The following is a 44,793-nucleotide window of genomic DNA, read 5'->3' as shown; positions in this document are numbered from 1 at the left end:
CACTACGGCGCCCTCCAGGGCAAGGACAAGAAGCAGACGCTCGACGAGTACGGCGAGGAGCAGTTCATGCTCTGGCGCCGCAGCTTCGACACGCCGCCTCCGCCGTTGGACGACGACGCCGAGTTCTCCCAGGCCCACCTGCCGCAGTACGCCGGCCTCGGCGCGGACCTGCCCCGCACCGAGTGCCTCAAGGACGTCATCGCGCGGATGCTCCCCTACTGGGAGTCCGACGTGACCGCCGACCTGTCGGCGGGCCGGACGGTCCTCGTGGCCGCCCACGGCAACAGCCTGCGCGGCATCGTCAAGCACCTCGACGGCATCAGCGACGAGGACATCGCCGCGCTCAACATCCCGACCGGCATGCCGCTGGTCTACGAGCTCGACGACACGTTCCGCCCGGTCACCCCGGGCGGCACCTACCTCGACCCGGAGGCGGCCGCGGCTGCCGCCGCGGCCGTCGCCAACCAGGGTCGCTGAGCAGGGCTGAGCGAGGCACGAGCTCGGCGCGTGGGCTCAGGGAGATCGAGCGAGCCCCACGATCGAGGAACGAGGTCGTGACGGGCGGGTCGAGATCCGGCGAGAGCCCTACTGCAGCGGGAGTGCGCTGGGGTTGTGCCCGGTGACGACGAAGACGATCCGGTTGGCGACCGAGACCGCGTGGTCGGCGATGCGCTCGTAGTAGCGGCCCAGCAGGGCGATGTCGACGGCGGCCTCGACGCCTCCGGCCCAGTCGTCGGAGAGCAGCTCGGTGAAGCTCTTGCGGCGCAGCTGGTCCATGACCTCGTCGTCGCGACCGAGGGCGATCGCGGCCTCGACGTCGCGGCCGGTGATGATCTGCGACACCCGACGCACCATGTCCTCGGCCACCTCGCCCATCCGGCTCACGGTGGGCTGCACCTCGAGGGGCACGGCCAGCTCCGGCACGCGCAGGCGGGCGATCTTGGCGACGTGGACCGACAGGTCACCCATCCGCTCGAGCTCGCTGACCATCCGCAGCGCCGAGACGACGGTGCGCAGGTCACCGGCCACGGGCTGCTGCAGCGAGAGCAGGGAGAACGCGGTCTCCTCGACGGCCTCGCGGGCACGGTCGATCTCGATGTCACCACTGATCACCTGCTCGGCGATCGCGGCGTCACCGGTCATCAGGGCCTGGGTGGCCAGACCGACGGCCGTCTCGACCTGGCGGCAGATGCCGGCGAGGTCGACGAACATCGCATCCAGCTGGTCATGGAAGAGCTCACGCATGCACGAGAGCCTAGAAGCACCTAGATGACGAGTCGGGGTCGGGTCGTGAACGCGGGGTGAACAGTGCGAAGCCCCGCTCAGGTCGGCGAACTCGCGGTGAACTCGCCCGTACGATTCGAGTCATGGACCCGACGATGCAGGCGTTCCTCGCCGCGTTGCTCGGTGCTGTCGTGGCCGGCAGCGCCGTGCTGGCGTGGGCCATCAGCGACCGCCAGCAGCAGCGGGTCCCCGCCGTCCAGGAGCCCGTCGTCCCTCCCGGTGTCGCGGCCGTCCTCTCGGTCCTGCGCAGCAGCGCGGTCGTCGTCGACGAGGCCGACGTCGTGCTCAAGGCCTCCGCGCCGGCCTACGCCTTCGGGCTGGTCCGGGGCACCCAGCTGGTGTCCGAGGAGCTCGCCGACCTGGTCAGCCAGGTCCGGCGCGACGGGCAGATCCGCGAGACCGAGCTGGTCATGGCGCGCTCCATCGGGCCGGCCCGCCACGTGACCGCCCGCGTCGCGCCCCTCGGCTCCCGACTCGTGCTCGCCCTGGTCGAGGACCGCACCCGCGAGCGGCGCGTCGAGGCCGTGAGGCGCGACTTCGTCGCCAACGTCAGCCACGAGCTCAAGACCCCGGTCGGGGCGATCCGGCTGCTCGCCGAGGCCATGCACGAGGCTGCGGAGGACCCGGTCGCGGTCAAGCGCTTCGCCGACCGGATGCTCCACGAGAGCGACCGGCTGTCCCGGCTGGTGCAGCAGGTCATCGAACTCTCGCGGCTCCAGGGCGACGACCCGCCCGACTCCCCGACCCCGGTCGACCTCGATGGGGTCGTCGCGGTCGCCGCCGACACCAGCGCCATCGATGCCGGCTCCAAGCACATCAACATCGTGACGAGCGGCACCCACGGCCTGAAGGTCCTTGGTAGCGAGGAGCAGATCACCGCGGCCGTGGCCAACCTGGTCGCCAACGCGGTCGCCTACTCCGAGCCCGACTCGACGGTGCTCGTGACGACCCGCGAGAGCGAGGGCCAGGTCGAGATCTCGGTCGTCGACCAGGGCATCGGCATCCCCAACCGGGAGATCGATCGGATCTTCGAGCGGTTCTACCGCGTCGACCCCGCCCGCCACCGCTCCACCGGCGGCACCGGCCTGGGGCTCTCCATCGTCAAGCACGTCGCCGCCACCCACGGCGGCGACATCCGGGTCTGGTCCGCCGAGGGCCAGGGCTCGACGTTCACCCTCACCTTGCCCCACCATTCGTTCGGGACCCCGAGCAGCACCCACCAGGAGGACAGACCGTGACGCGTGTACTCGTCGTCGAGGACGAAGAGAGCTACAGCGACGCGCTCGCCTACATGCTCCGCAAGGAAGGCTTCGAGGTCGCGATCGCGGCCGACGGCAACGCGGCGCTCGTGGAGTTCGACCGCAACGGCGCCGACATCGTCCTGCTCGACCTGATGCTGCCCGGGATCCCCGGCACCGAGGTCTGCCGCACGATCCGCCAGACCAGCAACGTGCCGGTCATCATGGTCAGCGCCAAGGACGACGAGGTCGACAAGGTGGTCGGGCTCGAGCTCGGCGCCGACGACTACGTCACCAAGCCCTACTCCCCCCGTGAGCTCGTCGCGCGCATCCGCGCCGTCCTGCGCCGCGGCACCGACCCGGACCTCTCCCCCGACACCCTCGAGGCGGGCCCGGTCCGCATGGACGTCGAGCGCCACGTCGTGACCGTCGACGGCAGCGAGCAGCGGCTCCCCCTCAAGGAGTTCGAGCTCCTCGAGATGTTCCTGCGCAACCCCGGTCGCGTCCTCACCCGCGGGCAGCTGATCGACCGGGTCTGGGGCTCCGACTACGTCGGCGACACCAAGACGCTCGACGTCCACGTCAAGCGGCTGCGCGCCAAGCTCGAGCCCGAACCGAGCGAGCCGAAGTACCTCGTCACCGTCCGGGGGTTGGGCTACAAGCTCGATCTCTGAGTCGTGTTCGGCGACCTGGCCGCATCTCGCGGCCCCATGTCCGAAACCCGCGTGTCAGGGACGGTCGGCGGCACCTACGCTGACCACGTGAGCAGTACGACGAACCCCGCGACCGCAGCCGAGCCCCAGGCCGGCGCGCCCACCTGGCTCCCGCCGGCGGCCGTGGCGGTCACCCTGGTCCTCTGGGCCTCGGCCTTCGTCGCGATCCGGCACCTGGGCGAGGACTTCTCCGCCGGCCCGCTGTCGCTGGGACGGCTGCTCGTGGGGGCCGTCGTGCTGGGTGGCTTCGCCGTGACGCGCGAGCTCCCCCGGCCGACCGGTCGCGAGTGGGTCTCGATCGTGACGATCGGCGTGCTGTGGTTCGGCGTCTACAACGTCGCGCTCAACGAGGGGGAGCAGCGCATCGACGCCGGCACCGCCGCGATGCTGATCCAGGTCTCCCCGGTGCTGATCGCCCTGCTGGCGGCGCTCTTCCTGTCCGAGCGCTTCACGATCTACCTCGGCCTGGGGCTCGCCCTCGCGTTCGGCGGCGTCGCCCTGATCGGCCTGGCCCAGCCCGAGGGCGGCGAGAGCGACGTGCTCGGGGTGCTGCTCTGCCTGCTGGCGGCCGTCGTCTACTCGGTCAGCCTGATCCTGCAGAAACCGCTCGTGGCCCGTCTGCCCGCGCTCACCATCACCTGGCTGGCCTGCACGGTCGGAGCCGTCGCCTGCCTGCCCTTCCTCGGCACCCTCGTCACCGAGACCCGGTCAGCGCCGACGTCGTCGGTGCTGTGGGTGCTCTACCTCGGCATCTTCCCCACGGCGATCGCGTTCACGACGTACGCCTTCGCCCTGAAGCACATGAGCGCCTCCAGCCTGGGCGTGACGACCTACCTCGTCCCGCCGATCACGATCGTGATGGGGCTGGTCTTCCTCGGCGAGACCCCGGTGACCATGGCCTACCTCGGTGGTGCGCTCGCGCTCGTCGGCGTCGCGGTGGCTCGCCGCAAGCCGCGATCGAGGGCGACGGTCGCCACACCTCCTGCCTGACCGGGCTGGCTGGTCGAGGCCTCAGCGCAGCGACGCGGCGAGCTCGACCTGGAGCGCCCTGGTCGCACGGCTGCGCAGCTGGCTGACCCGTGACTCCGTCACATCGAGGACCCGGCCGATCTCGGCGAGGGTGAGGCCCTCGAAGAAGTAGAGCGCGACGATGACCTGGTCCCGCTCGGGCAGCAGCCGGACCGCGCGCATCAGCAGGTCGCGCATCCCCTCGTCCTCGAAGGCGTCGTCGAGGCGGGGCCCGGCGTCGTGGATCTCGGCGAGCTCGTCCTGGTCGACGCTCGCGATGGAGGTGGGGCGCCCCAGCACCTCGCGCACCTCGCTCAGCGGCAGCCCGGCCGCCTGCGCGAGCTCGGTGTCCTCCGGCGGTCGGCCGAGCCGCAGGAGCAGCTCCTCACGCACCCGGTCGAGGTCGCGGACCTTGGTGCGCACGCTGCGGGGCACCCAGTCAGCGGCACGGATGGAGTCGATGATGGCGCCGCGGATGCGCGGCACCGCGTAGGTCTGGAACTGCAGCCCCCGGTCGGGGTCGAACTTGTCGATCGCGTCCATCAGGCCGATGACGCCCTCGGAGACCAGGTCGGCGGACTCGACGCTGGGCGGCAGGCCCGCGCGGACGCGGCCGGCGACGTACTTCACCAGCGGGGAGTACTGCAGGACCAGCCGGTTGCGCAGCTCCGTCGAGGGGTCGCGCTGGAAGTCCTGCCACAGCGTCGCCGCGGCGTCCTGCTCGCTCACCGGGTGCGGGGCGTGCGTGCGGGTCGGGACACCCGCGCAGTGTCCCACGCTCACTCGTCGAGGAAGGCGAGCTCGGAGAGCAGCACGGTCGAGCGGCGGGAGTCGGACCTGACGGTGTCCACGGTCTCCGGCTCGACCCGTGGCTCCTCGACCCGTGGCTCGCCGACCCGTGGCTCCTCGCCCGGCACGAGCGGCAGGTCGAGGAGCAGTCGGGTCAGGGTGGCCAGGTCGGCGGCCAGCGCCGGGGCTGGCCCGGCGTCGTCGACGAGCCCGGGGTCCTCGTGCTTCTCGATGCCCATCGTGTCCTCCGAGTCGGTCCTGCGGGTGGTGCTGTCAGTGCCGGTACGGCGCGCCGCGAGGTGGTCCCGCGACGCGCCGTACGCCGGTGGCTCAGGCGCAGGTGTCGCCCGAGGGGAGCAGGCCGCCGTTGCTCGAGTCGTAGTACCAGATCACATCGGAGGGCGCGCCCGTCGCGGACATGCAGTAGCCGTCGACGTCGGCGGACAGGATCGTGAAGGTGACGTCCTCGGTGTTCTTGAAGCCGGCGGTGGTGAGGACGGCCTCGTCCGCCGTGTAGGTGCCCTCGTCGACCAGGTAGGTCTCCTGGATCGTCGCGGCGTTCTTGAGGTCGGACTTGGCGCCGGCGTCGGCGGCCTTCTCGCGCTGGTTGAGGAACACGGGGATCGCGATGGCGGCGAGGACGCCGATGATCACGACGACGACGAGGAGCTCGATCAGGGTGAAGCCCTGGTCCTTGGAGCGGGGCTGGGGGGTCTTGAGCATGAGGATTCTCCTGGGTGAGGGGGGAGGGAGCTGCCGACCGACGTCGGCGTGGTGCTGCACCGGGGTTGTCGGGGCGGTCGACGGCGGCCTTGAGCCCGGTCTGGACCAGGGACCCGCAGCCTCAAGCCCGGGCTCACGACGACCGAGGAACCCCGCATGCCCTCCCGCCAGAGCCGCCCCCTCGACGCCGGCGTCACGCTGGTCGAGCTGGTCGTGACGATCGGCCTGGTCGGGGTGCTGATGGCGATCGCGGTGGGCGGCTACACCTCGTGGGCCCGCTCCAGCGAGCACGAGGGCGCCGCTACCGAGGTCCAGGCCGTCCTGCGCCAGGCCCAGCAGCGGGCGGTGACCGAGGGCCGGGCGACGTGCGTCGAGTTCGACACGGCAGGCGACCGCTGGACGCTCTTCCGCGGCACCTGCGCCGACCCGGCCCGCACCGTGATCGAGGGCCCCGTCGAGGTCGACAGCGCCCGGGTCCACCTCCGCAGCGCCACCTTCAGTGCCGCAGGGGGCGCCACGACCGGCGCGACGTTCAGCTCCCGCGGCACCGCGACCCCGGGTCAGGTGGTCCTCGGCCGGGACGGCTCGTCGCGGACCTGGACGATCAGCGTGGAAGGGCTGACCGGTCGTGTCGAGACGCGCTGACCGGCGTACGGCGGGGAGCGGCACCGACGGGGGCTTCACCCTCGTCGAGGTCATCGTCGCGCTCGGGCTGCTGGGCGTGCTCGTCATTGCGGTGCTCCCCCAGCTCGTGGTGGGGATCCGCGGCAACGACCTGGCGCGCGCCAGCACGCAGGCCAAGGGCCTGGCCCAGGCCGAGCTCGAACGCATGCGCAACCTGCCCTTCCACGTCGCCCCCGAGGCGGGTGACTACATCGACGTGCTCGACCGCTACTACCGCGACCTCACCCCGCCGACCGGACCTGTCTCCTGCGGCCAGAGCGAGCGCTGGGCGGTCCCGACCACCTCCTGGACCGGCTACGTCCCCGCGACCGCACCGCGGTGCGGCTGGGAGCCGACGGGGCCGCTCTACCGCCACGTGCGCACGGCAGCGACGGGACCGAGCAACCCCGACCTGACCGGCTACGTGATCGTCACCGACACCCGCTTCCTGACCAACACCACCCCGCCCACGGTCGTCGTGCCACGGACGGGCTACAGCAGCCAGCTCACCGGTCGAGCCACCCCTCCGGCCTCCCAGGTGGCCGTGACCGTCACCGTCTTCCCCACCCGCAGCACCTCGCACTCACCCGTCACCTCCTCCACCCAGATCGGGCGCCAGGACGTCGTCCAGGCACGGATGAGCAGCTCGGTCGAGGTGACCGCGGTCGAGATCGGCACCGGGACCGTCGACCAGCTGCCGCTGACGCTCTCCGCGGGGCTCGTCGACCTCACCGCCTCCTTGACGGGCTCGAGCGAGGCCAGGGCCGTGCTGACCTCTGCCCTCACCGGCCTCGGCACGGGTCAGCAGGCGAGCGGGGCGACGACCAGTGTCCAGGCGCCACCGGACACCGCGAGCCCGGCCGGCAGCCAGGGCGCCGGCCAGCTCGACTCGAGCGGCTGCGCCCTGGTCTGCTGGGGGTCCACCGCCCACAGCGCCGTGTCGGTCAGCGCCTCGGACGCCCGACCGCGCGTGGGCTCCCCGGCGACACCGGTGACCGCGTCGGTCACCGACTCCTCCCGTGATGCTCTCGTGCTCTCGGGCGGGGCCGGTGCGGAGTACCGCCCGAGCCTGGCCCTGGCCCTCCCCCTGGTCCGCGTCGACAACGGAGCCGGCGTCAGCCCAGGCCTCTCGGCCTCGTGCACGGCGAGCAGCGACGGCGGCAGCCACCGCGCCACGGCAGGAGGGTGGCTGCGCACCACCTCACCGACCGACCCGACCCCCACGCTGGTCGAGGCGTGCGGCACCGCACGCACCGCGGTGATGTCGGTCCTGCCCACGGGCTTCGCCCCCGACGGGGTCCTCCGGGTGCGGCTGGAGCGTGCCTCGGTCAGGTGCGCCGTGTCGGGTGGTGCCCACACGGCGAGCTCCGGCTACGACTACCGGGCCGTCGTCGAGCGCTGGAGCCCGAGCGGCTACGTCGTCGTGGCGACGGTGACGCCCGGATCGACCGACCTCGCCGACCTCGATCCCCGGACGCTGCCGCTCGGGCCGGGCCGGGACCTGGGTGACTACGTCGCCTCGTGGTCGTCGCTCACGACGGCGCGCGTGTCCCGGGTCGCCGTGCCAGGAACGGCGACCCTCGACCTGCCCGGGGTCGTCAGCATCCTGACCCAGCCGGTGCGCTCCCCCACCGACGCCAGTGAGTCGGTCGCGTTCACCGACGGCCAGCCGGCACCCACTCCCGTGCCACCCGAGACGACCGTGGAGCTCGCCGACCCGACCTCGGCCGTCTCCCTCACACTGGGCTCCCTCACCTGCAGCGCCGAGGACGCCCGATGAGCCCGACCGACCGCTGGGAGCCCGAGGACAACGACGCCGGCTTCTCCCTGGTGGAGGTGCTCGTCGCGATGGGGCTCTTCGGTCTCGTGAGCACCCTGCTCCTCGGCTTCGCCCTCTCGACGGCGTCGGTGAGCGACGACGCGCGCTCCAGCAGCGACCTGACCGGCGAGTCGCGGCTCGCCATGGAGCGGATGGCGCGCGAGCTGCGCCAGGCCAGCGACGTGATCGCCGTCCAGTTCCACAGCGCGACGTCGACCACCACCGCGATCACCTTCTGGACCGACTTCGACGGCGACGGCGTACGTGACCTGAGCGCCGCCGACCCCGAGGTGCTCACCTACCGCTGGGAGCCGGGCACGGCCCGCCTCACGCTGACGGCCGACGACGCCTCCGGCACCGCGGTCACCCGACCGATCCTCGCCGGGGACGTCGTGAGCCTGGACCTCCAGCTGCGCAGCAGCCTCTGGCAGTACGACGGCGAGCTCGACGGCGTCCTCGACGGCACGACCTCCTGGCAGGAGCTGGACGCGGCGGGCGCGCCCGTGGGCAACGGCAACGGACGTCCGGACGACCCCGAGCTCGAGCACGTCGACCTGGTCTCGGTGCGGCTCGAGGTCAGCGACGGATCCGGGAGCCAGACCTTCTCCTTCCAGGCCGACCTGCGCAACCGCTCCCAGACGTGAGGCAGACATGACCGAAGCGGCCCACATGACCTCGCCCTGCCGTCCTCGCGACGAGGGTGCCGCCCTGGTGATCACGATCATGGTGATGGCGCTGGTGGCCGTGCTGACCACGACCGTCCTCACTGCGACCGTGACCAACCTCGGCTCCAGCCGTCGCGCCCAGGACTCCGCCCGAGCGCTGGACGCGGCGGACGCGGGGATCACCCAGGCGATCTCCTACCTGCGCTCCACGGGCAGCCGTGGTGTGCGCACGACGCCGATCGTCGGCGAGGTCGTCGGGAGTCCCACCCAGGACTACAGCGTCACGATCGCCCCCCTCCCCGCCAGCGACGCTCGCGACCGTCGCTATCGACTCACGTCCCTCGGCACCGCCGGGCAGGGGCGGCGCTCGGTCCAGGTCGACGTCACCCTCACGCTGCGTCAGCTCGGCCTGCCGCTCGGGATCTTCGCCCGTTCCGTGCAGGGTGCGGGGACGCCGGACCTGCGCGACATCAGCATCTTCACGACCGGCTGCGTGTTCAACCGCGCGAAGATCGACTTCTTCGGAAGCCAGGACGCGGCCTACGGGATCCCTCCTGCCGTCCACTCCTCCAAGGTGATCACCGACGGCAACGGCAGCGGCAGCAGCTGCAGTCCGACCGACAACAAGGCGATCCACAAGACCGCCGCCGCTCGGTGCCGCGCCTCCGGTGATCCGCTGCGCTGGGACCAGGACTCCCAGGGGGCGGCGTGTGCCGCGCTGGCCGCCGCCCATCCCGTCTACTACCAGGCGCAGAACCTCGACGCGGATGCCGCCAACGACGTCGACGGCACCTTCCTGCAGGACGACGCCGCCCTTCTGGAGCTCTTCGGCCTCGACGACGACCCGATGCCCGTCGACAAGCTCGAGGAGCTGCGCGCGGTCGCGCGGTCGCAGGGCAGCTACTTCACGACGCGGACCTACACCGTGCCGAACCCGGCTGTGACCCCCGATGCCGTGATGTTCTTCGACCTTGCGACGTCCGACCCGGGCGGCGTCGTCGACCTGAAGGCGCTGGGCAGCACCTGGGGGCAGGGCGGCTGCCAGCAGCGGTCGTTGCTGATCGTGATCGAGGGCGGCAACGTCCGCCTCAACGGCAACGGCGAGGTCGCCGCCAGCATCGTGCTGACCTCGCGGACCTACGGCGAGGTCGACAAGGGCAACGGCACCCCGGACTTCGTCGGCACCATGTTCGCCAACACCGTCAACCTCGCCGGCACGATCGACATCAGCCTCAACGACTGCTTCCTCGACAACCTCAGCCCCAGCCTCTACTCCGTCGTCGTCGACGACTACCGCGAGCTCGACCGCTGACGCTGGCCCGTTCCGGACATGGCGATGACCGCCCCGGCTGCGGAGGTGGGGCGGTGGACTCAGGTCGTGTCCGGTGGGTCGATCAGCTCCGCGATCGAACGGTCGGCCCAGAGGCACCAGGTCGTGTGCCGCTCACAGCGGCGCAGCGCGCTCTCCGACACACGACCCCCACGCAGCCTCGAGCCGGCGACCAGCTCGACCAGCCGGAGGCACCGGGTCGTGTGCCGCACACAGCGGCGCAGCGCGCTCTCCGGCACACAACCCCCAGGCGCCCACCATCCGCCCGCTCCTGCCGGACGTCGCGTGGGCGTGCGCTGGCCTCCCGAGACGTAGCGCCTACTGGATCAGGTCGAAGACCGAGAACATCGGCATGTAGAGCGCGACGATCATGCCGCCGACCAGGACACCGAGCAGCGCGATCATCAGCGGCTCGATGAGGGAGGTGAGTGCCTCGGTCGTGGCCTCGACCTCCTCGTCGTAGAACTGCGAGATGCGACGCAACATCTGGTCGACGGCACCGGCCTCCTCGCCGGAGGCGATCATCTGCACCGTCATCGAGGGGAAGACGTCGTGCCGGCCGAGGGGCTCGGCGAAGGACTCGCCCTGGGCGACCGACTGACGCACGTCGTGCAGCGCGCGGGCGATCACCACCGAGCCCGTGGTGTCGGCGACGATGTCCAGCGAGGACAGGATCGGGACGCCGGCGGACAGCAGCGTGCTCAGGTTGCGGGAGAAGCGGGCCAGGGCGATCTTGGCGAAGAGCTGCCCGAAGACGGGCAGCCGCAGCTTGAGCGGGTCCACGACGTCGCGGACCTTCGGGTCCTGGCCGTGCTTGCGCCACCACACCAGCCCGACAGCGCCGACGACCCCGACGGTCGGCAGGACGTAGCGCATCGAGTTGGACAGGGCCACCAGCACCTGGGTCGGCACCGGGAGCGTCCCCCCGAGGTCGGCGAACATCTTCTCGAAGACGGGCACGATGAAGAGCAGCATGCCGACGCACATGAGGATCGCCATGCAGAAGACGACGACCGGGTAGGTCATCGCCGACTTCACCTTGCCGCGCAGCTTCACGTCGGCCTCGAAGGTCTCGGCGACCTGGCGCAGGGCGACATCGAGGAACCCGCCGCTCTCGCCCGCGCGGGTCATGCTGATCATGAACGGCGGGAAGATCGTCGGGTCGCCGGCGAAGGCGGCGCTCAGCGACTGACCGGACTCGACCTCCTGTCGCACCCGAGCCAGCGCCCGGCGCAGCTCCGGGTGCTCGACCTGCTCGCCGAGGATGCTGAGCGCACGCAGCAGCGTCAGGCCGGCGTCGACCATCGTGGCGAGCTGGCGCGAGGCGATCGCGAGGTCCTTCTGCTTGACCCGCTTGCGACCCAGGGTGATCTCACGCTGGAGCCCGGTGCCGGTCTGCTTGACCTCGAGCGGCACGTAGCCCATCGCGAGCAGCTTCTCCGCGACCGCCTTCTCCGACTCGGCGTTGACCTTGCCCTCGCGGAAACGGCCGCCGGCGTCGCGGACCTTGTAGGCGTACTGGGTCACGGTCACCCGGACCACCCACCCGAAGGACCCGCCGGGGACGCGACGTACGACGACGCCTGGAGCGCCGACCCGGAGCCGACGAGGGCGAGGAAGTCTTCGCGACTGGAGCAGAACTCCAATCCGGCCTCGCGGGTGATGCGGCCGGCGCGCACATGTGCTGCCAGGTGGGCGTTGAGCGTCTGCATGCCGTCGCGGGCGCCGGACTGGAGGGCACCGGGGATCTGCTGGAGCTTGCCGTCGCGGATCATGGCCCGGATGCCGGGGGTGCACACCATCACCTCGACTGCGGGGACCCGGCCGCTGCCGTCGACCGTGGGCACCAGCGACTGGCACACGACGCCCTGGAGCGTCGCGGCCAGCTGGGTGCGGACCTGCTGCTGCTGGCCAGCGGGGAAGACGTCGACCACGCGGCTGACCGTGTCCTGGGCCGACTGGGTGTGCAACGTCGCCAGGACGAGGTGTCCGGTCTCGGCGGCGGTGAGGGCGACCGAGATGGTCTCCAGGTCGCGCAGCTCGCCGACCAGGATCACGTCGGGGTCCTGGCGCAGCACGTGCTTGAGCGCCGTGCGGAAGTCCACCGTGTCGGCCCCGACCTCGCGCTGGTTGACCAGGCAGCGTTGGTGCTGGTGGAGGAACTCAATGGGGTCCTCGATGGTCACGATGTGCCCGCTGCGGGTGCGGTTGACCCGGTCGATGACGGCGGCGAGCGTGGTCGACTTGCCCGAGCCGGTGGGCCCGGTGACGAGCACGAGGCCACGGCGCAGGGCCGCGAAGGTGTCGACCGCCGCCGGAAGCCCGAGGTCGCCCAGGGACCTGATCTCCCACGGGATCAGGCGCAGCACCGCTCCCACGGCCTCGCGCTGCCAGAAGACGTTGACGCGGAAGCGGGCAAGGCCCGGCACGGCGTAGGCGAAGTCGAGCTCGCGGGTCTCCTCCAGCACCTGGCGCTGCCGCTCGGTCATCACGGCGTAGAGCGACTCCTGGAGCAGCCGCGCGGTGAGCACCTCCTCGCCGGGCACCGGGGTCATCTCGCCGCGCACGCGGATGGTCGGCGGCGCGTCGACCGTCAGGTGCAGGTCGGACCCTCCGGACGAGGCGACCTGGCGCAGCAGCCGGTCGAGATCGAGCACCGGCGCCGTCGGACGCATCTCCACGGTCTCAGCCCACGACACGAAGGACCTCCTCGATCGAGGTCCGTCCCTGACGGACCTTCAGCCAACCGTCGTCGCGCAACGTGCTCATCCCCTGCTCTCGAGCGGTCCGGGCGACCTCCTCGGTCGAAGCCCGCCGCACGGTCAGTCGCTCGAGCTCCTCGGTCACGGGCATCACCTCGTGCAGAGCCATGCGGCCGCGATAACCCGTCTGCCCGCACGAGGAGCATCCGCGCGGGCGGTGCAGGACGACGTCGAGGTCCTGCAGAGGTGGAAAGCCGATCGCCTCCAGCTCGTCAACCTCGGGCCGGTAGGCCTCCTTGCACCGAGGGCACAGGCCACGGCACAGACGTTGGGCGACCACAGCGTCGAGCGCGGAGCCCACCAGGAACGGCTCGATGCCCATCTCCACGAGCCGCGTGACGGCCGAGGGCGCGTCGTTGGTGTGCAGCGTGGACAGCACCAGGTGCCCGGTCAGCGCCGCCTCGACGGCGATGTTGGCGGTCTCGTGGTCGCGGATCTCGCCGATCAGCACGATGTCGGGGTCCGAGCGCAGGATCGAGCGCAGCGCGGAGGCGAAGGTGAGTCCGGCCTTGGGGTTGACCTGCACCTGGTTGATCCCGGGCAGCCGGTACTCCACGGGGTCCTCGACCGTGATCACGTTGACGTGCTGCTGGTTGAGGATGTTGAGCGTCGCGTAGAGCGTCGTCGACTTCCCCGACCCAGTCGGCCCGGTCACGAGGATCATCCCGTAGGGCTTGGAGTACGACGTCTCGAAGCGCGCGAAGTTGCCGTCGCTGAAGCCCAGGTCCCCCAGGCCGAGCCGGGTGTTGGAGTTGTCGAGCACCCGGGCCACGACCTTCTCCCCCCAGACGGTCGGCAGCGTGGCGACGCGCAGGTCCATCTCGTGGCCGAGGTGGTTGACCGTCAGTCGGCCGTCCTGGGGGACCCGGCGCTCGGCGATGTCCATCGAGGCCATGATCTTGAGCCGGCTGACGACCCCGTTGACGATGCTGCGCGGTGCGTGGTGGGCGTCCTGGAGGACCCCGTCGATGCGGTAGCGCACACGCAGGTCGTGCTCCGTCGGCTCGAGGTGGATGTCGGAGGCCCGGTCCGCGATGGCCTGGCTGATCAGCAGGTTGACGAAGCGCACGACCGGGGCGTCCTCGGTCACCTCGGTGAGCGAGCCGAGGTCCTCGGGCTCCGGCTCGTCGGTCAGTCCGGACGTCAGGTCGGCGAGCTCGCCCTCCGCCCGGTAGGCCTGGTTGAGCTGGTGGTCGATCTCGGCCCGGGTCGCCAGGCCGAAGACGACGCGACGACCGCTCAGCCGCCCGATGTCGTCCTTGAGGTCCAGGTCGAGCAGGCCCCGCAGGGGCGTGGCGACGAGCAGCATGTCGCCGTCGTCACTGATCGGGATGACGCACGCCCGTCGCGCGAAGTCGGCCGGCAGCAGCGCGGTCGCCACCGGGTCGAGGACGACGTCGGCCAGCTCGAGGAACGGCACCCCGGCGGCGTCCGCCGCCAGGCGCAGCAGGTCGGCACGTGCGACGACGCCCTGGCTCACCAACGTCTCGAGGAGCGAGCCCTCGTCACCGTGAGCGACGGCCCCCTCCACCTGCGCAGCCGTGACGAGGCCGGCTGCCAGCAGCGCCTCCACGGTCACCCCGGCACCAGCAGGAGGTGCCGTGCGCTCGGGCGGCGCGGGCCGCAGGTCCGTGTCCATGGATGGTGCTCCCGCCTGGTGGCGCAGGAGGTCGTGGGCCGCCTGTCAGCAGGAGTCTCGGCACCCCGAGGGCCGACCTTGAGGATCAGCGGGGCAGGACGTCCAGGGCCAGCACGGGGTCGGCGCGGTAGCGCTCCACGAGAGCAGCGGTCGCGGCGTCGATCCGGGCGAAGAGCGCCGTGCGGTAGCCGGTCAGCTGCGCCTCGGCCTGCCGCAGGCTCTCGAGGACGGCGTCGGTCTCGTCCGCCGTGGAGGGCACCTGCCAGACCTGCGCCAGGTCGGGCACGTCGGGCAGCGGCTCCTCGGCACGCACGCGCATGAGGGCCGTCCGGGAGGCGCCGCTGCCGGTGTCCCCGAGCACCCGCACCAGGTCGTCGAGCGCGATCGACCCCTCGGTCGAGCGCCCGGCCTCGAGCAGGTCGAGGCGGGCGTGGACCAGCCGCCGCCAGTAGGACGCCCGGTCCTCCTCGTCGCGCAGCCGCTGGCGGTAGGCCCGCAGGGACGGCAGGTCCAGGGTGTCGAGGGGCACCTCGGGCAGCTGGCTCACGGTGCCGATTCCAGCACACGACGCCCGACCGGCTGCTCCGGCGACCACCCGGTGCGTCGCAGGGCGACGGTGAAGTCGTGCGGGTTGCTCGCCGCGACCATCGCGGTGTCGAGGCTGATGGTGCCCCCCGTCACCAGCGTCAGCAGGTGCTGGTCGAAGCTCTGCATCCCTGAGTAGCCACCCGAGGCGATCACCTCGGTGATGCCGTGGGTCTTGTCCGGCTCGGCGACCGCCTCGGCGAAGCGCGCGTCGCGCACCGCGACCTCCATGACGCAGACCCGCCCCTGGCCGTCGAGGCGCGGCACCAACCGCTGGCAGACAACGCCCTCGAGGGTGACGGCCAGCGCAGCGCGCACCCGCGGCTGCTCGTGAGCGGGGAAGAAGTCGATCAGCCGCAGCACCGTCTCGCGCGCGTCGGTGGTGTGCATCGAGCTGAGCACCACGTGACCGGTCTCGGCCGCCGAGAGAGCCGCGCGCACGGTGTCGGCGTCGCGCAGCTCGCCGATGAGGATGACGTCGGGGTCCTGACGCATCGCCGCCCGCAGCGCCGCCGGCCAGTCGCGCGTGTCCGAGCCGAGCTCGCGCTGGGTGACGGTGGCGAGGCGGTCGCGGTGCACGACCTCGATCGGATCCTCGAGGGTGAGGATGTGCACCGGCCGCGCGGCGTTGACCGCGTCGACCATCGCACTGAGGGTGGTGGACTTGCCCGAGCCCGTCGGTCCCGTGACGAGCACGAGCCCGCGGGGCCGCAACGCGAGGCGTCGTACGACGTCGGGCATGCCGAGCTGCTCCAGCGGGACCGCGCCGTCGCTGATGCGTCGGAAGACCGCGCCGTCCTGCCCCCGCGAGCGGAACGCGTTGACGCGAAACCGTCCCAGCCCCTCGGCCGTCACGGCGAAGTCCGCCTCCCACGTCTCCTCGAAGTCTCGTAGGACCGTGGCGCTCATCGCCTCGCGCAGCGCCCGGCTGACCTGCTCGGGCGGCCAGGGAAGGTCCGTGACCGCCCGCAGCTCACCGGAGACCCTGATCTTGGGCGTGGCCGCACTGCGCAGGTGCAGGTCGGACCCGTCGAGGCGGTGCACGGCCACGAGCAGGTCGATCAGCTCGGGGGTCAACGAGGGCACGGCGGGGCTCCTGTCGTGAGGGACACCGGGAGTCTCGGCAGCCGGGACCGCCACCTGTAGGCCGGGGTCAAGTCCGGCCCGACGGCGACCGATGACCCAGGTGCCGGCGGCTCCCTCGCCGCCGGCGGACCAGGAGGACCCCATGCCCGCCACCGTCGTCGGACTCGACATCGGCCGCTGCGCCGTGCGAGCAGTGGAGCTGCGTCGCTCCGGCCGGAGGCTCGTGGTGAGACGGCACGGCAGCGTCGCGCTCCCCCAGGGTGCCGTCGAAGCCGGGGTCGTGCGCGACCCGGCCGCCGTGACCGACGCGCTCAAGCGCCTGTGGCGCGAGCACCGGATCGGGAGCCGCTCCGTGCGGCTGGGCGTCTGCAGCGGGTCCGTGCTGGTGCGTCACCTCGAGCTCGACTGGATGCCACCGCAAGACCTGCGCCGGGCGCTGCGCTACCAGGTCGCTGACCTGCTCCCCGTGGCCGTGGACGACGCCAACCTCGACCACGTGCTGCTCGGCGAGCTCACGCGGACGGATCCTCGAACGGGTGTCGAGCGACGCGTCGTGGAGATCCTGCTCGTCGCCACCGCCCGCGGCAACGTCGACGACCTCGTGCGATGCGTGCAGGCTGCGGGGCTGCGGCCCGTGACCGCGGACCTCTCCCCGCTCGCCCTCGTCCGCGCGGCCGTGAGCCGAAGCAGCCACCCCGCCGGTTCCAACGGAGGGCCGCTCACCGAGGCCGTGATCGACGTCGGAGCCGACACGGTGTCGGTCGCCGTGCACACGGACGGCGTCCCGCACTTCGTGCGGGTCGTGCCCGGGGTGGGTGGGGAGCTCCTCACACGCGCCCTGGTCGACGAGGGTGGCCTCACCTGGACCGCGGCCGAGGAGGCGAAGCGACGCCCCGGCTCGGCGCTGCCGGCGACCGCGCGGCTCGCGCTGGAGGCCGCCACGGAGCGGCTGGTCGCGGAGATCCGCGCCACCTTGGACTTCCACTCCACCGGCGACCCCGCGCACGTGGCCACCCACGCGGTCATCACGGGTGGCGGTGCGGCCCAGACGGGCTTCGCGGCACGCTGCGCGGCGGCACTCGGCATGCCGGTCACGGCGCTCGACCTCGCGTCGGTGGCCCAGCTGCGCACCGCCGCCATCGACGACCTCTCGGTCTCGATCGGCCTGTGCCTCGGGGAGACGGCGTGAGACCGGCCCTCAACCTCCTCTCCCCCTGGGTGCTCGAGGAGCTCCGCGTACGCCGCCTGCGCCAGCGGTTCGCCATCGGTGCTGTCGCCCTGGTGCTCTCCCTGGCCGGAGGGTGGACCTTCCAACGCCTCGAGCTCGAGCAGGTGCGCGCCGACCTGCGCGGCGAGGAGGCCGTCTCCTCTGGGCTCACCGACCGGATCGGCGGCCTCGCCGAGGTGAGGTCCTACGTGCAGGGGGTCCAGGGGCGTGCCCTCACGGTGCAGGGCACGATGCTCACCGAGGTGGAGTTCTCCTCCGTCCTCGACGCGCTCGCGCAGGCGACCCCCGACGGCGCCCGGATCGAGAGCGTCCAGGTGGTCCTGCCGACCGGGGCCGCCGAGCCGGGCCCGGACGACGCGGTCGACCCGGAGGACCCGGACGAACCTGACGACCCGGGCGACGCGGGCGACGTCGGGGCACGGGGACTCGCGGGTGCCGTGTGCCCCGGACCCGACCCGTTCGCGACCGCGGTGATCATCGGTTGCCTGGACCTCAGCGGCACCGCCACCGACCGCGCGCAGGTGAGCCGCCTCGTGGTCGCGCTCGACCGCAGTCGTCTCTTCGTGGAGCCGTTCGTCTCGACCACCACGACCAGTGACGGCAGCGGGGTCGCGTTCACCGGCTCCGTGGCCCTTTCGCCGGCCGCGTTCAGCGGCCGCTTCGACGACCTGCCCGCCCAGCTGCCCGGAGGTGCCTCGTGAACCTGCGCTCCGCCACCGCCACCCTCCTGCTCGGGTCCCTGGGCCTGGTCCTCCTCCTCGTCGCCGGCTGGCTCCTGCTCCTCGGGCCCGTGACCGGACAGATCGGCGAGTCCCGGGAGGCGGTCACCGACGCCCGGGACCGCAACGTCACCCTCAGCCGGCAGCTCACCGCGCTCCAGGAACAGGCAGCCGACCTCAGCGGCACCCGTGCCGTGGCCGAGGAGCTGGACCGGCTCTTCCCGCCCACGGCCGACCAGCCCGGGCTGTTCACCGCCGTGGTGGGGGCCGCCCGTCGGGCCGGTTACGGCCCCGACGACATCACGACCCTGAGCCCCTCCGCCCCCGTCCCGGTCCTCGACGGCCTGGCCGTCGACCCCACCGTGGTGGCGGAGCAACAGGTCGACCCGGCGACTGCCGACCTCGCTGTCCAGGTGGTGACGCTGTCGGCGGAAGGAACCTTTGACGAGGCCCGCCGTCTGCTCCAGGCGATCGAGCGCCTCGACCGCGCCTTCCTGGTCCGGACCGTCTCGCTGACCGGCTCCGCGGAGGACGCGGGCTTCACCGTCTCACTCACCGGCGCCACCTTCGTCGCCCCGCCGGTGGTGCCGCCCGCGACCTCGAGCTGACCCTCGGGACCGCACTCCCCGCACTCCGTCCCTGACACCCCGACCGAATCGAGCCAGCCGGTGCCCCTCTCCACCACCCTCGCCGTCCTGGGCGTGCTCGCCGTCGTCCTGCTGGGTCTCCTGCTCCACCTGCGGCACGAGCGACACCGGAACGGCCAGGAGGCGATCGCCCTCGACGATCTCGCCCCGATGGTGCCGGCGGCGCCTGCACCATCGGCACCGGCGCCCGCCCGACCGCCTGCTGCGGCGGTCCCCGACGTGCACCAGGTCGCCTGCTGGACAGGGCTCTCCCGCGACCTCGCGTCCGAGGGCCGCCCCGAGCGGGCGGCGCTGGCCCAGTGGGCCGCCGACCTGCACGTCCTCGCGCCGCACCTGTCGGGCCGTCAGGCCGAGCTCGCCGAGCGGCTCGCGCGGCTCCCCGCGGACACACCTGCGGCGACCCTCGCCCGAGCCCGGGAGATCGCGCTCTCGCTCGTTGCCGACGCGACCGGCTCGGTGACCGCGATGCTCGTGCCCGCCGACCACGTCGCGACGCCGCAGCGCAGGACCGGCCCGGGCGCGCGACCCGGGCTCCGCCGCAAGGCCGTGCCCGGCGACCGCGCCGCCTCCCTCGCCCTGGCCGAGCACTGGACCTCGCGTGCGGCGACCGCGGCCGCCCTCGGCGAGCTCGGACTCGAGGCCCGCGAGGCCGAGCTCGCCCGCTTCGACGCCCTGCTGGTCGGCCTGGGCGAGCGCCACGGCGACGCGGACGACCACGTGACGGTGCTGCTCGGCGAGCTGGCCCGCACCGTGGTGCGCGCCCTGCCCGACCCCGAGACGAACAGCGCCTCGACGCATGACGCCCGCCTGGTCCGCCAGACACTGCGCCAGCTGCTGCCGCCCCACGTGCGTCCCCGGCTCGACCTCGACCAGGACCCCGACCTGCTCGTGGTGAACGGTCGATGACATGACCAGCCTGCGGACCCGGATCCGCGCCCACCCGCGACCCACCTGGACGACACCGGGACGCGACCACCTCACCGGGCTCCCGCGGCGAGGCCACCTCGCCGCGGCCGGGCGCCGGATGCTGGCCGCCGCCGTCGGGGCGGAGCTGGTGGTCGCGGTTCTCGTGGTCGACGTCGACCACCTCAAGCGGGTCAACGACGCCCTGGGCCACGACGCCGGCGACCGGCTCCTCGTGGAGGCGACGGCACGCCTGCAGCGGCAACTGGGGAGCGGAGCTCTGGTGTCGCGCCTGGGGGGCGACGAGTTCGCCGTCCTCCAGCCCTGCGCCGACGCGGCGGAGGCTGAGGCGCTCGCGAGCGACCTGCGCTCGTGCCTGCACCTGCCTGTCGTCCTCGGCGAGGTGGTCGTGCCGGGCAGCGCGTCCGTGGGGCTCGCCGTGAGCGGCCGCGACGGTGACACCCTGGCGGTCCTCCTCGCGAGCGCCGACCAGGCGATGTACGCCGACAAGCACGCCCCCCGTTCCTCCCACGGTGCCATGCGCGGCACGCCCGCGCGGCGTTCCCGCCGTACGCCGCCAGGGGACCGCGACCTCGCCCGCGACCTCGCCGCCGCCCTGGCCACGCCCGGCACCCCCGCGCTGCGCCTGCACCACCAGCCCCAGGTCGACGCACGTGGCGGCGTGGTGGGCTACGAGGCGCTGCTGCGCTGGGAGCACCCGACGCGGGGGCTGCTCGCACCGTCCGCATTCCTCCCGGTCGCCGAGCGGCACGGGCTGGCGGCCGCGCTCGACGAGGCCGCGGTCGGCCGCGCCGTGGGTGAGCACGAGTCCCTCGCGACCTGGTCGCCCGGCGCGAGCCAGTCGGTCAACATCTCGGCCCACAGCCTGCTCGCGCCCGACCTGCCGACGTGGCTCGCGGGCCTCCTCGGCGCCACGCGGATGCCGGGCCACCTCCTGACGCTCGAGGTCTCCGAGTCCGCCACCAGCCTGCCCGTGACGACCGCCCTCTACGACGCCCTCGCCGACGTCGGCTGCAGCCTGAGCGTCCAGGAGTTCGGTGCCACGCACGCGTCGCTGACCGCGCTCAGCGACAACACCCTGGTGCGCGAGGTGAAGCTGCCCGCGACCCTGGCGGCCTCCGTCGAGCGCGACCCCGGTGCGGCGCGGCTGGCGCGCGGGCTCGTCAGCGCCGCACACGGGCTCGACCTGCACGTGGTGGCCGAGGGGGTCGAGACCGCAGGGGCTGCACGCCTCCTGCTCGCCCTGGGCTGTGATGCCCTGCAGGGCTTCGGCATCGCACCTCCGATGGCCCTGCTCGAGGTCGCCGACTGGGCCGCCTACTGGGGCCGCGCGCGCTGCGACCACCCCGCCCTCCAGTCGGGACCCCGCGGTGCCGATAACCAAGCCGTCACCACCCCTCGACCCTGACCGGAGACCTGATGGTCGACCTCACCCTGCTCGCCTCTGCCTCTGCCGCAGTGCTGGGACTGCTGGTCGGCTCCTTCGTCAACGTCGTGGTGCACCGGGTGCCGGCCGGCGTGTCGGTCGTCAGCCCCCGGTCGTCGTGCCCGTCCTGCGGCGGTCTGGTCCGCGAGCGCGACAACATCCCGGTGCTCTCGTGGGTCCTGCTGCGCGGCCGGTGCCGCGACTGCCGGGCACCGATCTCCGTGCGCTACCCCGCGGTCGAGGCCGGGACCGCGCTGCTCTTCGCCATCGTCGCCACCCGCGCGCCCGGCCTGCCCGAGGTCCTTGCGATCCTGGCCGTGACCGGCGCCGGGGTCGCGCTAGCCCTGATCGACCTCGAGCACGGCCGGCTGCCCTTCGCCGTGACGGGCTGGGCCGGAGGCCTCGCCCTCGCCGCGCTCGCGTCCGGATGGGTCTCCACCGGGGTCGACGGCGGACCCGGGGCGGCCTGGGACCGCGCCGTGCCGGCCCTGCTCGGAGCCGTCACCTGGCTCGCGGTCTACGCCGCCGTCTGGGCCTCGACCCGTGGTCGCGGGATGGGCCTGGGCGACGTCGCGCTCGCCCCCGTGCTCGGGCTGGTGCTCGGCGCCGTGGGCCCGGCACAGTCCCTCACCGGCCTGGTCCTTGGCTTCCTCACCGGCGCCGCGGCCGGCGCGGTCCTGCTGACCACCCGCCGCGCCGGGCGTCGTACGGCGATCCCGTTCGGACCGTTCATGCTCCTCGGCGCCGCCCTCGGCCTCCTGGCGGGACCGGCCCTCGCTGGCGTCTACCTCCGGGCCGTCGGCCTGGCCTGACACCCGGTCCGATCTAGGCTGGCGCCAGCCCCGGACCGCTCCGGGACCGTCCTGGCGGGAGAGCACATGACGCGTGACGCGCGAGCGAAGCAGGCTTGGCGTCACGCTGCGTCCCGGGCGCGCTCGTTCGTCCACCGACGACGTGGGGTGCACGGCGACCCGCTGACCAGCCTGGGCAACCGGGCGCTGCTGTTCGCCCACGCCGGCGAGATCTCCTCCGGAGGCGCGCTCCGTGCGCTGCTCCTCCTCGACCTGGACGGCTTCAAGCAGGTCAACGACACCCTCGGCCACCACAACGGCGACCTGGTCCTCCAGGAGGTCGCCACCCGCATCAACCGGGCGGTCGGCGACGACGACGTCGCCGTGCGGCTCGGCGGTGACGAGTTCGCCGTCCTGACCGCACCCCTCGACGACGCCGAGCAGGCCTCGGCGCTCGCAGCGGCGATCATCGACCGACTGAGCCGTCCGGTCCGGCTCGAGGGCGTCGACCTCACGATCAGCTGCTCGCTCGGGATCGGCCTCACCGGCCTGGACGGCGACGACCTCGACTCCCTGCTACGCGCCGCGGACCGGGCGATGTACTCCGCCAAGACCGCCGGCCGGGCCGGTGGTGTCCTCCGCGTCGGTGGCTCGGCCTGGCTCCAGGACACGCCCGACACCGGGCTCGTCGAGGACCTCGTCGGCGGACTCGAGCGCGAGGAGCTGCGACTGCACTACCAGCCCCAGGTCGACGTCGAGGGTGCCGTCGTCGGCTGCGAGGCGCTGCTGCGCTGGCAGCACCCGACCCGAGGGCTCCTGGCGCCGCACGCCTTCCTCCCGGCAGCCGAGCGCTCCGGGCTCCTCGACCGGATCACCCTGGTGGCCGTCCGGATCGCGCTGCGCGACCAGCCGGCGCTGTCCGCCGCTGCCGGGCACCCGGTGTCGGTGTCGGTCAACGTCTCCCCCCGCGACCTCCTCGGCCGGGAGTTCCTGCCCGAGCTGGCCCGCCTGCTCGCCGCGACTCCCCCGGCCGCGGCCCACCTGGTCCTGGAGATCACCGAGCCGGCGCCGTTCCCCGTGCCGGCCGTCATCGAGCTGTTCCGACGCCTGACCCGGCTCGGTCTGGCCGTCTCGATCCACGAGTTCGGCGCCGGCCGGTCGTCGCTGACCGCGCTGTCGCAGTATCCCGGTGTCAGCGAGGTCAAGATCCACCCGACGCTGGTCCGTCAGGTCTCTGACGACACGGTGGCGCGGCTGGTGCGGGCGATCGTGGCGGCCGCGCACGGCCTCGGGGTCCACGTCGTGGCCGAGGGCATCGAGGACGAGGAGTCCGCCCGGTGCCTCACCGCGATGGGCTGCGACCGGCTCCAAGGCTTCTGGATCGCGCCCCCCGCGTCGCTCGACGACACGACCGCCTGGATCGACGACCGTGGCCGCCCGCCGGGCCCGATGCGCGAGGTCTAGACCGCATCCAATCACATCCTCCCCAGGGGTCCCATCAGTCACTAGGCTCCCACGACTGGAGGGAGGGAACCTTCCAACAGGACGGACCATCGTGAACTCGACCACGACCTCCGCGCTCACGACCTCCATCACCGATCTGCGCACGCAGGCGGCCACGAGCGGTCGTCGACTCGTGCTGATCGCCGCCTCCCTGTCCAACGGGCCGGACCTCGCGGACGTCTACGGCGTGCGGAGCCTCGACGACGCCACTGCCGAGATCGTGCGCCGCGCCCAGGCGTACGACTCCGTGCCGTGCCACCTGCTGCGGGTCTCGCGACTCGGCAGCTTCCTCGCCGGGGCGATGGTGGAGCCCGACCACGCCGTCACCCAGGTCGCGGCCCTGGTCGACGAGATGCGCGAGATGCTCGACGTGCACGGGGAGCGGGTCTGGCCGATCATCACCGTCGCCGCCCGCGAGTGCGGCCCGACCGACGACGTGTGGGGCACCGTCCGCGACGTCCGTGGCACCCTGGTCACCGCCCAGCGCGACACCCCGGGCGGGACGTCCTGGCACCACGACGACGACGAGGACGTGGTGCCCCACGACGGCCTCACCCTGGTGCGGGACCTCGCGGAGGCGCTCACCGAGCAGCCCGGTCAGGTGGACCTGGCCTACCAGCCCGTCGTGGACCTACGACACGGCGCGATGACGGGCGCCGAGGCACTGCTGCGCTGGCACCACCCGCTCCGAGGCCCCGTCGGACCGCTGGTCGCGATCGAGGCGGCCGAGCGCACCGGGTTGATCCACCCGCTCGGTCGCGTGGTGCTCGAGCGAGCCGTGCGCCAGCTCGCCTCCTGGCGTGGCCGCGTCGGGCCGACCTTCCGCATACACGTCAACGTGTCCCCCATCGAGCTGCGCGAGGCGTCGTACGCCGACGGCGTCGCCGCCACCCTGCGGCAGTGCGGGGTGCGGCCGCAACAGCTGTTGCTGGAGATCACCGAGACAGCGCTGCTCGCCGACGACCCGCGGGTCCTACGCACGATCACCGCTCTGCACCAGATCGGCGTGGGGCTGGGCATCGACGACTTCGGCACCGGCTACTCCTCGATCCGGCACCTGCACCGGCTGCCCATCGACACCGTCAAGGTCGACCGCTCCCTGGTCGCCGGCATCGCGACCTCGCCCTCCGACTTCGCCCTGACCCGCGCCGTGCTCGGTCTGCTCACCACCACCGGTGCGACCGTGGTGGCCGAAGGCATCGAGGACCCGGCTCAGCAGGCGCGGCTGCTGGCGATGGGCTGCACGCTGGGCCAGGGCTACCACCTGGGCCGGCCCGTCGCCGCCGACGCCCTCTTCTCGACAGCCGGCTGGTCCCGTGGCGGGGCGACGGGGATGCTCGGGGCATGACCGTCCTCGCCCCAGCCGGGGACGTCATCCGGGCCGAGGAGGCGACTCCACGATCCGCATGACGTCGTGCCTTAGTTCGGCGAAGGGTCGGCACCCGACTCGAGCCAGCCGCGGAAGGCCTCGAGGTTGGCCGTGGGCTCGCCGCGCAGCTTGCGCCACTCCCACTCCTTGCGGATCGAGGAGGCGAAGCCGAGCTCGAGGATCTGGTTGAACGAGTCGTCCGCGTAGGACAGCACCGAGCCGATCACCCGGTCGAGCTCGTCGGTGGTGATCGCCGAGAGCGGGAGCCGGCCGTCGAGGTAGATGTCGCCGAGCTGGTCGACGGCGAACGCGACGCCGAAGAGACGCAGGTTGCGCTCCAGGAGCCAGCGGTAGACACGCTCGTGGTTCTCGTCGGGCTTGCGGCACACGAAGGCGTGGATCCCGAGGGCGTGCGCACCCACGTCGAGGCGCACCGCGACCTGGAGCTTCTTCTCCCCCGGCAGGGAGACCGAGAAGACGCCGGGATTCGACTCGTCGAACTCGATCTCGTTGGCGGTCAGGTAGTCACGGACGACATCAGCGCTCACGCCACAGACTCTCGCATGGCACTCCTAGCGCGGGCGTAGACGTCGAGGGTCTGGGCCGCGGTCGCCTCCCACGAGAACTGCCGCGCCTGGGCCCGCGCTCCGTCGCGCAGTCGGGCCAGGAGGTCGGGGTCACCGAGCACCCGACCGAGCGCCCCGGCCCACTCGTCGGCGTCGTGGCCCTCCACGAGCAGCCCGCTGTGCCCGTCGCGTACGACGGTCGTGAGGCCGCCGACCGCGGCCGCGACCACGGGGGTCCCCGCCGCCTGCGCCTCGGCCGCGACGAGCCCGAAGGACTCGTTGTAGGACGGGACGGCGACCAGCGTCGCGGCGGCGTACCAGCGCGAGAGGTCGGCCTGGGAGACCGGTGGCACGAAGCGCACCACGTCGTCGATGCCGAGCTCGCGGGCGAGGGCCGCCAGCGACTCGGGTCGGTCCAGACCGCTGCCCGAGGGACCGCCCACCACGGGGACCACGACCCGTGAGCGCAGCCCGGGGTCGCGGGCGAGGAGGGCGGCCACCGCGCGCAGCAGGACGTCGGGCGCCTTGAGCGGCTGGATGCGGCCGGCGAAGAGCAGCACGTGGGCGTCGAGGGGCAGGCCGAGCTCCGCGCGCACGGTGTCGCGATCGACCGGACGGAAGACCGCGAGGTCGACGCCGGGGTGGACGACCTCGACCCGCCCGGGGTCGGCGTCGTAGAGGTTGATCAGCTGCTTGGCCTCGAGGTCGGTGTTGGCGATGAGCATGTCGGCCGCCTCGACGACCTGCTCCTCGCCGATGATCCGCGCACTCGGCTCGGGGGTGTCGCCGAGGGCGAGCGCGGCGTTCTTGACCTTGGCCATGGTGTGCATCGAGTGGACCAGGGGCACGCCCCAGCGATCGCGCGCGAGGGCGCCGACCTGGCCGGAGAGCCAGTAGTGCGAGTGCACGGCGTCGTAGTGCCCCAGCGGCTGCGCGGCCTCGGCCCGCAGGACCTCGCGCGCGAACACGCACAGCTGGCCGGGCAGCTCGCCCTTGGTCAGCCCCTCGAAGGGACCGGCGTGGATGTGGCGCACGCTGACGCCGTCGCAGGCCTCGACCACCGGCGGCAGCGTCGAGGTGGTGGCGCGGGTGAAGATGTCGACCTCGATGCCCTGGTGGGCCAGTCGCTTGGCGAGCTCGATGACGTAGACGTTCATGCCGCCCGCGTCGCCCGTGCCGGGCTGGTCCAGGGGGGAGGTGTGCAGGCTGATCATCGCCAGACGCCGGATCGGCTGCATGTCACTCCTTCGGTCGCACGAGTCGCGGACGCACCGCGCCCTCCAACCGAACCACGCGAGGGGCTCGGTGATTCCCGCCGTCCCAACCGCCGTCCCAACCGCCGTCCCAACCGTCGGCGCGGGTCAGGCGGAGTGCGAGCCCGCTGGGTGTCGCTCGCCGCGGGAGCGCACCAGCGCGCGGACGCAGACCAGCGCCACCACGACCCCCGCGACCGCGTCGACCACGCGACCGTCGCCCTCGCCACCGACAACCTCCACGACCGACCAGACGAGCACGGGGAGGGCCACGGCCACGATGGCGCGCAGCCACGTCGCGCTGGTGCTGACCAGTCCCGCCCCGAGGGCGGCGAGCGCGAGGGCGAGCAGCACGAGGCCCGGCCAGCGGAGGGCGTCGACGCCGGCGGCGGCGCGGACCAGGAGACAGAGTCCGCCCAGGACACCGGCGACGCGGGCGAGGAGGGTCAGGGGCACGGGGGGAGTCTGCCACCGGTGAGGCCCGTGCGACGAGACCCGTCAGAATGGCCGCATGAGCACCTCACGCACCGCCGTCGTCACCGGGGCCAGCAGCGGCATCGGCGCCGCCACCGCCCGCACGCTGGCCGCCCAGGGCTTCCACGTCTTCTGCGCCGCTCGGCGCGTCGACCGGATCGAGGCCCTCGCCGCCGAGATCGGTGGCACGGCGGTCGCGTGCGACGTCACCGACGCCGACGCGGTCGCCGCGCTGGCCGCGCGCGTCGGCGAGCGGCTCGACGTACTGGTCAACAACGCGGGGGGCGCGTTCGGCTCCTCCCCCGTCGCCCAGGCCGACAGCGACGAGTGGCGCCAGATGTTCGAGGTCAACGTGATCGGCCTGATGCAGGTCACCAAGGCGCTGCTGCCGGCCCTCCTGAGCTCGGGCGAGGGCGTGATCCTCAACGTCGGCTCGACCGCCGGCCGGATCGCCTACGAGGGCGGAGCGGGCTACACGGCAGCCAAGCACGGCACCCAGGTCGTCACCGAGACGCTGCGCCTGGAGCTGTGGGACCAACCCGTGCGGGTGTGCGAGATCGCGCCCGGCATGGTGCGTACGGACGAGTTCGCCCTGGTGCGCTTCGACGGCGACCAGGAGAGGGCCGACGCGGTCTACGAGGGCGTCGCCGAGCCCCTGACCGCCGAGGACGTGGCCGACGCGATCGGCTGGATGGTGACCCGTCCGGCCCACGTCAACATCGATGAGCTGGTGATCCGGCCGCGCGCGCAGGCCGCTCAGCACAAGGTGCACCGGGTGCTTCCCGACTGAAGGTCCTACTGGACTGAGGACGTTTGTTACCGAACCCTTGTCGTCGGGTGGACGTGACGTGGGCCTGACGTGGCGGCCCCGAGCCTACGGTTCTGTTGTCCGCCGGAAAGCACGAGGGAGTCGGCGGAAACGGGTAGGGCGCCGAGGGTCTGGGGGGACCGCGGGGCCCGCACCCACCGTTCAGGAGTTGACCCGCTCGTCGCGTCGGGAGCCGCGTCCACGAGCGGGTCCTTCTGCGTCCGGGGGCCTCCCGGGTGGCAGACTGCGGTCCGTGCAGACCATCGGACTCATCGGCGGCATGAGCTGGGAGAGCAGCGCCGCCTACTACGAAGCCCTCAACGTCGGTGTGGAGAAGCGCCTCGGCGGCCTCAGCTCGGCCCGGACCATCATGTCGTCGGTCGACTTCGCCGAGGTCACCGCGCTCCAGGAGCAGGAGCGCTGGGACGACGTCGCGGCGATCCTCGTCTCGGCAGCCCAGGGCCTCGAGCGCGCGGGCGCCGACTTCCTGTTGCTCTGCACCACGACCTTCCACCGCGTCGCCGACCAGGTCGAGACCGCGGTCGCGATCCCGGTGCTGCACCTGGCCGACGTCGTCGCCGAGGCCGTCAAGGCGCAGGGCCTCGACTCGGTCGGCTTCATCGGGACCACCTTCGCGATGTCGCGCTCGTTCTTCACCGACCGGCTGGCCAGCCACGGCCTCACGGTCCACGTGCCGGAGGAGCGGCACCACGACGCCATCAACCGGGTCATCTACGACGAGCTCGTCCACGGCAAGGTGCTCGACACGTCGCGCCGCACCATCGTGGGGCTGATCGAGGAGCTGTGGGACGCCGGCGCCGGCGGCCTGATCCTCGGTTGCACCGAGCTCGAGCTCCTCGTCCACCAAGCCGACTCCGAGCTGCCCGTCTTCCCCGGCACGACCCTGCACGTCGCCGCCGCCCTCGACCGCGCGCTGGACTGAGGTTGTCGCCCGTCGACGACCGCGACCCCATCCGCGAGGCGCACCACCAGTGGGTGCGTCACGGGTGGGCCGGGGCGGCCGACGGGATGGCGATGGTGACGTCGCTGGTGCGTGTGCAGCAGCTGGTGATGGAGCGCATCGACGCCGTGCTGCGCCCGCTCGACCTCACCTTCGCCCGCTACGAGGTCCTGATGCTGCTCTCCTTCACCTCCGCGGGCGCGATGCCCATGACCCGCCTCGGCTCGCTGCTCCAGGTGCACCCCACCTCGGTGACCAGCGCCGTCGACCGGCTCCAGAAGCAGGGCTACGTCGACCGCGAGCGCTCGACCTCCGACGGTCGCGTCATCCTCGCCTCGATCACCGCGGCCGGCCGTGAGGTCGCCGAGCGCGCCACCATCGGTCTCAACGACGGGGTCTTCGCCGCCCCCGGTCTCCCGGACACCGAGGTCGCGGCTCTCACCACCCTCCTCGGCGCCTACCGGTCTGCTGCCGGCGACCGCGTCGACTGACCTGGCCGGACAGCCTCCCTGGAAAGTGCGGGACGTTTTCGACCTCCAGCGCGCGGAGAATGTCGAAAACGTCCCGCACTATCCCCCCAAGCCCTCTCCACGACCGATTGCTCCAGGTCCATGGACGTCCTATGATCAGATAGTTGGACATCCAAGTAGTTGCTCTCCCTTCCCTGCAGCGAGGTAGTCGATGACGATCCACCAGCCCCAGCACCCGGTCCGTCTCGTGACCGCGTCGAGCCTCTTCGACGGTCACGACGCCTCGATCAACATCATGCGGCGGATCTTCCAGAGCCAGGGCTGCGAGGTCGTCCACCTCGGTCACAACCGCTCCGTCCAGGAGGTCGTCGATGCGGCGCTGGAGGAGGACGCGCAGGGCGTGGCGGTGTCGTCCTACCAGGGCGGCCACATCGAGTACTTCGAGTACCTCGTGGAGTCGCTGCGCGCCCAGGGCGCCGACCACGTCAAGGTCGTCGGCGGTGGTGGCGGTGTCATCGTGCACGACGAGATCCAACGCCTGCGCCAGGCCGGCGTCACGATCTTCTCCCCCGAGGACGGCCAGCGCATGGGCCTGGTCGGGATGATCAACTCGGTGGTCAAGGACTGCGACTTCGACCTGTGGGCCACCAAGCAGGTCAGCGCCGAGCAGGTCGTCAGCGGCGACCGATTCGCCATCGCCCGCGCCATCACCGGCGCCGAGCAGGGCCAGCTCTCCGCGGACGTCATGGCGCGCCTGCGCGACGCCGGCTCTGCCCACCGCGTCCCCGTGCTCGGCATCACCGGCACCGGCGGCTCCGGCAAGTCGTCGCTGACCGACGAGCTCGTACGCCGCTTCCGGCTCGACCAGCAGGACAAGCTGCGCATCGCGGTCATCGCCGTCGACCCCACCCGCCGACGTGGTGGCGGCGCCCTGCTCGGCGACCGGATCCGGATGAACAGCCTCGACGGCGACCGGGTCTTCTTCCGCAGCCTGGCGACCCGCGGAGCCCACGAGATCCCCGAGCACCTCTCCGACGTCATCGACGTCGTCAAGGCCGCCGGCTTCGACCTCGTCGTCGTGGAGACCCCCGGCATCGGCCAGGGCGACGCGGCGATCGTGCCGTTCGTCGACACGTCGGTGTACGTCATGACGCCTGAGTTCGGTGCGGCCTCCCAGCTGGAGAAGATCGACATGCTCGACTTCGCCGACGTCGTGGCGATCAACAAGTTCGAGCGCCGCGGCGCCAAGGACGCGCTGCGCGACGTCGGGCGTCAGCTGGTCCGCAACCGCGAAGCCTTCGGCCAGCAGCCCAGCGACATGCCGGTCTTCGGCACCTCGGCCGCGACGTTCAACGACGACGGCGTGACCGCGCTCTACCAGCACCTGCACGGCCTCCTGACCGACCAGGGCCTGGCCTTCGACGAGGGCACGCTGCCGGCCGTCGCCGTCAAGCACTCCTCCGGCATCCGCCAGGTCGTCCCGACCGACCGCGTGCGCTACCTCGCCGAGATCACCGAGACCGTCCGCGGCTACCACGCCCGCACCGAGGAGCTCGCCGACGCGGCCCGTCGCGTGCAGCGCCTCGAGCTCGTCACCCAGGAGCTGGGCGAGAGCGACCACGGCGACGTCCCCCACCTGCTGGAGAAGGCCCGCAAGGCCCTCCCCCACGACGTGTCCGACCAGATCGCCGGTTGGCCCGCTGTCGTCGAGTCCTACGCCGGCGACGAGCAGGTCACCCGGGTGCGCGACAAGGAGATCACCACCCAGCTGACCCGCGAGTCGCTGAGCGGCAATAAGATCCCACGCGTCTCCTTGCCCCGCTTCAGCGACCACGGTGAGCTCGTGCGCTTCTGGCGCCGGGAGAACCTCCCGGGCTACTTCCCCTACACGGCCGGCGTCTTCCCCTTCAAGCGCGACGGCGAGGACCCCGCCCGGATGTTCGCCGGCGAGGGCGACCCCGCGCGCACCAACCGCCGCTTCAAGATCCTCTCCGCCGACGGCGACGCCAAGCGCCTCTCGACGGCCTTCGACTCCGTGACCCTCTACGGCCGCGACCCCGACGAGCGCCCCGACATCTACGGCAAGGTCGGCACCTCCGGCGTCAGCGTCGCGACGCTCGACGACATGAAGGTGCTCTACGGCGGCTTCGACCTGGTCGCCCCGTCGACGAGCGTCTCGATGACGATCAACGGTCCGGCCCCGACGGTGCTGGCGTTCTTCCTCAACACCGTGATCGACCAGCAGGTCGACGCCTTCCGCGACAAGGAGGGGCGCGAGCCGTCCGACGAGGAGCGCGCCATGCTGGCGGCGTACGCCGTCGCCAACGTCCGCGGCACGGTGCAGGCCGACATCCTCAAGGAGGACCAGGGCCAGAACACCTGCCTGTTCTCCACGGAGTTCTCCCTGAGGATGATGGCCGACATCCAGGAGTGGTTCATCGAGCAGCAGGTGCGCAACTTCTACTCGGTCTCGATCTCCGGCTACCACATCGCCGAGGCCGGGGCCAACCCCATCAGCCAGCTCGCGTTCACCCTCGCCAACGGCTTCACCTACGTCGAGGCCTACCTCGCGCGCGGCATGGACATCGACGACTTCGCGCCCAACCTGTCGTTCTTCTTCTCCAACGGCAAGGACCCTGAGTACAGCGTGATCGGTCGCGTCGCCCGTCGCATCTGGGCGGTGGCGATGAAGGAGAAGTACGGCGCGAACGACCGTTCCCAGAAGCTGAAGTACCACGTGCAGACCTCGGGGCGCTCCCTGCACGCGCAGGAGATGGACTTCAACGACATCCGCACGACGCTGCAGGCCCTGATCGCGATCTACGACAACGCCAACAGCCTGCACACCAACGCCTACGACGAGGCGGTCACGACCCCGTCGGAGGAGTCGGTGCGCCGCGCGTTGGCGATCCAGCTGATCATCAACCGCGAGTGGGGCCTGGCGATGAACGAGAACCCGCTGCAGGGCTCGTTCATCATCGATGAGCTGACCGACCTCGTGGAGGCGGCCGTGCTCGCGGAGTTCGACGCGATCAACGAGCGCGGTGGCGTGCTCGGGGCGATGGAGACCGGCTACCAGCGCGGGCGCATCCAGGACGAGTCGATGCTCTACGAGCACCGCAAGCACGACGGCTCGCTGCCGATCATCGGCGTCAACACCTTCCGGAAGGCCGACTCCGACGGCACCCCGGTCCACATCGAGCTGGCCCGCGCCACCGACGAGGAGAAGGAGGGCCAGCTCACCCGCGTCCACGCCTTCCAGGAGGACCACGCGACCGAGGCCACCCAAGCCATCGCGCGGCTCAAGGAGGCGGCCGTCAACGGCGACAACGTCTTCGCCGTGCTGATGGACGCCGCCCGCGTGTGCTCGCTCGGCCAGGTGACCGAGGCGTTCTTCGAGGTGGGCGGGCAGTACCGCCGCAACGTCTGAACGCCGCACGCGCCCGCCGCAGAGGGGCGGCGAGCGCGTAGGCGGGCCAGCTGCTGGCCTTGGGCAGGTCAGCACCGGCGGCGGTCCCCCCGGGGGGGTCCGGGGTCCGGTCCGGGCCGGGGCCCTGGTCTGGGTCAGGCTTGGGCCATGTAGATCTCCACCTCCTCGAGTGCGCCGGTCTCGTCGTCGAAGTCCAGCTCGGCGACGGTGACGCCGGGCTGCAGGTCGGCCGTGGTGGCCTCGACGTCATCGCCCTCGTCTCCGTCCTCCGCTCCGTCCTCGTCGGCGTCCTCGAACTCGATCTCGGTGCTCTCGGTGACCTCGCCGCTCAGGGTGAAGCCGTCGACCGTCATCACGACCAGCGTCGTGCCGTCGAAGCTGACGATGGAACCCAGCACGTCGGCCTCGTCCTCGTCCGCTTCGTCCTCACAGGCGTCCTCCGCGGCGTCGTCCTCGTCCTCGTCGGCCTCGCCGTCGTGGTCGGAGTCCTCGTCACCGTCGGCTACGTCGTCGTCGTCGGAGTCGGCGTCGCGGACCCGACCGCCGTGCTCGTTCTCGTCCTCGTCGTCCACGTGGTCGGCGTCGTGGTCGTCGTCGTCGGCGAGGCAGGGCTCGGTCGCGTCGTCCTCGTCCTCGTTGTCCTCACCGTCAGGGTCGGCGTCCTCGTCGCCATCGAGGGTGCCGTCGTCGTCGGTGTCCCGGTCGTCGATGTCGGTGGACCGCCGGCCGTCGTGGACCTCGTCGCCGTCGTCATGACCGTCGTTGTCGGTGTCCTCGTCGTGCAGCTTGCCGCCCTGGCGGAACTCGCCGAGGTTCTTCAGCCCGTCGCGGTCGAAGTCGGCCCGGGCATCGCCGGCCCGGAACGGGTTCATGCCGTGGGTGCGCTCCCACCGGTCGGGGATGCCGTCCCGGTCGGAGTCAGCGGATGCCGCACCTGCGCCGGGCGCGAGGGTGAGCACGCCGGTGGCAGCCAGGGCCGCTGCGATGGCGACCGCCCGCGACGACGGTGAGTGATGGATGGTCATGGGTCCTCCAGAGGCACGGGTCGCGGCACGGGCGCGAACGACACAGACGGGGCGTGCATGAGACTCAGGTCACGAGGGGCCCCGTCCGTTACATCCCCGTCTTCGTCCAGGTCGGCGAGGGCGCGGCGCAGCCGCTTCAGGGCCCGATGGCGAGCGACCCGCACCGCGGTCGGGCTCATCCCCAGCGCCCGGCCGGTCGCGGCCGCGTCGAGGCCGACCACGTCGATGCACGCGATGACCTCGGCCTCGCGGGGCGAGAGGAGGGCGAGCAGCCGCCGCGTCAGGTCCTGGCCGTCGACGAGGTGCGACGCGTCGTCAGCCCAGCCCCAGTCGACGCCGTCCGGGACGGTGGTGTCGTGCGGCTCGGTGCCCCGCCGGGTCGTCGTGCGCCGGCGGTTGCTGACGACGTTGCGGGCGATGCTGAAGAGCCACCCGGCGAAGTCGTCGCTGCTGCCCGAGAACTTGCCGAGGCTCTGGGCAGCCGTGAGCCACGCGTCCGCGGCGATGTCCTCAGCCGCAGCCGCCGCGTCACCGCTCGGCATGGAGCGCAGCCAGACGACCAGCCGACCACCGTGCTCACGGTAGAGCTCCGCCCACGCGTCGTCGTCGCCCTGGCGGGCGCGCGCGACGACGTCGTCGTCCTCGCGACGTGCTCCCATCACGTGCTCCCGTCTCCCCGGCCTCATTCTGGAGGCGAGACCTTGACGATTCCTACAGCCGAGATTTCACCTCCTCCCGATGTAACCGATCACCGTGGTGGCGACCTGTACAGGTGTGACTGAGCCGTTCTCGACCCGTGACCTGGCCTGGGTGCTGCGCGCCGAGGTGCCGGTCCTCGAGGACGCCCGGCTCACCGCGACCCTGGCGCAGGTGGCTCGTCACGCGCCTGCTCCCGTCCGCCGGCGGCTCCCGATCGGCGTCCGGCTCGCTGCCGTGACGGCCTCCGTCACCGTCAGCCTCTTCGGCGCCGCCTACGCCTCCGACGTCCTGTTCTCCCAGCCAGGGCCGGCGATCGGGCCGTCGCGCGCGCCCGCGAGCGAGTCGCCCTCCGAACCGTCCGTGTTCCCCAGCGAGCAGCCCCGTCACCCCTCCGGCACCGGCGGCGGTCCCGCGCCCGTGCCGCCCTCCGGCGAGGTCGACCCGAACCACGACGACGGCGAGGAGGCCGGGCCGGGTGGTCACGGCAGCCCCGGCGGCTCCGGCTCCGACGACGGCCAACCGGACCAGACCGGTCCGGGACCCTCCGGGACGAACGAGACCGACGAGCCTGACGAGGTCGAGACTGACGAGCCCGACGACGAGGACTCCGGCGGCGGCTCGGGCTCCAACAGCGGGCCCGGCTCGGGCGACGACGAGCCCGACGAAGCCGACGAGCCCGACGACGAGGACTCCGGCGGCGGCTCGGGCTCGAACAGCGGGCCCGGCTCGGGCGACGACAAGCCCGACGGCACCGACGAGCCCGACGACGAGGACTCCGGCGGCGGCTCGGGCTCGAACAGCGGGCCCGGCTCGGGCGACGACGAGCCCGACGCCCCGGACGACACGGACGACACGGACGACACGGACGTCGACTGAGCCTGCGGGTCAGCGCCGGTGCTGGACGACCTGCCGCACGTCACCGTCGCGTCAGGGCACCTCGACCAGCGAGCTCAGCGTGCTGGTGTTGCCGCCGTAGTCGACGACCGTCAGGTCGGCCTGGAGCAGCGTGCCAGGGTCGAGCGGCACGAACTCGTAGGTCAGGTTGGCGACGTCGGCGTAGAGCCCGACGTCGCTGGTCGGCTCCCACACCTGCTCGCCGTCGGCGCCGATGGTCAGCACGTCCGGGATGATGATGCCCTCCGGGTCGGGCGCCAGCTCGCCGTAGCCGCCGGTCAGCTCGTCGTAGAGGTAGATCGTCTCGCTGACGAACTCACCGGCCTCGACGTCGAGGACCAGTGACAGCAGGGCGTCCTGCGGGTCGACCTGGTCGGGGTCGGTCGAGGCGTAGTAGGTCATCGGCACGTCGAAGAACGCCGTGCCGAGGTCCTCGCTCAGGTCGAGGTCGACGTAGGCGTAGGCGGAGTCCACGCCGTCGTCGATCTGGAGGAACGTCAGGTCGTAGTTGCCCGACGCGGTGGGCGAGCCCTCGTCGGTGAAGTCCGCGATCTCCTCGCCGAGGTAGGTGATCGAGTCGTCGTCGTTGACCAGCGCATAGCTGATCGTCGCCTCGGTGATGTTGTCGAGGGCGGCGGGGTCGTAGGCGCCGCTCAGGGTGATGCTGCCGTCGTCGTCGAAGGTGACCTCCGGACCGGCCTCCGGGTCGGTGAAGGTCGGCAGCTCCTCGTCGGGGATCGCCTCACCCGCGGAGTAGTAGCTGTCGAGGAAGGAGCGCCACTCCTGCGAGCTCACCACGTCGGCGTACGCCGGGTCCGCGAGCTCGACGACCGGCGGCAGGTAGATCGACAGGCCGGTCGCCCCGGCCGTGCCGACCCCCTCCACGCTGTCGAGGACGACGTCGTCGAGCGCACCGACGAGCGCGTCGGCCTGCTCGGCCACCTCGGGCGCGGACTCGCCGATCGAGGCCGCCAGCAGCCCGAGGTCGCTGAGGTGCTTGTCCTGGCTCTGGTCGGGGCTCTTGCCGAAGGCGAGCGTGGTCGCCTCGGACTGGCCCACGGCGGGTGCGACGTCGGTCGACTGCTCCTGCATCGCCCCGGCGAAGGCGGCCACTGCCTCGTCGACGGCCGCCATCTGCGTCAGGTCCACCATCGAGAGCGTGATCGTGTCGCTGGTGCCCTGGTCGGCGGCCTGGCCCGCGAAGCCGGCGATGATCTCGGAGCCGAGCTCGTCGGCCGTGGCCTCGGGGTCGTCGGCGAGCAGCTGGAGCGAGGTGTAGTCCCACCCGTGGCCCGGCTCGAGCTCCTGCGAGGCGACCAGCCGGTCGGCCAGCGGCGCGACCGCGCTCGCGACCTCGTAGTTGGCCATGAGGCAGGCGTCGAAGCCGAGCAGGTCGAGCTTGTCGACACCGGCCTGCTCGAGGCCGCTGGAGATGCCGGCGGTGATCTCGGCGAGGTCGAGGACGTCGTAGTCACTGCCCTCGTCGGGGCCGATGCCCGGCCACGAGGCGCCGTGGTCGGAGATGATCAGCGCGTAGTGCCCGGCGCGGTTGGCCTCGATGCCCTCGGCGATGAACGACGCGAGCACCTCGGGGTCGGCGGAGTTGACGTCACCGAGGTCCGCCACGACCTCGGTCGCGCCGTCCTGGCCGATGTCGAGGATCCGGCCGCCGACCCAGCTGCCCTGGTCGAGCAGCTCGTCGTCGCCGTAGCCCTCGTTGCGGTCCATGAACTCACGCACGTGCAGGTTGTCGTTCGATCCCACCACGCCGATCTCGTTGACGTCGGCGACCATGAACGGCTCGAGGTCGGTGTCGGCCATGGAGTAGTGCAGGACCGTCCAGCCGTCGCCCTCGCGGCCCGTGTGCTCGACGGCGCTCGTGGCACCACCACCGCCGCCACCGTCGGAGTCGGGCTCCTCGGAACCTCCTCCGCTGCAGGCGGAGGTGAGCAGGAGCAGGGCCGCGGAGGCCAGGACCAGACGTGACGAGGACGCGGTGAAGGGAGGCACGTCGTGAAAATAGGGCCGCAGCCGGACGTCCGTCTGCCGAAGCGCCCAGCGGTGCCACGGGGGCTAGACCGGGCGCACGTCACACGCCGGTAGGTTCGGCACGTGAGTCCCGCACCCCTCCTGCCCCAGGCCGACCAGGTCCGCTCGCTGCCGTCGCACTTCGACCGGCCCGTCGCGCCGGACGCGATCGACGAGAACGGTCACATGAACATCTCGGTCTACTTCCGGGAGGGCTCGTGGGCGGCCTGGCTGCGGCTGGGCGAGCTCGGAATGGGCGAGGACTACATCCCGGCGCGCGGGCTGTCCTTCTTCACCGTCGAGCACTCCATCCGCTACCTCGGCGAGCTGCGGCTCGGTGAGCCCTACGCGGTCCACACCGGCATCGCCGGACGGACGTCGAAGGCCGTGCACGCCGTCTCCTTCGTGCTCGACCGCACGCACGACCGGGTCGCCTGCGTCATGGAGGTGATGTACGTCCACGTGTCCATGGAGACCCGCCGGGCGTGCGACATCCCCGACGACATCGCGGGCGCGCTCGACGCCGAGATCGCGGCACACCCGTGGGTTGCCGAGGCCGCGACCCGACTGAGCCTGCGCCGATGACCGATCTCCCCTTCGACGACCTCGGCACGGTCTACGACGGCCCCCGGCCCGTGCGCCGGGTCGTCTCCCTGGTGCCCTCCATCACCGAGGCGCTCGCCTCGGTCGACCGCGACGCCCTGGTCGGCGCGACCGACTGGTGCACCCACCCCGCCGACCTTGCCGTCACCCGCGTGCGCGGCACCAAGAACCCCGACCTGGCCGCGATCCAGGCCCTCTCGCCCGACCTGGTCGTCTGCACCAAGGAGGAGAACCGCGAGCTCGACGTACGCCGTCTCCGCGAGGCCGGCGTGCGCGTCTGGGTCACCGACATCGAGACCGTGCCCGGCGCGATCGCCTCGCTGGAGCGGCTGCTCGACGTGCTCGGCTGGCCGTGGCCCGAGTGGCTGCTGCGCTCGCGCGCGCTGTGGTGCGGGGCGGTCCCACCCGTGACGGCCCGAGTGGCGATGCCGATCTGGCGCGACCCCTGGATGGTCGTGGGCAGCTCCACCTTCACCGGCGACCTGCTGCGCCGCCTCGGCTGGGAGAACGTGTTCGCCCAGCACCCCGACCGCTACCCCACCGTCGACCTCGCGGCCGTCGACGGCGCGGGGGCAGACGTCGTGCTGCTGCCGGACGAGCCCTACGTGTTCACGGCCGAGGACGGGCCTGAGGCCTTCACGCGGACGCCGACCCGCCTCGTGAGCGGGCGCCTGCTGACGTGGTACGGCCCCTCCCTGGTCGAGGCCGCCACGCTCAAGCTCTAGGGCTGGCTCTAGGCCTGGCCCACCTTCGCCAGGCGCAGCCAGGTGTCGATGACCGTGTCGGGGTTGAGCGACATCGACTCGATGCCCTGCTCCAGCAGCCACTCCGCGAGGTCGGGGTGGTCGGAGGGGCCCTGGCCGCAGATGCCGACGTACTTGCCCTGGGCCTTGCAGGCCTTGATGGCCAGGCTGAGCATGTGCTTGACCGCCGGGTCGCGCTCGTCGAAGCCCTCGGCGACCAGCGCCGAGTCGCGGTCGAGGCCGAGCGTCAGCTGGGTCATGTCGTTGGAGCCGATCGAGAAGCCGTCGAAGTGCTCGAGGAACTGCTCGGCGATCACCGCGTTGGACGGGACCTCGCACATCATCACGACCTTGAGTCCGTTCTCCCCGCGGACCAGGCCGTGCTTGCCGAGCAGGTCGATGACGCCACGCGCCTCGGCGAGGGTGCGGACGAAGGGGATCATCACCCAGACGTTGGTCAGGCCCATCTCGTCGCGCACGTGGCGCAGCGCCTCGCACTCCATCGCGAAGCACTCGGCGAAGTCGGCCGAGAGATAGCGCGAGGCACCCCGGTAGCCGATCATCGGGTTCTCCTCGTGGGGCTCGTAGGCCTCACCACCGACGAGGTTGGCGTACTCGTTGGACTTGAAGTCGCTCATCCGCACGATGACCGGGTGGGGCGCGAAGGCCGCGGCCAGCATGCTGATGCCCTCGGAGACGCGCTGCACGAAGAACTCGCGCGGGCCGGGGTAGGCCGCGATCGTCTCGGTGATCTGCTCGCGCAGCGCGGGGTCGAGGCGGTCTGGGTCGGCGGCGAGGTCGAGCAGCGCCTTGGGGTGGATTCCGATCTGGCGGTTGATGACGAACTCGAGGCGGGCCAGCCCGACGCCGGCGTTGGGCAGCTGGGCGAAGGAGAACGCCTGCTCCGGCGTGCCGACGTTCATCATGATCTTGACCGGGACATCGGGCATCGAGTCGAGCTCGGTGCGCTCGACGGTGAAGTCGAGGAGGCCCTCGTAGACCAGGCCGGTGTCGCCCTCGGCGCACGAGACCGTGACCTCGCGACCGTCGGCGAGCTCGCGGGTGCCGGAGCCGCTGCCGACGACGGCGGGGATGCCGAGCTCGCGGGCGATGATGGCGGCGTGGCAGGTGCGCCCGCCGCGGTTGGTGACGATCGCCGAGGCGCGCTTCATGATCGGCTCCCAGTCGGGGTCGGTCATGTCGGCGACGAGGACCTCACCGGTCTGGAAGAGGTGCATGTCGTCGATGGACTTCATGACGCGCACGGCTCCGGCGCCGATCTTCTGGCCGATCGCGCGACCCTCGACGAGGACCGGTCCGGAGCCGTTCATCCTGAAGCGCTCGAGAGCACCCGTGCGCCGCGACTCGACCGTCTCAGGCCGCGCCTGGAGCACGTAGAGCTGGCCGTCGACCCCGTCCTTGCCCCACTCGATGTCCATCGGGCGGCCGTAGTGCTCCTCGATGACCAGGGCGTGGCGCGCCAGCTCCTCGACCTCGTGGTCGGTGAGGCTGAGCATCCGGCTCTGCGCCGGGTCGACCTCGACGAACTCGGTGGTGCGCCCCACGGTCTCGTCGCTCGTGTAGACCATCTTCGTCGCCTTGCCGCCGACGCCGCGCTTGAGCACCGCGGGGCGACCGGCGCGCAGCGCCGGCTTGTAGACGTACCACTCGTCGGGGTTGACCGCCCCCTGCACGACGCCCTCACCGAGGCCGAAGGCGGAGGTGATGAACACGGCGTCCTTGAAGCCCGACTCGGTGTCCATCGTGAACATCACACCCGAGCTGCCGATGTCGGAGCGGACCATGCGCTGCACGCCGGCCGAGAGACCGACGTCGGCGTGGGCGAAGCCGTGGTGGACGCGGTAGGCGATCGCGCGGTCGTTGTAGAGGGATGCGAAGACCTCGCGAATGGCCAGGAGCACCGCGTCGATGCCGCGCACGTTGAGGAAGGTCTCCTGCTGACCGGCGAACGACGCGTCAGGCAGGTCCTCGGCGGTCGCCGAGGAGCGCACGGCGAACGACGCCTCGTCCCCACCGCTCTCGGCGGCGAGCTTCTCGTAGGCAGAGCGAACCTCCGCCTCGAGGTCCTCCGGGAAGGGCTGGCCCACGACGGCCTCGCGGATCTCGCGCCCGACCTCGGCCAACCGGCGTACGTCGTCGGTGTCGAGGTCGTCGAGGAGGCCGGCGATGCGCTCGGCCAGACCGCTCTGCCCGTTCAGCTCGGCCCCGATGAAGCGGTGGAAGGCCTCGGAGGTCGTGGCGAAGCCGTCGGGCACGCGGACGCCAAGGTCGGTGAGGTGGGAGACCATCTCACCGAGCGAGGCGTTCTTGCCGCCGACCTGCTCGAGGTCGCCCAGGCCGAGCTCGGAGAACCATCGGACGTTGCGGCTCTGCTCGTGGGGCTGGGTGGTCCCGGTGGTCATGGTTGCTCACTTCCGTGGTTGTCGCGGGCCTTGAAACGCTGACGGCTGGGGACGCCGCCGTTCTTCTTGAGCGTCTGCAGGATCAACGTGGAGATCTCCTCGACCGACTTGGCGGAGGAGTCGATGACGGGTACCCGATGGGCGGCGAAGATCTCGGTCGCGCGACGCAGCTCCCAGCGGCACTGCTCGGGAGTGGCGTAGCGCGAGCCCGGGCGGCGCTCGTTGCGCACCCGGGCCAGACGGTCGACCGTGGTGGTGATGCCGAAGCACCGGTCCTGCAGGTCCTTGACGGGCCGCGGCAGGTCGGAGGACTCGAGGTCCTCGTCGACGAGCGGGTAGTTGGCGACGAAGAGGCCGTGCTGGAGCGCGAGGTACATGCTCGTGGGCGTCTTGCCGCAACGCGAGGGCGCCAGCAGGATCACGTCGGCCTTGTCGAGCGCGCGCAGGCTCTGCCCGTCGTCGTGCTCGATGGTGAACTCCACGGCGGCCATGCGGGTGTTGTAGCGCTTGATGTCGCCGACGCCGTGCAGTCGCGCGGCCTCGCGGATGCCCCGCTGGCCGAGGATGCCCTCCACCCGGCTCATGTGCATGTCGAAGAAGTCGATCAGCGGCGCCCTGGTCTTGCTCAGCTCGTCGCGGATGCTGTCCTCGGCTGCGGTGGTGAACGCCAGCGGCGTGACCGGCCCGGCCATCGCCTCGTCGAGGATCTCGACCACCCTGCGCGCGTCCTCGATCGTGGAGATGAACGGGATGACCGTGCGCTCGAAGACCTGGTCGGGGAACTGGATGAGCAGCGCGTTGCCCATGGTCTCCGCGCTGATGCCGGTGCTGTCGGACAGGAAGAACACGGGCACCGCGACGTCGCCCTGGGGCTCGCTCATGCAGCCCACCTCCCGGTCCCGGACTGACGCATGAGGTGCATCGTCGCACGTGGCTCGCCTCCGGTCGCCGGCGTCCAGCTCTGCTAGCCGCTGCTCCGACGGGCGTGGTCCCGGGCGGAGCCACGCGAGCGGGCACGTGACGAGACCCAGTCGACCAGTGGTCCGAGCACCACGATGGCGAGCAGCGTCCCCGGCCCGACGGCTGCCCCGCAGGCATATCCGACGACGGCGCCGGCCCCCAGGAAGAGGCCGTAGCCCCATCGGAACGGCACCCGCGGGTCGAGCGCGAGCGCGGGCGCCTCGGCAGGTCCCGCCCCGGCATCCTCCGCGAGGTAGCCGGCGATCCCCACCGCCAGCACCGGCAGGGCGACGACGAGCAGCAGTGCACGGGCCCACCACTGCCCCGGCTCCTCCAGGACCGCCAGGACTCCCGAGACCACCAGACCCACGACGAGCGGTTGGACCGCGGTCCCGACCCCTGGCGTCAGGCCGCCCGCCCAGGCCAGGCTCACCAGCACGACGCCCACTGCCAGGTTGACGATCCAGAAGTCGAGCTCGAGCGCGAGCGAGATCCCGCTGATCATCGTGGAGTAGCCGTCCGCACCCAGCGCCGCCGTCAGCAGCAACCCCACGCCGATCCCGAGGATCGTGCAGGACACCACGAGGCGGGTCATCACGGCGAGCACGGCGTGATCCTGTCAGGAGCGGTGCAATAACGCGTTGCCGTACGACGGGTGGTGGCGGAGGGTTCGCACCATGACGGACGTGCTGGACGGCGCTGCTGCGGCCTTCGGACTGGGCACGCGGCTGGCTGCGGCGCCGGTGGCCGGAGGTCTCTCCAACGACCTGTGGCGCCTCGAGACCGAGCGCGGCGTCTTCGCGGTCAAGGTGATGCGCGTCAACGCGGGCACCCTCGGTTTCCGCGCCAACATCGAAGCCGCTCATGCGGTGGAGGCGCGTGCCCTCGCTCGCGGGATCGCCTGCCCCTCGCCGGTCCTGTCGGTCGACGGACAGTGCCTCGCCGACGTGGGCGGTGCGCTCGTGCGGGTGCACCAGTGGTGTGAGGGGTGGGTGCCCCGACCTGAGGAGTGGCAGGACGAGGCGGGCGCCCTGCTGGCGCGGATCCACGGGGCGACGGAGCCCTTCGACGACGCCCTGGATGACGACCCATGGGACGAGGCCGGCTGGGCGAGCCTCGCTGGCTCCCCCGACGTGCCGGCCGCACTCGCGGACCGGTTGCGCCGGGCGGCCCCCTCGCTCGCTCTCCTGGAGACCGCCACGGCTGCCCCTGGGCTGGTGACGGCGCATGCCTGGTCGCACGGGGACCTGGACCCCAAGAACACCCTCGTCGTCGACGGCGCACTGATCGCCCTCGACTGGGACGCCGCCGGACCCCGGCCCGTGCTCCGCGAGGCCGTCTCCGTCGCGCTCGACTGGTCCACCGACGTGCTGGGCTTCCGACGCGTACTGACGTCCTACTGCCGGGCCTCCGGGTCCACGGTCGTCGGCGACCTGTGGCCCTTCGGCGGCTGGGTGTCCGCCCTCGGCGGCTGGCTGGCCCACAACGCGACGGCGCGCATCGACACCGACCTCGGCCGCCGCGAGGTGGCCGCGACGTGCGACCGGCTCCTGGCCCTGCAGGCCTCCCTGCCGGCCTACCGGGATGCGCTGGCCACGGCTCAGAGGTAGCGGCTCGGGTCACGCTCCCGCTGCGGTTCGAGCGGGCCGAGGTGCTCACGCAGGGCGGCGAGCACGATCTCCAGGGGCGGGGCTCCGTCGAGCGCCACCTCGCCGGGGACGCCGAGACGGTCGTCGTCGACGTACCACTCACCGAAGACCTCGGCGGGTACGACGGCTCCGAGAGGTCGCGCCAGGTGCCGCCGCATCGTCTCCTCGGGCGGCACGTCGACGTAGAACACGTGGGTCGGCCCCGGGTGCTCGGCCACGAGCTCGCGGAGCATGGGGCCGTAGTGCTCTGTCAGGAGGATCCCCTCGAGGACCACGTGGAGACCGATGCTCGCGCAGTAGCGCACCGTGTGGGCGATGAGACCGATGTTGTCGGCTCCGGGGACGTCGTGCTCGCGCAGCACGACCCGACGGAAGTGGTCCTGCCCGATCACCGCCACGCCCGGCCCCCACGCGCGCTGCAGCTCGGTGGCGATCGACGTCTTCCCGGACGCTGCGTTGCCCCGCACGACGACGAGACGAGGGCACTGCTCCACGCCCCTGACCGTAGTCGCGGAGGTCGACGTGCGACCGAGACCCGCCGCGCCCCTCACGGTGGTTGAGGTGCGAGCGCAGCGAGCCTCGAACCCACCCGGGGGTCGAGACCAGCTGGACCCCGCGCTTGCGGGGTGGTCACACGTGTGGCCAACGGGGAGGGACCTGTCGGTGGTCAAGCACTTCCGGTCGGTGGTCGACCCGACGAGCCCAGCGGGGAGGCGTCGAGACCACACCCCCGCACTGGGATGGATGTGGAGAGTCGCTTGTCAACCGAACGCAGTTTCGCGGCGCAGGGCATTTTCGGCCAGGGCATCTTCATCGATCCCAAGCGGCGGCTGGTGATCGCTAGCAACGCCAACTGGACCCGCGCCACAATGGGCCCCGAACCGGATGCGCGCGAG

Annotated in this window: 43 protein-coding genes; 24 read left to right on the top strand and 19 right to left on the bottom strand. The window is 72.0% G+C overall.

Annotated features, from left to right (window positions below; genetic code table 11):
- Nucleotides 1-477 (top strand): 2,3-bisphosphoglycerate-dependent phosphoglycerate mutase (locus RMN98_RS13520; RefSeq protein WP_309649341.1); only part of this gene is annotated, 477 nt, incomplete at its 5' end.
- A 108-nt stretch (nt 478-585) separates the two neighbouring features.
- On the opposite strand, the gene phoU is transcribed toward RMN98_RS13520, so the two are convergent.
- Nucleotides 586-1,245: a phosphate signaling complex protein PhoU gene (gene phoU, locus RMN98_RS13515; protein ID WP_309649340.1), complete on the bottom strand. Its 660-nt coding sequence runs from the start codon at nt 1,243-1,245 to the stop codon at nt 586-588.
- Nucleotides 1,246-1,367: 122 nt separating this feature from the next.
- Here phoU and RMN98_RS13510 point away from each other — a divergent pair, with 122 nt between their 5' ends.
- The 3 genes from RMN98_RS13510 (at nt 1,368) to RMN98_RS13500 (ending at nt 4,225) form a co-directional block, all read left to right on the top strand.
- Nucleotides 1,368-2,522, top strand: coding sequence for an ATP-binding protein (locus tag RMN98_RS13510; protein WP_309649339.1), 1,155 nt, complete (start codon nt 1,368-1,370; stop codon nt 2,520-2,522).
- A complete protein-coding gene (locus tag RMN98_RS13505; RefSeq protein ID WP_309649338.1) occupies nt 2,519-3,196 on the top strand; it encodes a response regulator transcription factor in 678 nt (225 codons plus the stop codon). The genes RMN98_RS13510 and RMN98_RS13505 overlap by 4 nt, the downstream gene beginning before the upstream one ends.
- A gap of 87 nt (nt 3,197-3,283) precedes the next feature.
- On the top strand, nt 3,284-4,225 hold the full coding sequence (locus RMN98_RS13500; protein ID WP_309649337.1) for a DMT family transporter: 942 nt from the start codon (nt 3,284-3,286) through the stop codon (nt 4,223-4,225).
- A gap of 21 nt (nt 4,226-4,246) precedes the next feature.
- Here the strand turns inward: RMN98_RS13500 and RMN98_RS13495 are convergent, their stop codons facing one another.
- From RMN98_RS13495 to RMN98_RS13485, 3 genes are all read right to left on the bottom strand, one after another.
- Complete coding sequence (locus tag RMN98_RS13495) at nt 4,247-5,026, bottom strand: FliA/WhiG family RNA polymerase sigma factor (protein WP_309649336.1); 780 nt, start codon at nt 5,024-5,026, stop codon at nt 4,247-4,249.
- A complete protein-coding gene (locus tag RMN98_RS13490) occupies nt 5,023-5,271 on the bottom strand; it encodes a hypothetical protein (protein ID WP_309649335.1) in 249 nt (82 codons plus the stop codon). The genes RMN98_RS13495 and RMN98_RS13490 overlap by 4 nt, the downstream gene beginning before the upstream one ends.
- Before the next feature lie 91 nt (nt 5,272-5,362).
- The gene (locus RMN98_RS13485; protein WP_309649334.1) at nt 5,363-5,755 is read right to left on the bottom strand and encodes a prepilin-type N-terminal cleavage/methylation domain-containing protein; all 393 of its coding nucleotides are present in this window, start codon (nt 5,753-5,755) and stop codon (nt 5,363-5,365) included.
- Between the two features lie 156 nt (nt 5,756-5,911).
- Between RMN98_RS13485 and RMN98_RS13480 the strand changes: the two genes are divergently transcribed.
- From RMN98_RS13480 to RMN98_RS13465, 4 genes are read left to right on the top strand one after another with little or no spacing between them, the layout of a single operon-like run.
- Entirely contained in the window at nt 5,912-6,400 is a 489-nt protein-coding gene (locus RMN98_RS13480) for a GspH/FimT family pseudopilin (protein WP_309649333.1), read from the top strand.
- A complete protein-coding gene (locus RMN98_RS13475) occupies nt 6,384-8,198 on the top strand; it encodes a type II secretion system protein (RefSeq protein WP_309649332.1) in 1,815 nt (604 codons plus the stop codon). The genes RMN98_RS13480 and RMN98_RS13475 overlap by 17 nt, the downstream gene beginning before the upstream one ends.
- Complete coding sequence (locus RMN98_RS13470) at nt 8,195-8,881, top strand: prepilin-type N-terminal cleavage/methylation domain-containing protein (RefSeq protein ID WP_309649331.1); 687 nt, start codon at nt 8,195-8,197, stop codon at nt 8,879-8,881. The genes RMN98_RS13475 and RMN98_RS13470 overlap by 4 nt, the downstream gene beginning before the upstream one ends.
- A gap of 7 nt (nt 8,882-8,888) precedes the next feature.
- Nucleotides 8,889-10,214 carry a hypothetical protein gene (locus RMN98_RS13465; protein ID WP_309649330.1) on the top strand — a complete coding sequence of 442 codons (1,326 nt, stop codon included), beginning with the start codon at nt 8,889-8,891 and terminating at the stop codon, nt 10,212-10,214.
- A 336-nt stretch (nt 10,215-10,550) separates the two neighbouring features.
- Here the strand turns inward: RMN98_RS13465 and RMN98_RS13460 are convergent, their stop codons facing one another.
- The 5 genes from RMN98_RS13460 to RMN98_RS13440 form a co-directional block, all read right to left on the bottom strand.
- Nucleotides 10,551-11,765 (bottom strand): type II secretion system F family protein, encoded by a 1,215-nt coding sequence (locus RMN98_RS13460; RefSeq protein ID WP_309649329.1) that lies wholly within the window; start codon nt 11,763-11,765, stop codon nt 10,551-10,553.
- Nucleotides 11,762-12,931 (bottom strand): type IV pilus twitching motility protein PilT, encoded by a 1,170-nt coding sequence (locus RMN98_RS13455; protein ID WP_309649328.1) that lies wholly within the window; start codon nt 12,929-12,931, stop codon nt 11,762-11,764. Before RMN98_RS13455 ends, RMN98_RS13460 begins: the two co-directional genes overlap by 4 nt.
- Entirely contained in the window at nt 12,918-14,633 is a 1,716-nt protein-coding gene (locus RMN98_RS13450; RefSeq protein ID WP_309649327.1) for an ATPase, T2SS/T4P/T4SS family, read from the bottom strand. Before RMN98_RS13450 ends, RMN98_RS13455 begins: the two co-directional genes overlap by 14 nt.
- Nucleotides 14,634-14,718: 85 nt before the next feature.
- Nucleotides 14,719-15,180 (bottom strand): hypothetical protein, encoded by a 462-nt coding sequence (locus tag RMN98_RS13445; RefSeq protein WP_309649326.1) that lies wholly within the window; start codon nt 15,178-15,180, stop codon nt 14,719-14,721.
- A complete protein-coding gene (locus RMN98_RS13440) occupies nt 15,177-16,304 on the bottom strand; it encodes a PilT/PilU family type 4a pilus ATPase (protein ID WP_309649325.1) in 1,128 nt (375 codons plus the stop codon). The genes RMN98_RS13445 and RMN98_RS13440 overlap by 4 nt, the downstream gene beginning before the upstream one ends.
- A 142-nt stretch (nt 16,305-16,446) precedes the next feature.
- Between RMN98_RS13440 and pilM the strand changes: the two genes are divergently transcribed.
- From pilM to RMN98_RS13400, 8 genes are all read left to right on the top strand, one after another.
- Entirely contained in the window at nt 16,447-17,493 is a 1,047-nt protein-coding gene (pilM, locus tag RMN98_RS13435) for a type IV pilus assembly protein PilM (RefSeq protein WP_309649324.1), read from the top strand.
- Nucleotides 17,490-18,233 (top strand): hypothetical protein, encoded by a 744-nt coding sequence (locus RMN98_RS13430; protein WP_309649323.1) that lies wholly within the window; start codon nt 17,490-17,492, stop codon nt 18,231-18,233. The genes pilM and RMN98_RS13430 overlap by 4 nt, the downstream gene beginning before the upstream one ends.
- Entirely contained in the window at nt 18,230-18,859 is a 630-nt protein-coding gene (locus RMN98_RS13425; protein WP_309649322.1) for a hypothetical protein, read from the top strand. Before RMN98_RS13430 ends, RMN98_RS13425 begins: the two co-directional genes overlap by 4 nt.
- A 60-nt stretch (nt 18,860-18,919) precedes the next feature.
- Nucleotides 18,920-19,804, top strand: coding sequence for a hypothetical protein (locus RMN98_RS13420; RefSeq protein ID WP_309649321.1), 885 nt, complete (start codon nt 18,920-18,922; stop codon nt 19,802-19,804).
- A gap of 1 nt (nt 19,805) precedes the next feature.
- Nucleotides 19,806-21,230, top strand: a complete 1,425-nt coding sequence (locus tag RMN98_RS13415; protein WP_309649320.1) for a bifunctional diguanylate cyclase/phosphodiesterase — start codon at nt 19,806-19,808, stop codon at nt 21,228-21,230.
- A gap of 11 nt (nt 21,231-21,241) precedes the next feature.
- The gene (locus RMN98_RS13410; RefSeq protein ID WP_309649319.1) at nt 21,242-22,060 is read left to right on the top strand and encodes a prepilin peptidase; all 819 of its coding nucleotides are present in this window, start codon (nt 21,242-21,244) and stop codon (nt 22,058-22,060) included.
- Between the two features lie 147 nt (nt 22,061-22,207).
- On the top strand, nt 22,208-23,503 hold the full coding sequence (locus tag RMN98_RS13405; RefSeq protein ID WP_309649318.1) for a bifunctional diguanylate cyclase/phosphodiesterase: 1,296 nt from the start codon (nt 22,208-22,210) through the stop codon (nt 23,501-23,503).
- Nucleotides 23,504-23,594: 91 nt separating this feature from the next.
- On the top strand, nt 23,595-24,890 hold the full coding sequence (locus tag RMN98_RS13400; RefSeq protein WP_309649317.1) for an EAL domain-containing protein: 1,296 nt from the start codon (nt 23,595-23,597) through the stop codon (nt 24,888-24,890).
- Between the two features lie 71 nt (nt 24,891-24,961).
- On the opposite strand, the gene RMN98_RS13395 is transcribed toward RMN98_RS13400, so the two are convergent.
- From RMN98_RS13395 to RMN98_RS13385, 3 genes are all read right to left on the bottom strand, one after another.
- The gene (locus RMN98_RS13395; protein ID WP_309649316.1) at nt 24,962-25,459 is read right to left on the bottom strand and encodes a YbjN domain-containing protein; all 498 of its coding nucleotides are present in this window, start codon (nt 25,457-25,459) and stop codon (nt 24,962-24,964) included.
- Entirely contained in the window at nt 25,456-26,715 is a 1,260-nt protein-coding gene (gene mshA, locus RMN98_RS13390; protein WP_309649315.1) for a D-inositol-3-phosphate glycosyltransferase, read from the bottom strand. The genes RMN98_RS13395 and mshA overlap by 4 nt, the downstream gene beginning before the upstream one ends.
- Before the next feature lie 123 nt (nt 26,716-26,838).
- Nucleotides 26,839-27,186 (bottom strand): hypothetical protein, encoded by a 348-nt coding sequence (locus tag RMN98_RS13385; RefSeq protein WP_309649314.1) that lies wholly within the window; start codon nt 27,184-27,186, stop codon nt 26,839-26,841.
- A gap of 55 nt (nt 27,187-27,241) precedes the next feature.
- Between RMN98_RS13385 and RMN98_RS13380 the strand changes: the two genes are divergently transcribed.
- From RMN98_RS13380 to icmF, 4 genes are all read left to right on the top strand, one after another.
- Nucleotides 27,242-27,994, top strand: a complete 753-nt coding sequence (locus RMN98_RS13380) for an SDR family oxidoreductase (RefSeq protein WP_309649313.1) — start codon at nt 27,242-27,244, stop codon at nt 27,992-27,994.
- Between the two features lie 271 nt (nt 27,995-28,265).
- Nucleotides 28,266-28,955: an aspartate/glutamate racemase family protein gene (locus tag RMN98_RS13375; RefSeq protein WP_309649312.1), complete on the top strand. Its 690-nt coding sequence runs from the start codon at nt 28,266-28,268 to the stop codon at nt 28,953-28,955.
- Between the two features lie 2 nt (nt 28,956-28,957).
- On the top strand, nt 28,958-29,464 hold the full coding sequence (locus RMN98_RS13370) for a MarR family transcriptional regulator (RefSeq protein ID WP_309649311.1): 507 nt from the start codon (nt 28,958-28,960) through the stop codon (nt 29,462-29,464).
- Nucleotides 29,465-29,654: 190 nt separating this feature from the next.
- Complete coding sequence (gene icmF / locus RMN98_RS13365; protein ID WP_309649310.1) at nt 29,655-32,873, top strand: fused isobutyryl-CoA mutase/GTPase IcmF; 3,219 nt, start codon at nt 29,655-29,657, stop codon at nt 32,871-32,873.
- Nucleotides 32,874-33,007: 134 nt separating this feature from the next.
- Here icmF and RMN98_RS13360 read toward each other — a convergent pair whose 3' ends face one another.
- Both RMN98_RS13360 and RMN98_RS13355 read right to left on the bottom strand, forming a co-directional pair.
- Nucleotides 33,008-33,898, bottom strand: a complete 891-nt coding sequence (locus tag RMN98_RS13360) for a hypothetical protein (protein ID WP_309649309.1) — start codon at nt 33,896-33,898, stop codon at nt 33,008-33,010.
- Entirely contained in the window at nt 33,895-34,557 is a 663-nt protein-coding gene (locus RMN98_RS13355; RefSeq protein ID WP_309649308.1) for a sigma-70 family RNA polymerase sigma factor, read from the bottom strand. The genes RMN98_RS13360 and RMN98_RS13355 overlap by 4 nt, the downstream gene beginning before the upstream one ends.
- Nucleotides 34,558-34,672: 115 nt before the next feature.
- Here RMN98_RS13355 and RMN98_RS13350 point away from each other — a divergent pair, with 115 nt between their 5' ends.
- Nucleotides 34,673-35,473 (top strand): hypothetical protein, encoded by an 801-nt coding sequence (locus RMN98_RS13350; RefSeq protein ID WP_309649307.1) that lies wholly within the window; start codon nt 34,673-34,675, stop codon nt 35,471-35,473.
- Between the two features lie 51 nt (nt 35,474-35,524).
- Here RMN98_RS13350 and RMN98_RS13345 read toward each other — a convergent pair whose 3' ends face one another.
- A complete protein-coding gene (locus RMN98_RS13345) occupies nt 35,525-37,501 on the bottom strand; it encodes a clostripain-related cysteine peptidase (protein ID WP_309649306.1) in 1,977 nt (658 codons plus the stop codon).
- Nucleotides 37,502-37,603: 102 nt separating this feature from the next.
- Between RMN98_RS13345 and RMN98_RS13340 the strand changes: the two genes are divergently transcribed.
- The gene (locus tag RMN98_RS13340) at nt 37,604-38,104 is read left to right on the top strand and encodes a thioesterase family protein (RefSeq protein ID WP_309649305.1); all 501 of its coding nucleotides are present in this window, start codon (nt 37,604-37,606) and stop codon (nt 38,102-38,104) included.
- Entirely contained in the window at nt 38,101-38,847 is a 747-nt protein-coding gene (locus RMN98_RS13335) for a helical backbone metal receptor (RefSeq protein ID WP_309649304.1), read from the top strand. Before RMN98_RS13340 ends, RMN98_RS13335 begins: the two co-directional genes overlap by 4 nt.
- 8 nt (nt 38,848-38,855) lie before the next feature.
- On the opposite strand, the gene ppsA is transcribed toward RMN98_RS13335, so the two are convergent.
- The 3 genes from ppsA to RMN98_RS13320 form a co-directional block, all read right to left on the bottom strand.
- A complete protein-coding gene (gene ppsA, locus RMN98_RS13330) occupies nt 38,856-41,288 on the bottom strand; it encodes a phosphoenolpyruvate synthase (RefSeq protein ID WP_309649303.1) in 2,433 nt (810 codons plus the stop codon).
- Entirely contained in the window at nt 41,285-42,169 is an 885-nt protein-coding gene (locus RMN98_RS13325) for a pyruvate, phosphate dikinase/phosphoenolpyruvate synthase regulator (protein ID WP_309649302.1), read from the bottom strand. Before RMN98_RS13325 ends, ppsA begins: the two co-directional genes overlap by 4 nt.
- Before the next feature lie 83 nt (nt 42,170-42,252).
- Entirely contained in the window at nt 42,253-42,855 is a 603-nt protein-coding gene (locus RMN98_RS13320) for a hypothetical protein (protein WP_309649301.1), read from the bottom strand.
- 70 nt (nt 42,856-42,925) lie between these two features.
- Between RMN98_RS13320 and RMN98_RS13315 the strand changes: the two genes are divergently transcribed.
- The gene (locus tag RMN98_RS13315; protein ID WP_309649300.1) at nt 42,926-43,858 is read left to right on the top strand and encodes a phosphotransferase; all 933 of its coding nucleotides are present in this window, start codon (nt 42,926-42,928) and stop codon (nt 43,856-43,858) included.
- Here the strand turns inward: RMN98_RS13315 and RMN98_RS13310 are convergent.
- Nucleotides 43,849-44,391: an AAA family ATPase gene (locus tag RMN98_RS13310; RefSeq protein WP_309649299.1), complete on the bottom strand. Its 543-nt coding sequence runs from the start codon at nt 44,389-44,391 to the stop codon at nt 43,849-43,851. The genes RMN98_RS13315 and RMN98_RS13310 overlap by 10 nt on opposite strands.
- Nucleotides 44,392-44,793: the final 402 nt, after the last annotated feature.

Source organism: Nocardioides sp., assembly GCF_031397825.1.
Taxonomy (GTDB): domain Bacteria; phylum Actinomycetota; class Actinomycetes; order Propionibacteriales; family Nocardioidaceae; genus Nocardioides.
The sequence above is the reverse complement of the archived record's forward strand: the minus strand, read 5'-3'. Positions and strand labels throughout refer to the sequence as shown.

Coding starts and splice junctions, on each gene's coding strand:
- RMN98_RS13315 (WP_309649300.1), top strand. CDS start 42,926: ATGACGGACGTGCTGGACGGCGCTGCTGCGGCCTTCGGACTGGGCACG.
- RMN98_RS13450 (WP_309649327.1), bottom strand. CDS start 14,633: ATGGACACGGACCTGCGGCCCGCGCCGCCCGAGCGCACGGCACCTCCT.
- RMN98_RS13360 (WP_309649309.1), bottom strand. CDS start 33,898: ATGACCATCCATCACTCACCGTCGTCGCGGGCGGTCGCCATCGCAGCG.
- RMN98_RS13335 (WP_309649304.1), top strand. CDS start 38,101: ATGACCGATCTCCCCTTCGACGACCTCGGCACGGTCTACGACGGCCCC.
- RMN98_RS13410 (WP_309649319.1), top strand. CDS start 21,242: ATGGTCGACCTCACCCTGCTCGCCTCTGCCTCTGCCGCAGTGCTGGGA.
- ppsA (WP_309649303.1), bottom strand. CDS start 41,288: ATGACCACCGGGACCACCCAGCCCCACGAGCAGAGCCGCAACGTCCGA.
- RMN98_RS13415 (WP_309649320.1), top strand. CDS start 19,806: ATGACCAGCCTGCGGACCCGGATCCGCGCCCACCCGCGACCCACCTGG.
- RMN98_RS13480 (WP_309649333.1), top strand. CDS start 5,912: ATGCCCTCCCGCCAGAGCCGCCCCCTCGACGCCGGCGTCACGCTGGTC.
- RMN98_RS13380 (WP_309649313.1), top strand. CDS start 27,242: ATGAGCACCTCACGCACCGCCGTCGTCACCGGGGCCAGCAGCGGCATC.
- RMN98_RS13325 (WP_309649302.1), bottom strand. CDS start 42,169: ATGAGCGAGCCCCAGGGCGACGTCGCGGTGCCCGTGTTCTTCCTGTCC.
- RMN98_RS13355 (WP_309649308.1), bottom strand. CDS start 34,557: ATGGGAGCACGTCGCGAGGACGACGACGTCGTCGCGCGCGCCCGCCAG.
- icmF (WP_309649310.1), top strand. CDS start 29,655: ATGACGATCCACCAGCCCCAGCACCCGGTCCGTCTCGTGACCGCGTCG.
- pilM (WP_309649324.1), top strand. CDS start 16,447: ATGCCCGCCACCGTCGTCGGACTCGACATCGGCCGCTGCGCCGTGCGA.
- RMN98_RS13470 (WP_309649331.1), top strand. CDS start 8,195: ATGAGCCCGACCGACCGCTGGGAGCCCGAGGACAACGACGCCGGCTTC.
- RMN98_RS13490 (WP_309649335.1), bottom strand. CDS start 5,271: ATGGGCATCGAGAAGCACGAGGACCCCGGGCTCGTCGACGACGCCGGG.
- RMN98_RS13465 (WP_309649330.1), top strand. CDS start 8,889: ATGACCGAAGCGGCCCACATGACCTCGCCCTGCCGTCCTCGCGACGAG.
- phoU (WP_309649340.1), bottom strand. CDS start 1,245: ATGCGTGAGCTCTTCCATGACCAGCTGGATGCGATGTTCGTCGACCTC.
- RMN98_RS13485 (WP_309649334.1), bottom strand. CDS start 5,755: ATGCTCAAGACCCCCCAGCCCCGCTCCAAGGACCAGGGCTTCACCCTG.
- mshA (WP_309649315.1), bottom strand. CDS start 26,715: ATGCAGCCGATCCGGCGTCTGGCGATGATCAGCCTGCACACCTCCCCC.
- RMN98_RS13510 (WP_309649339.1), top strand. CDS start 1,368: ATGGACCCGACGATGCAGGCGTTCCTCGCCGCGTTGCTCGGTGCTGTC.